General features: G+C 70.6%; 56 protein-coding genes (1 of these 56 running past the window's edge). 11 read left to right on the top strand and 45 right to left on the bottom strand.

What is annotated here, in order from left to right:
• The 14 genes in view from nuoN to IG05_RS0130165 are tightly spaced (at most 15 nt apart) and all read right to left on the bottom strand, a layout consistent with a single transcriptional unit that may run on beyond the window.
• A protein-coding gene (gene nuoN, locus IG05_RS0130230) for an NADH-quinone oxidoreductase subunit NuoN (RefSeq protein WP_030347211.1) crosses the window boundary here: on the bottom strand, positions 1-1,296 show its 5' portion. Its footprint begins 354 nt before the window's first position; only the first 1,296 of its 1,650 coding nucleotides appear in the window; the start codon lies at positions 1,294-1,296; its stop codon lies off the left edge, out of view.
• Complete coding sequence (locus IG05_RS0130225) at positions 1,293-2,864, bottom strand: NADH-quinone oxidoreductase subunit M (RefSeq protein ID WP_030347210.1); 1,572 nt, start codon at positions 2,862-2,864, stop codon at positions 1,293-1,295. The genes nuoN and IG05_RS0130225 overlap by 4 nt, the downstream gene beginning before the upstream one ends.
• Before the next feature lie 5 nt (positions 2,865-2,869).
• On the bottom strand, positions 2,870-4,816 hold the full coding sequence (nuoL, locus tag IG05_RS0130220; protein ID WP_030347209.1) for an NADH-quinone oxidoreductase subunit L: 1,947 nt from the start codon (positions 4,814-4,816) through the stop codon (positions 2,870-2,872).
• Positions 4,817-4,831: 15 nt separating this feature from the next.
• The gene (gene nuoK, locus IG05_RS0130215) at positions 4,832-5,131 is read right to left on the bottom strand and encodes an NADH-quinone oxidoreductase subunit NuoK (RefSeq protein WP_023547474.1); all 300 of its coding nucleotides are present in this window, start codon (positions 5,129-5,131) and stop codon (positions 4,832-4,834) included.
• Positions 5,128-5,973: an NADH-quinone oxidoreductase subunit J gene (locus IG05_RS0130210; RefSeq protein ID WP_030347208.1), complete on the bottom strand. Its 846-nt coding sequence runs from the start codon at positions 5,971-5,973 to the stop codon at positions 5,128-5,130. Before IG05_RS0130210 ends, nuoK begins: the two co-directional genes overlap by 4 nt.
• On the bottom strand, positions 5,973-6,620 hold the full coding sequence (gene nuoI / locus IG05_RS0130205; RefSeq protein WP_030347207.1) for an NADH-quinone oxidoreductase subunit NuoI: 648 nt from the start codon (positions 6,618-6,620) through the stop codon (positions 5,973-5,975). Before nuoI ends, IG05_RS0130210 begins: the two co-directional genes overlap by 1 nt.
• Positions 6,613-7,977, bottom strand: a complete 1,365-nt coding sequence (nuoH, locus tag IG05_RS0130200) for an NADH-quinone oxidoreductase subunit NuoH (protein WP_030347206.1) — start codon at positions 7,975-7,977, stop codon at positions 6,613-6,615. The genes nuoI and nuoH overlap by 8 nt, the downstream gene beginning before the upstream one ends.
• The gene (locus IG05_RS0130195; protein ID WP_030347205.1) at positions 7,974-10,478 is read right to left on the bottom strand and encodes an NADH-quinone oxidoreductase subunit G; all 2,505 of its coding nucleotides are present in this window, start codon (positions 10,476-10,478) and stop codon (positions 7,974-7,976) included. The genes nuoH and IG05_RS0130195 overlap by 4 nt, the downstream gene beginning before the upstream one ends.
• Complete coding sequence (nuoF, locus tag IG05_RS0130190) at positions 10,475-11,824, bottom strand: NADH-quinone oxidoreductase subunit NuoF (protein ID WP_199808406.1); 1,350 nt, start codon at positions 11,822-11,824, stop codon at positions 10,475-10,477. Before nuoF ends, IG05_RS0130195 begins: the two co-directional genes overlap by 4 nt.
• On the bottom strand, positions 11,821-12,687 hold the full coding sequence (gene nuoE / locus IG05_RS0130185) for an NADH-quinone oxidoreductase subunit NuoE (RefSeq protein ID WP_030347203.1): 867 nt from the start codon (positions 12,685-12,687) through the stop codon (positions 11,821-11,823). The genes nuoF and nuoE overlap by 4 nt, the downstream gene beginning before the upstream one ends.
• A complete protein-coding gene (locus IG05_RS0130180) occupies positions 12,684-14,024 on the bottom strand; it encodes an NADH-quinone oxidoreductase subunit D (RefSeq protein ID WP_030347202.1) in 1,341 nt (446 codons plus the stop codon). Before IG05_RS0130180 ends, nuoE begins: the two co-directional genes overlap by 4 nt.
• Positions 14,021-14,794, bottom strand: coding sequence for an NADH-quinone oxidoreductase subunit C (locus IG05_RS0130175; protein WP_030347201.1), 774 nt, complete (start codon positions 14,792-14,794; stop codon positions 14,021-14,023). The genes IG05_RS0130180 and IG05_RS0130175 overlap by 4 nt, the downstream gene beginning before the upstream one ends.
• A complete protein-coding gene (locus IG05_RS0130170) occupies positions 14,791-15,345 on the bottom strand; it encodes a NuoB/complex I 20 kDa subunit family protein (protein ID WP_007383964.1) in 555 nt (184 codons plus the stop codon). The genes IG05_RS0130175 and IG05_RS0130170 overlap by 4 nt, the downstream gene beginning before the upstream one ends.
• A gap of 15 nt (positions 15,346-15,360) precedes the next feature.
• Positions 15,361-15,720 (bottom strand): NADH-quinone oxidoreductase subunit A, encoded by a 360-nt coding sequence (locus IG05_RS0130165; RefSeq protein ID WP_003992243.1) that lies wholly within the window; start codon positions 15,718-15,720, stop codon positions 15,361-15,363.
• A 744-nt stretch (positions 15,721-16,464) separates the two neighbouring features.
• Here IG05_RS0130165 and IG05_RS0130160 point away from each other — a divergent pair.
• On the top strand, positions 16,465-17,301 hold the full coding sequence (locus tag IG05_RS0130160; RefSeq protein WP_030347200.1) for a C40 family peptidase: 837 nt from the start codon (positions 16,465-16,467) through the stop codon (positions 17,299-17,301).
• A gap of 128 nt (positions 17,302-17,429) precedes the next feature.
• Positions 17,430-18,053 (top strand): peptide deformylase, encoded by a 624-nt coding sequence (def, locus tag IG05_RS0130155; RefSeq protein ID WP_030347199.1) that lies wholly within the window; start codon positions 17,430-17,432, stop codon positions 18,051-18,053.
• Here the strand turns inward: def and IG05_RS0130150 are convergent, their stop codons facing one another.
• A complete protein-coding gene (locus IG05_RS0130150; protein ID WP_030347198.1) occupies positions 18,054-19,346 on the bottom strand; it encodes a geranylgeranyl reductase family protein in 1,293 nt (430 codons plus the stop codon).
• A gap of 97 nt (positions 19,347-19,443) precedes the next feature.
• Between IG05_RS0130150 and IG05_RS0130145 the strand changes: the two genes are divergently transcribed.
• Positions 19,444-19,968, top strand: coding sequence for a GNAT family N-acetyltransferase (locus IG05_RS0130145; protein WP_030347197.1), 525 nt, complete (start codon positions 19,444-19,446; stop codon positions 19,966-19,968).
• 109 nt (positions 19,969-20,077) lie between these two features.
• A complete protein-coding gene (locus tag IG05_RS0130140; protein ID WP_078894596.1) occupies positions 20,078-20,395 on the top strand; it encodes a PASTA domain-containing protein in 318 nt (105 codons plus the stop codon).
• Here the strand turns inward: IG05_RS0130140 and IG05_RS0130135 are convergent.
• On the bottom strand, positions 20,382-21,077 hold the full coding sequence (locus IG05_RS0130135) for a demethylmenaquinone methyltransferase (RefSeq protein ID WP_030347195.1): 696 nt from the start codon (positions 21,075-21,077) through the stop codon (positions 20,382-20,384). The two genes, IG05_RS0130140 and IG05_RS0130135, sit on opposite strands and share 14 nt — an antisense overlap.
• A 402-nt stretch (positions 21,078-21,479) precedes the next feature.
• Between IG05_RS0130135 and IG05_RS0130130 the strand changes: the two genes are divergently transcribed.
• Positions 21,480-22,475, top strand: coding sequence for a chitinase (locus IG05_RS0130130; RefSeq protein WP_030347194.1), 996 nt, complete (start codon positions 21,480-21,482; stop codon positions 22,473-22,475).
• A gap of 20 nt (positions 22,476-22,495) precedes the next feature.
• Here the strand turns inward: IG05_RS0130130 and IG05_RS0130125 are convergent, their stop codons facing one another.
• The 4 genes from IG05_RS0130125 to IG05_RS0130110 all read right to left on the bottom strand — a co-directional run bounded on the left by IG05_RS0130125 (position 22,496) and on the right by IG05_RS0130110 (position 26,095).
• Positions 22,496-23,101 carry an imidazolonepropionase-like domain-containing protein gene (locus IG05_RS0130125; protein ID WP_030347193.1) on the bottom strand — a complete coding sequence of 202 codons (606 nt, stop codon included), beginning with the start codon at positions 23,099-23,101 and terminating at the stop codon, positions 22,496-22,498.
• Between the two features lie 7 nt (positions 23,102-23,108).
• Positions 23,109-24,308, bottom strand: coding sequence for a cyclic dehypoxanthinyl futalosine synthase (mqnC, locus tag IG05_RS0130120; RefSeq protein WP_030347192.1), 1,200 nt, complete (start codon positions 24,306-24,308; stop codon positions 23,109-23,111).
• A 72-nt stretch (positions 24,309-24,380) separates the two neighbouring features.
• Entirely contained in the window at positions 24,381-25,196 is an 816-nt protein-coding gene (locus tag IG05_RS0130115) for a prepilin peptidase (protein WP_030347191.1), read from the bottom strand.
• A 50-nt stretch (positions 25,197-25,246) separates the two neighbouring features.
• Positions 25,247-26,095, bottom strand: a complete 849-nt coding sequence (locus IG05_RS0130110; RefSeq protein WP_030347190.1) for a menaquinone biosynthetic enzyme MqnA/MqnD family protein — start codon at positions 26,093-26,095, stop codon at positions 25,247-25,249.
• 286 nt (positions 26,096-26,381) lie between these two features.
• On the opposite strand from IG05_RS0130110, the gene IG05_RS0130105 reads away from it, so the two are divergent.
• Complete coding sequence (locus IG05_RS0130105) at positions 26,382-26,585, top strand: cold-shock protein (protein WP_004984723.1); 204 nt, start codon at positions 26,382-26,384, stop codon at positions 26,583-26,585.
• A gap of 168 nt (positions 26,586-26,753) precedes the next feature.
• Here the strand turns inward: IG05_RS0130105 and IG05_RS0130100 are convergent, their stop codons facing one another.
• Positions 26,754-28,427, bottom strand: coding sequence for a serine/threonine-protein kinase (locus tag IG05_RS0130100; RefSeq protein ID WP_078894594.1), 1,674 nt, complete (start codon positions 28,425-28,427; stop codon positions 26,754-26,756).
• A gap of 58 nt (positions 28,428-28,485) precedes the next feature.
• Between IG05_RS0130100 and IG05_RS0130095 the strand changes: the two genes are divergently transcribed.
• Complete coding sequence (locus IG05_RS0130095; RefSeq protein WP_030347188.1) at positions 28,486-29,118, top strand: class I SAM-dependent methyltransferase; 633 nt, start codon at positions 28,486-28,488, stop codon at positions 29,116-29,118.
• On the opposite strand, the gene IG05_RS0130090 is transcribed toward IG05_RS0130095, so the two are convergent.
• Both IG05_RS0130090 and IG05_RS0130085 read right to left on the bottom strand, forming a co-directional pair.
• The gene (locus tag IG05_RS0130090; protein WP_037814959.1) at positions 29,074-30,018 is read right to left on the bottom strand and encodes a LysR family transcriptional regulator; all 945 of its coding nucleotides are present in this window, start codon (positions 30,016-30,018) and stop codon (positions 29,074-29,076) included. The genes IG05_RS0130095 and IG05_RS0130090 overlap by 45 nt on opposite strands.
• Before the next feature lie 207 nt (positions 30,019-30,225).
• Positions 30,226-32,166 (bottom strand): AMP-dependent synthetase/ligase, encoded by a 1,941-nt coding sequence (locus IG05_RS0130085; RefSeq protein WP_030347186.1) that lies wholly within the window; start codon positions 32,164-32,166, stop codon positions 30,226-30,228.
• A gap of 263 nt (positions 32,167-32,429) precedes the next feature.
• Between IG05_RS0130085 and IG05_RS0130080 the strand changes: the two genes are divergently transcribed.
• Positions 32,430-33,275, top strand: coding sequence for a MaoC/PaaZ C-terminal domain-containing protein (locus IG05_RS0130080; protein WP_030347185.1), 846 nt, complete (start codon positions 32,430-32,432; stop codon positions 33,273-33,275).
• Between the two features lie 202 nt (positions 33,276-33,477).
• On the opposite strand, the gene IG05_RS0130075 is transcribed toward IG05_RS0130080, so the two are convergent.
• The 10 genes from IG05_RS0130075 to IG05_RS0130030 form a co-directional block, all read right to left on the bottom strand.
• The gene (locus IG05_RS0130075) at positions 33,478-34,128 is read right to left on the bottom strand and encodes a TetR/AcrR family transcriptional regulator (protein ID WP_030347184.1); all 651 of its coding nucleotides are present in this window, start codon (positions 34,126-34,128) and stop codon (positions 33,478-33,480) included.
• A 31-nt stretch (positions 34,129-34,159) separates the two neighbouring features.
• A complete protein-coding gene (locus IG05_RS0130070; protein ID WP_030347183.1) occupies positions 34,160-34,468 on the bottom strand; it encodes a DUF4229 domain-containing protein in 309 nt (102 codons plus the stop codon).
• Between the two features lie 80 nt (positions 34,469-34,548).
• Complete coding sequence (locus IG05_RS0130065; RefSeq protein WP_030347182.1) at positions 34,549-35,073, bottom strand: GNAT family N-acetyltransferase; 525 nt, start codon at positions 35,071-35,073, stop codon at positions 34,549-34,551.
• A 16-nt stretch (positions 35,074-35,089) separates the two neighbouring features.
• A complete protein-coding gene (locus tag IG05_RS0130060) occupies positions 35,090-35,749 on the bottom strand; it encodes a UdgX family uracil-DNA binding protein (protein ID WP_030347181.1) in 660 nt (219 codons plus the stop codon).
• Between the two features lie 96 nt (positions 35,750-35,845).
• Positions 35,846-37,009, bottom strand: coding sequence for an aminofutalosine synthase MqnE (gene mqnE, locus IG05_RS0130055; RefSeq protein ID WP_030347180.1), 1,164 nt, complete (start codon positions 37,007-37,009; stop codon positions 35,846-35,848).
• A 38-nt stretch (positions 37,010-37,047) separates the two neighbouring features.
• Positions 37,048-37,503 carry an Lrp/AsnC family transcriptional regulator gene (locus IG05_RS0130050; RefSeq protein WP_030347179.1) on the bottom strand — a complete coding sequence of 152 codons (456 nt, stop codon included), beginning with the start codon at positions 37,501-37,503 and terminating at the stop codon, positions 37,048-37,050.
• Between the two features lie 57 nt (positions 37,504-37,560).
• Positions 37,561-38,211 (bottom strand): UbiX family flavin prenyltransferase, encoded by a 651-nt coding sequence (locus IG05_RS0130045; protein WP_030347178.1) that lies wholly within the window; start codon positions 38,209-38,211, stop codon positions 37,561-37,563.
• Positions 38,212-38,266: 55 nt separating this feature from the next.
• Positions 38,267-38,407 (bottom strand): hypothetical protein, encoded by a 141-nt coding sequence (locus IG05_RS48015; RefSeq protein WP_158839044.1) that lies wholly within the window; start codon positions 38,405-38,407, stop codon positions 38,267-38,269.
• 45 nt (positions 38,408-38,452) lie between these two features.
• Positions 38,453-39,355 (bottom strand): menaquinone biosynthesis prenyltransferase MqnP, encoded by a 903-nt coding sequence (mqnP, locus tag IG05_RS0130035; protein WP_030347177.1) that lies wholly within the window; start codon positions 39,353-39,355, stop codon positions 38,453-38,455.
• The gene (locus IG05_RS0130030; protein WP_030347176.1) at positions 39,352-40,803 is read right to left on the bottom strand and encodes a menaquinone biosynthesis decarboxylase; all 1,452 of its coding nucleotides are present in this window, start codon (positions 40,801-40,803) and stop codon (positions 39,352-39,354) included. The genes mqnP and IG05_RS0130030 overlap by 4 nt, the downstream gene beginning before the upstream one ends.
• A 76-nt stretch (positions 40,804-40,879) precedes the next feature.
• On the opposite strand from IG05_RS0130030, the gene IG05_RS0130025 reads away from it, so the two are divergent.
• Complete coding sequence (locus IG05_RS0130025) at positions 40,880-41,104, top strand: hypothetical protein (RefSeq protein WP_051790397.1); 225 nt, start codon at positions 40,880-40,882, stop codon at positions 41,102-41,104.
• A gap of 234 nt (positions 41,105-41,338) precedes the next feature.
• A complete protein-coding gene (locus IG05_RS0130020; RefSeq protein ID WP_030347174.1) occupies positions 41,339-42,745 on the top strand; it encodes a condensation domain-containing protein in 1,407 nt (468 codons plus the stop codon).
• Here the strand turns inward: IG05_RS0130020 and IG05_RS0130015 are convergent.
• The 8 genes from IG05_RS0130015 to hemL all read right to left on the bottom strand — a co-directional run bounded on the left by IG05_RS0130015 (position 42,742) and on the right by hemL (position 50,928).
• A complete protein-coding gene (locus IG05_RS0130015) occupies positions 42,742-43,146 on the bottom strand; it encodes an SRPBCC domain-containing protein (RefSeq protein WP_030347173.1) in 405 nt (134 codons plus the stop codon). The genes IG05_RS0130020 and IG05_RS0130015 overlap by 4 nt on opposite strands.
• Before the next feature lie 42 nt (positions 43,147-43,188).
• On the bottom strand, positions 43,189-44,271 hold the full coding sequence (gene ccsB, locus IG05_RS0130010; protein ID WP_030347172.1) for a c-type cytochrome biogenesis protein CcsB: 1,083 nt from the start codon (positions 44,269-44,271) through the stop codon (positions 43,189-43,191).
• A complete protein-coding gene (resB, locus tag IG05_RS0130005) occupies positions 44,268-45,968 on the bottom strand; it encodes a cytochrome c biogenesis protein ResB (protein ID WP_030347171.1) in 1,701 nt (566 codons plus the stop codon). Before resB ends, ccsB begins: the two co-directional genes overlap by 4 nt.
• Positions 45,969-45,971: 3 nt before the next feature.
• Complete coding sequence (locus IG05_RS0130000) at positions 45,972-46,751, bottom strand: cytochrome c biogenesis CcdA family protein (protein ID WP_030347170.1); 780 nt, start codon at positions 46,749-46,751, stop codon at positions 45,972-45,974.
• Between the two features lies 1 nt (position 46,752).
• The gene (locus IG05_RS0129995) at positions 46,753-47,343 is read right to left on the bottom strand and encodes a TlpA family protein disulfide reductase (RefSeq protein WP_234336082.1); all 591 of its coding nucleotides are present in this window, start codon (positions 47,341-47,343) and stop codon (positions 46,753-46,755) included.
• Positions 47,344-47,452: 109 nt separating this feature from the next.
• Positions 47,453-48,751 carry a hypothetical protein gene (locus IG05_RS0129990; protein ID WP_030347168.1) on the bottom strand — a complete coding sequence of 433 codons (1,299 nt, stop codon included), beginning with the start codon at positions 48,749-48,751 and terminating at the stop codon, positions 47,453-47,455.
• 156 nt (positions 48,752-48,907) lie between these two features.
• Positions 48,908-49,612, bottom strand: a complete 705-nt coding sequence (locus IG05_RS0129980) for a histidine phosphatase family protein (protein WP_030347167.1) — start codon at positions 49,610-49,612, stop codon at positions 48,908-48,910.
• Positions 49,609-50,928: a glutamate-1-semialdehyde 2,1-aminomutase gene (gene hemL, locus IG05_RS0129975; protein WP_030347166.1), complete on the bottom strand. Its 1,320-nt coding sequence runs from the start codon at positions 50,926-50,928 to the stop codon at positions 49,609-49,611. The genes IG05_RS0129980 and hemL overlap by 4 nt, the downstream gene beginning before the upstream one ends.
• A 535-nt stretch (positions 50,929-51,463) precedes the next feature.
• Here hemL and IG05_RS0129965 point away from each other — a divergent pair.
• Entirely contained in the window at positions 51,464-51,901 is a 438-nt protein-coding gene (locus IG05_RS0129965; RefSeq protein WP_003974483.1) for a hypothetical protein, read from the top strand.
• 120 nt (positions 51,902-52,021) lie between these two features.
• Here the strand turns inward: IG05_RS0129965 and IG05_RS0129960 are convergent, their stop codons facing one another.
• The 4 genes from IG05_RS0129960 to IG05_RS0129945 all read right to left on the bottom strand — a co-directional run bounded on the left by IG05_RS0129960 (position 52,022) and on the right by IG05_RS0129945 (position 56,795).
• Positions 52,022-53,827, bottom strand: a complete 1,806-nt coding sequence (locus tag IG05_RS0129960) for a hypothetical protein (protein ID WP_037814969.1) — start codon at positions 53,825-53,827, stop codon at positions 52,022-52,024.
• Between the two features lie 176 nt (positions 53,828-54,003).
• The gene (locus IG05_RS0129955; protein ID WP_030347163.1) at positions 54,004-55,167 is read right to left on the bottom strand and encodes a 5'-methylthioadenosine/S-adenosylhomocysteine nucleosidase; all 1,164 of its coding nucleotides are present in this window, start codon (positions 55,165-55,167) and stop codon (positions 54,004-54,006) included.
• The gene (locus IG05_RS0129950) at positions 55,168-55,911 is read right to left on the bottom strand and encodes an NUDIX hydrolase (RefSeq protein WP_030347162.1); all 744 of its coding nucleotides are present in this window, start codon (positions 55,909-55,911) and stop codon (positions 55,168-55,170) included.
• A 344-nt stretch (positions 55,912-56,255) separates the two neighbouring features.
• A complete protein-coding gene (locus IG05_RS0129945) occupies positions 56,256-56,795 on the bottom strand; it encodes a flavoprotein (protein ID WP_030347161.1) in 540 nt (179 codons plus the stop codon).
• Between the last annotated feature and the right edge of the window lie 11 nt (positions 56,796-56,806).

The following is a 56,806-nucleotide window of genomic DNA, read 5'->3' as shown; positions in this document are numbered from 1 at the left end:
CCGGCCCAGGCCCGCCCACTTGGACAGGTGGGTGGCCTCGCCGCCCGCGTCGCGGACCAGCGTGACCACGGCGAAGGCGCCGATCGTGACGAAGGAGTAGCCCGCCAGATAGAAGAGAACGGACGACACGCCGTCCTTCGACGTGGCGATGACACCCGCGAGGATGAAGCCGGCGTGCGCGATGGACGAGTACGCCAGCAGCCGCTTGATGTCGGTCTGGGTGATGGCGACGATCGCACCGCCCAGCATGGTGATGATGGCCACGGCCCACATGACCGGCCGCCAGTCCCAGCGCAGGCCGGGCAGGACGACGTAGAGCAGGCGCAGCAGCGCGCCGAACGCGGCCACCTTGGTCGCCGCCGCCATGAAGCCGGTCACCGGGGTGGGCGCACCCTGGTAGACGTCGGGCGTCCACATGTGGAAGGGCACCGCGCCGACCTTGAACAGCAGGCCCATCACGACCATGGCGCCGCCGATCAGCAGCAGCGCGTCGTTGCCCATGGTGTTGGCGAGCGCCGGGTCGACGTCGGTGGCCGTGCCGTCGACGACCTGGGCGATGCGGGCGTACGACACCGAGCCCGCGTAGCCGTACAGCAGCGCGATGCCGAACAGGGTGAACGCGGAGGCGAACGCTCCGAGCAGGAAGTACTTGACCGCGGCCTCCTGCGACATCAGGCGCTTGCGGCGGGCCACCGCGCACAGCAGGTACAGCGGGAGGGAGAAGACCTCCAGGGCGACGAACAGGGTCAGCAGGTCGTTCGCCGCGGGGAAGACCAGCATGCCGCCGATGGCGAAGAGGAGCAGCGGGAAGACCTCGGTGGTGGTGAAGCCGGCCTTCACGGCCGCCTTCTCGCTGTCGCTGCCGGGGACGGAGGCGGCCTGCGCGGCGAAGGAGTCGACCCGGTTGCCGTGCGCCGCCGGGTCCAGGCGCCGCTCGGCGAAGGTGAACAGGCCCACTAGGCCGGCCAGCACGATGGTGCCCTGCAGGAAGAGGGCCGGCCCGTCGACCGCTAGCGCGCCCATGGCCGCGATGTGCGCCTTGGTGGTGCCGTACCCGTCGGACGCCAGCGCGACGACCGCGGCGAACGCGGCGCACAGGGCCACGACGGACACGAAGACCTGAGCGTAGTAGCGGGACCTGCGCGGCACGAATGCCTCGATGAGCACTCCGACCAGTGCCGCGCCGATGACGATCAGGGTGGGCGACAATTGTGCGTATTCGATCTTCGGCGCGTCGATCTTGGAGATCGGGTCGGCCGCGGTTGTCCACAGGCTGTGGACGGCTGGTGCGCTCACTTGGCCGCCTCCACTGCGGGCTTGGGGTCCTTCTTGTGTACGTCGGACATGGTCTGCTTGACCGCCGGGTTGACGATATCCGTGACGGGCTTCGGGTAGACGCCCAGGAAGATCAGCAGCACGATCAGCGGCGCGACGACGACCAGCTCGCGCGCGCGCAGGTCGGGCATCGCCGAGACTGCCGGTTTCACCGGGCCCGTCATCGTCCGCTGGTACAGCACGAGGGTGTACAGCGCGGCGAGGACGATGCCGAAGGTGGCGATGATGCCGATGACCGGATAGCGCGTGAACGTGCCGACCAGGACCAGGAACTCGCTGACGAACGGCGCCAGTCCGGGAAGCGACAGGGTGGCCAGGCCGCCGATCAGGAAGGTGCCGGCGAGCACCGGGGCGACCTTCTGCACGCCCCCGTAGTCGGCGATGAGCCGGGAGCCGCGCCGGGAGATGAGGAAGCCGGCGACCAGCATCAGCGCGGCGGTGGAGATGCCGTGGTTGACCATGTAGAGCGTGGCGCCGGACTGTCCCTGGCTGGTCATCGCGAAGACGCCCATGACGATGAAGCCGAAGTGGGAGATCGACGCGTACGCCACCAGGCGCTTGATGTCCCGCTGGCCGACGGCGAGCAGGGCTCCGTAGACGATGCTGATGAGCGCCAGGACGAGGATCACGGGCGTCGCCCACTTGCTGGCCTCCGGGAACAGCTGGAGGCAGAAGCGGAGCATCGCGAAGGTGCCCACCTTGTCGACGACCGCGGTGATGAGCACCGCGACCGGGGCGGTGGCCTCCTGCATGGCGTTGGGCAGCCAGGTGTGCAGCGGCCACAGCGGCGCCTTCACCGCGAAGGCGAAGAAGAAGCCGAGGAACAGCCAGCGTTCGGTGCTGGTCGCCATGTGCAGCGAGCCGGCGGCGCGGGCCTCGGCGATCTCGGTGAGCGAGAAGTTCCCGGCGACCACGTAGAGGCCGATCACCGCGGCCAGCATGATGAGGCCGCCGACCAGGTTGTAGAGCAGGAACTTCACCGCGGCGTACGACCGCTGGGTGGCGGCCGTCTCCTCGCCGTGCTCGTGCGCGTGGTCCCCGAAGCCGCCGATGAGGAAGTACATCGGGATGAGCATGGCTTCGAAGAAGATGTAGAAGACGAAGACGTCGGTGGCCTCGAACGAGATGACCACCATCGCCTCGACCGCCAGGATCAGCGCGAAGAAGCCCTGGGTGGGCCGCCAGCGGCGGCTGCCGGTCTCCAGCGGGTCGGCGTCGTGCCAGCCCGCGAGGATGATGAACGGGATCAGTACGGCGGTCAGCGCGATCAGTGCGACCGCGATGCCGTCGACGCCCAGCTCGTACCTGACGCCGAAGTCCTTGATCCAGGCGTGGGACTCGGTGAGCTGGTAGCGGGCGCCGCCCGGGTCGAAGCGGACCAGGACGGTGACGGCCAGGGCGAGCGTGGCGAGCGAGACGACCAGCGCCAGCCATTTCGCGGCGGTGCGCCGGGCGGCCGGTACGGCGGCCGTGGCGACGGCCCCGAGGGCCGGGAGCGCCGCCGTCGCTGTCAGCAGAGGAAAGGACATCGGTATCAGACCGCCCTCATCAGCAGGGTCGCGGCGACCAGGAGTGCCGCACCGCCGAACATCGAGACCGCGTAGGAGCGGGCGAAGCCGTTCTGGAGCCGGCGCAGCCGTCCGGACAGGCCGCCGAAGCCGGCCGCCGTGCCGTTGACGACACCGTCGACCAGGGTGTGGTCGACGTACACCAGGGAGCGCGTCAGGTGCTCGCCGCCGCGCACCAGGACCACGTGGTTGAAGTCGTCCTGGAGCAGGTCGCGGCGGGCCGCGCGGGTGAGCAGCGAGCCGCGCGGGGCGACCGCCGGGACGGGCTTGCGGCCGTACTGGGCCCAGGCGATGGCGACGCCGACGACCAGGCACACCATGGTGGCGCCGGTGACGGTGGCCGCGCTGAGCGGCGAGTCGCCCTCGCTGTGGCCCGTGACGGGCTCCAGCCAGTGCAGGAAGCGGTCACCGATGCTGAAGAAGGCACCGCCGAAGGCCGAGCCGACGGCCAGCACGATCATCGGGATCGTCATGACCTTCGGGGACTCGTGCGGGTGCGGCTCGGCGTGCTCGCCGCGGGTGTCGGCGGCGGGCTCCACGCTGGGTTCGGCCGGGGACGGGGTGGGGGCGTTGCGCCACCGTTCCTCCCCGAAGAACGTCATCAGCATCACGCGCGTCATGTAGAAGGCGGTGATGGCCGCGCCGAGCAGGGCCGCGCCGCCGAGGATCCAGCCCTCGGTGCCGCCCTTGGCGAAGGCCGCCTCGATGATCTTGTCCTTGGAGAAGAAGCCGGACAGGCCCGGGAAGCCGATGATGGCGAGGTAGCCGAGGCCGAAGGTGATGAAGGTGACAGGCATGTACTTGCGCAGGCCGCCGTAGCGGCGCATGTCGACCTCGTCGTTCATGCCGTGCATCACGGAGCCGGCACCGAGGAACAGGCCGGCCTTGAAGAAGCCGTGCGTCACCAGGTGCATGATCGCGAAGACGTAGCCGATGGGGCCGAGGCCGGCGGCGAGGACCATGTAGCCGATCTGCGACATGGTGGAGCCGGCCAGCGCCTTCTTGATGTCGTCCTTGGCGCAACCGACGATCGCACCGAACAGGAGGGTGACCGCGCCGACCACGGTGACGGCCAGCTGGGCGTCGGGGGCGGCGTTGAAGATGGCGCCGGAGCGGACGATCAGGTAGACACCCGCGGTCACCATCGTCGCCGCGTGGATGAGGGCGGAGACCGGGGTCGGGCCCTCCATGGCGTCCCCGAGCCAGGACTGCAGCGGCACCTGGGCGGACTTGCCGCAGGCGGCCAGCAGCAGCATCAGGCCGATCGCGGTGAGCCTGCCCTCGGAGGTGTCACCGGTGTGACCGAGGACCGGGCCGAAGGCGAAGCTGCCGAAGGTGGTGAACATCAGCATGATCGCGATGGACAGGCCCATGTCGCCGACCCGGTTGACCAGGAAGGCCTTCTTCGCGGCCGTGGCGGCGCTGGGCTTGTGCTGCCAGAAGCCGATCAGCAGGTACGAGGCGAGGCCGACGCCCTCCCAGCCGACGTACAGCAGCAGGTAGTTGTCGGCGAGGACGAGCAGCAGCATCGCCGCGAGGAACAGGTTCAGGTAGCCGAAGAAGCGGCGGCGCCGCTCGTCGTGCTCCATGTACCCGACCGAGTACAGGTGGATCAGCGAGCCGACGCCCGTGATGAGCAGGACGAACGTCATGGACAGCTGGTCGAGGCGGAAGGTGACGTCCGCCTGGAAGCCGGCCACCGGGACCCAGCTGTACAGGTGCTGCGTCAGGGTGCGGTGCTCCGCGCCCTTGCCGAGGAGGTCGGCGAAGAGGATGAGGCCGAACACGAAGGAGGCGGCCGACAGGAGCGTGCCGATCCAGTGGCCGACGCGGTCCAGGCGCCGGCCGCCGGTGAGCAGGACGGCCGCTCCGAGCAGGGGCGCCGCGATGAGCAGCGCGATCAGGTTCTCCACGATTCTTCCGACCCCTTACAGCTTCATCAGGCTGGCGTCGTCGACCGAGGCCGAGTGGCGGGTACGGAACAGCGACACGATGATCGCGAGGCCCACCACGACCTCCGCGGCGGCGACGACCATCGTGAAGAACGCGATGATCTGGCCGTCGAGGTTGCCGTGCATCCGGGAGAAGGTGACGAACGCGAGGTTGCAGGCGTTCAGCATCAGCTCGATGCACATGAAGACCACGATGGCGTTGCGCCGGATCAGTACGCCGGTCGCACCGATCGTGAACAACAGGGCGGCGAGGTAGAGGTAGTTGACCGGGTTCACTTCGACGCCTCCTCGGGCCGCTTGAACGTCTCCGGCTCGATCGCCCTGCGCTCCAGGCGCTCCTGCGCGCGCTGCTCCAGCGCTCGCAGGTCGTTGAGCGCCTCCGCGGACACGTCACGGATCTGGCCGCGTTCGCGCAGCGTCTTGCTGACGGTCAGCTCGGACGGGGTGCCGTCGGGCAGCAGGCCCGCGATGTCCACGGCGTTGTGCCGGGCGTAGACACCGGGGGCGGGCAGCGGCGGGATGTGCGCGCCCTCGCGGATGCGTTGTTCGGACAGCTCGCGCTGGGTTTTGACCCGCTCGGTGCGCTCCCGGTGGGTGAGCACCATGGCGCCGACGGCGGCCGTGATGAGCAGCGCGCCGGTGATTTCGAAGGCGAAGACGTACTTGGTGAAGATGAGGGTGGCGAGGCCCTCCACGTTGCCGTTCGCGTTCGCCTGGCCGGTGCCGTCGAACTGCTTCAGGGAGGCGTTGCCGATGCCGGCGAACAGCAGGACACCGAAGCCGACGCCGCACAGGAGGGCCAGCCAGCGCTGGCCCTTGATGGTCTCCTTCAGGGAGTCCGCGGCGGTGACGCCGACGAGCATCACCACGAACAGGAACAGCATCATGATCGCGCCGGTGTAGACGACGATCTGCACGATCCCGAGGAAGTAGGCGCCGTTGGCGAGGTAGAACACCGCCAGGACGATCATGGTGCCGGCGAGGCAGAGCGCGCTGTGCACGGTCTTCTTCATGAAGACGGTGCACAGGGCACCGAGCACCGCGATCGTGCCGAGGGCCCAGAACTGGAAGGCCTCACCGGTGGAGGTGGTGTAGGCGGCGAGGTGCTGCGCGCTCATCAGCCGATCACCTTCCCGGAGGCCGGCTCGTCCTCGCCGAACGTGGACGCGGCCTCCTGCGGGACCTCTCCCTTGGAGACGGCGGTCTGGCGGACGGTGCCGGGCGCGGCCTGCGTGACCAGGCCGCGGTAGTAGTCCTGCTCGTCCGTCCCCGGGAAGATCGCGTGCGGTGTGTCGACCATGCCCTCTTCGAGACCGGCGAGCAGCTGCTCCTTGGTGTAGATGAGGTTGGCGCGGCTAGAGTCGGCCAGCTCGAACTCGTTGGTCATCGTCAACGCGCGTGTGGGGCACGCTTCGATGCACAGGCCGCACAGGATGCAGCGGGCGTAGTTGATCTGGTAGACGCGGCCGTACCGCTCGCCCGGCGAGTAGCGTTCCTCGTCGGTGTTGTCGGCGCCCTCCACGTAGATGGCGTCGGCGGGGCAGGCCCAGGCGCACAGCTCGCAGCCGACGCACTTCTCCAGGCCGTCCGGATGGCGGTTGAGCTGGTGCCGTCCGTGGAACCGCGGAGCCGTGGTCTTCTTCTGCTCCGGGTACTGCTCGGTCAGCCGCTTCTTGAACATGGCCTTGAAGGTCACGCCGAAGCCGGCCACGGGGTTCTGGAAGCCGGGCTTGGGCTGCCCGGTCTCCTGAGGCTCCTCAGCCATCGGACGCCTCCTTTCCATCCGAAGATCCGTCACTGACAGTGTCCGGCCCACCACTGACAATCAGCTCCCGCTCCCGGCTGGAGCGGCGCCTGGGCACCGGCGGCAGCTGCTGTCCGGGCAGCGGTGGTACGGGGAACCCGCCCGCCATCGGGTCGAAGGCCGGCTCCGGGCCGGCGGGCTGCTCGGCGGTCCTCCCCTTGTCGCGGAACATGTCGGCGACGAAGGAGATCAGCAGCAGGGCGAGGACACCGCCGCCGACGTAGAGCGCGATGTCGGCGAAGTCGTAGTTCTCGTTGCGCAGCGCGCGGACGGTCGCGACCAGCATCAGCCAGGTCACCGAGACCGGGATGAGGACCTTCCAGCCGAGCTTCATCAGCTGGTCGTAGCGGACCCGCGGGAGCGTGCCGCGCAGCCAGATGAAGAAGAACAGCAGCAGCTGCACCTTGATGACGAACCAGAGCAGCGGCCACCAGCCGTGGTTCGCGCCCTCCCAGAAGCTGCTGACCGGCCAGGGCGCGCGCCAGCCGCCGAGGAACAGGGTGGTGGAGACGGCCGAGACGGTCACCATGTTCACGTACTCGGCGAGCATGAACATCGCGAACTTGATCGAGGAGTACTCGGTGTTGAAGCCGCCGACCAGGTCGCCCTCGGACTCCGGCATGTCGAAGGGGGCGCGGTTTGTCTCGCCGACCATCGTGACGATGTACAGGATGAAGGAGACCGGCAGCAGCAGGATGTACCAGCGGTCGTGCTGCTGCTCGACGATCGTGGACGTCGACATCGACCCCGAGTAGAGGAACACGGAGGCGAACGCGGCGCCCATGGCGATCTCGTACGAGATCATCTGCGCGCAGGAGCGCAGGCCGCCGAGGAGCGGATAGGTGGATCCGGAGCTCCAGCCGGCGAGGACGATGCCGTAGATGCCGACCGAGGCGACCGCGAGGATGTAGAGCATCGCGATCGGCAGGTCGGTGAGCTGCATCGCGGTGCGGTGACCGAAGATCGAGATCTCGTTGCCGGCCGGCCCGAAGGGGATCACCGCGATCGCCATGAAGGCCGGGATGGCCGCGACGATCGGCGCGAGGACGTAGACCACCTTGTCCGCGCGTTTGACGATGAGGTCTTCCTTGAGCATCAGTTTCACGCCGTCGGCGAGGGACTGGAGCATGCCCCAGGGGCCGTGCCGGTTGGGGCCGATGCGCAGCTGCATCCAGGCGACGACCTTGCGCTCCCAGACGATGGAGAACAGCACGGTCACCATCAGGAAGGCGAAGCAGAACACCGCCTTGACGACGACCAGCCACCAGGGGTCGCGGCCGAACATCGAGAGGTCTTCAGCGGCGAGGTACGGGCTCATGCCTCCACCTCCTTGGGGGCCTCTCCGGCGGCAGCCGCCGGGCCGATACGGACGAGGGAACCGGGCCGCGCCCCGGTGTCGGAGGCGACGCCGGAACCGGTGGAGTTCAACGGGAGCCAGACCACCCGGTCGGGCATGTCGGTGATCTGGATGGGCAGTTCGACCGTGCCGGCGGGGCCGGTGACGGCCAGGGGTGCGCCGTCCGCGACGCCCGCCTCGGCGGCGGTCGCGGCGGACACGCGCGCGCGTGCGGCGTGCCGGGTGCCGGCGAGCGCCTCGTCGCCCTCCTGGAGGACGCCCTGGTCGAGCAGCAGCCGGTGTCCGGCGAGTACGGCCTCGCCGACGGCCGGACGGGGCAGCACGCCCGCGGACTCCATGGGGCCGCCGGCGCGGGGGCCGTCCCAGGGGCCGAGCCGGTCGATCTCCGCGCGCGTGGTGCGCAGATCCGGCAGGCCCAGGTGGACGTCCATGGCGTCGGCGAGCATCTGCAGCACGCGCGTGTCGGTCGGCGCGAGCCGGCGGGTCATCTGGTCGGGCTTGAGCGCGGTCTCGAAGAAGCGCACGCGGCCTTCCCAGTTGAGGAAGGTGCCCGCCTTCTCGACCACCGCGGCGACCGGCAGGACGACATCGGCGTGCTCGGTGACCTCGCTGGGCCGCAGCTCCAGCGAGACCAGGAAGCCGACGCCGTGCAGCGCCTCACGCGCGTGTGCCGGGTCGGGCAGGTCGGCGACCTCCACCCCGGCGACCACCAGCGCGGACAGTTCGCCGTTGGCGGCGGCGTCGATGATCTGGTGGGTGTCCCGGCCGTAGCGCGGCGGGAGTTCGGCGAGCCCCCAGACGGCGGCGACCTCCTCCCGCGCGCGCGGGTCGGTCGCCGGGCGGCCGCCCGGCAGCAGCGAGGGCAGCGCGCCCGCCTCGACGGCACCGCGCTCACCGGCCCGGCGCGGGATCCACACCAGTTCGGCGCCGGTCGCGGTGGCGGCGCGCAGGGCGGCGGTGAGACCGCCCGCGACCCCGGCGAGCCGCTCCCCTACGACGATGACGGCGCCCTCGGTGCGCAGGGCCTCGGCGGCACGCGTGCCGGGCTCCTCCAGACCGACGCCGGCGGCGAGGGCGTCCAGCCACTCCGTCTCGGTGCCCGGTGCGGCCGGCAGCAGCGTGCCGCCGGCCTTCTCCAGACCCCGGGTGGCGTGTGTGGCCAGCGCGAACACCTGCTGCTTGTGCTTGCGCCAGGCCTTGCGCAGCCGCAGGAAGACGCCGGGTGCCTCCTCCTCCGACTCGAAGCCGGCCAGCAGTACGGCGGGTGCCTTCTCCAGGGACGTGTACGTGACGCCCGTACCGTCGAGGTCACGGCCGCGGCCGGCGACCTGCGCGGCCAGGAAGTCGGCCTCCTCACCGCTGTGCAGGCGCGCGCGGAAGTCGATGTCGTTGGTGTCGAGTGCCACGCGCGCGAACTTGCTGTACGCGTAGGCGTCCTCCACGGTCAGCCGGCCCCCGATGAGGACGCCGGCCCGGGAACGGGCGGCGGTCAGGCCGCGCGCCGCCGCCTCCAGTGCCTCGGGCCAGGAGGCGGGTTCCAGCACGCCGTCGGCGCTGCGCACCAGCGGGGTGTCGAGGCGGTCCCTCTGCTGCGCGTACCGGAACGCGAAGCGTCCCTTGTCGCAGATCCACTCCTCGTTGACCTCGGGGTCGTTGGCGGCGAGGCGCCGCATGACCTTGCCGCGCCGGTGGTCGGTGCGGGTGGCGCAGCCGCCGGCGCAGTGCTCGCAGACCGACGGCGAGGAGACGAGGTCGAAGGGGCGGGAGCGGAACCGGTAGGCGGCGGAGGTGAGCGCGCCGACCGGGCAGATCTGGATGGTGTTGCCGGAGAAGTAGGACTCGAACGGGTCGCCCTCGCCGGTGCCGACCTGCTGGAGCGCGCCCCGCTCGACCAGTTCGATCATCGGGTCGCCCGCGATCTGGTTGGAGAAGCGGGTGCAGCGGGCGCACAGCACGCACCGCTCGCGGTCGAGCAGCACCTGGGTGGAGATCGGTACGGGCTTCTCGTAGGTCCGCTTCTTGCCGTCGAAGCGGGACTCGGCGTTGCCGTGCGACATCGCCTGGTTCTGCAGCGGGCACTCGCCGCCCTTGTCGCAGACCGGGCAGTCCAGCGGGTGGTTGATGAGCAGCAGCTCCATCACGCCGTGCTGGGCCTTCTCGGCGACCGGTGAGGTCAGGTGGGTCTTCACCACCATCCCGTCGGTGCAGGTGATCGTGCAGGACGCCATCGGCTTGCGCTGGCCCTCGACCTCGACGATGCACTGGCGGCAGGCGCCGGCCGGGTCCAGGAGGGGGTGGTCGCAGAACCGGGGGATCTCGATGCCGAGCTGCTCGGCGGCCCGGATGACCAGGGTGCCCTTGGGCACGCTGATCTCGATGCCGTCGATCGTCAGCGTGACGAGGTCCTCCGGCGGGACCGCCGCCTCTCCGCCACCCGCGGGAGCGTTGGTGGTCACGGTCATGCGTTCACCTCCGGGCGGTCCGCCCAGGCCGTCGACTTGGCCGGGTCGAAGGGGCAGCCCCGGCCGGTGATGTGCTGCTCGTACTCCTCACGGAAGTACTTCAGCGAGGAGAAGATCGGTGATGCTGCACCGTCACCGAGGGCGCAGAAGGACTTGCCGTTGATGTTGTCGGCGATGTCGGCGAGCTTGTCGAGGTCGGACATGACGCCCTTGCCGGCCTCGATGTCCCGCAGCAGCTGCACCAGCCAGTACGTTCCTTCGCGGCAGGGCGTGCACTTGCCGCAGGACTCGTGGGCGTAGAACTCGGTCCAGCGGGTCACGGCCCGCACCACGCAGGTCGTCTCGTCGAAGCACTGCAGCGCCTTGGTGCCGAGCATGGAGCCGGCGGCGCCGACGCCCTCGTAGTCCAGGGGGACGTCGAGGTGCTCGTCGGTGAACATCGGCGTCGAGGAGCCGCCCGGTGTCCAGAACTTCAGGCGGTGGCCCGGCCGCATGCCGCCGCTCATGTCGAGGAGCTGGCGCAGGGTGATGCCGAGCGGGGCCTCGTACTGGCCGGGGCTCGCGACGTGGCCGCTGAGCGAGTAGAGCGTGAAGCCCGGGGACTTCTCGCTGCCCATCGACCTGAACCATTCTTTCCCGTTTTTCAGGATGGCGGGAACTGACGCGATCGACTCGACGTTATTCACCACAGTCGGACAGGCGTAGAGGCCTTCCACCGCAGGGAAGGGGGGACGGAGCCGCGGTTGACCACGGCGGCCTTCGAGCGAGTCGAGCAGTGCGGTCTCCTCACCGCAGATGTACGCGCCCGCACCCGCGTGCACGGTGAGCTGGAGGTCGAGTCCGCTGCCCAGGATGTTCTCGCCGAGGTAGCCCGCCGCGTAGGCCTCGCGCACGGCCTCGTGCAGCCGCCGCAGCACAGGGACGACTTCACCACGCAGATAGATGAAGGCATGCGACGACCTGATGGCATAGCACGCGATCACAATGCCCTCGATGAGGCTGTGCGGGTTCGCGAAGAGGAGCGGGATGTCCTTGCAGGTGCCCGGCTCCGACTCGTCGGCGTTGACAACTAGATAGTGCGGTTTCCCATCACCCTGAGGAATGAACTGCCACTTCATTCCGGTCGGGAATCCCGCGCCGCCGCGGCCTCGCAGCCCGGACTCCTTGACGTACGCGATCAGGTCGTCCGGCGACATGGCGAGGGCCTTGCGGAGCCCCTCGTATCCCTCGTGCCTCCGGTAGACGTCCAGCGACCAGGACCGGTCCTCGTCCCAGAAGGCCGACAGCACGGGTGCGAGCAGCTTCTCGGGGCTCATGTCCTTCAGCTCGGATGCCACGGTCATCACTCCCCCTCCTCGGCGGTAGGCCCTGCCGGGTGGGCCGGGTCGGAGGCCGATGTCTCCTGCGGCGCGTCATGGGAACTGAGGTGCTCGGCCGGCGACGGCTCGTGCACCCTGTCCTGCGGTTCCCCCTGCGGACCTCCGCGCGGATGGACCACGCGTGCGGATGCGGCCTCTCCCCTTGCCAGGCGAAGGCCCACCAGCGACGCGGGTCCCGCACTGCCGCCCTCCTCGACGGCCCCGGGCCGCTCGTCGGGGAAGCCGGCCAGGATCCGCGCGGTCTCCTTGAAGGTGCACAGCCGCGCCCCTCGCGTGGGCTGTGCGGGGCGCCCCGCGCGCAGTTCGTCGACCAGGCGCTTGGCGCTCGCCGGGGTCTGGTTGTCGAAGAACTCCCAGTTGACCATGACCACCGGCGCGAAGTCGCAGGCCGCGTTGCACTCGATGTGCTCCAGGGTGACCTTGCCGTCGTCGGTGGTCTCGCCGTTGCCGAGGCCCAGGTGTTCCTGGAGGGCCTCGAAGATCGCGTCGCCGCCCATCACCGCGCACAGCGTGTTGGTGCACACGCCGACCTGGTAGTCGCCGGAGGGCCGGCGCCGGTACATCGTGTAGAAGGTGGCGACGGCGGTGACCTCGGCTGTGGTCAGGCCCAGCATGTCCGCGCAGAACTGCATGCCGGTGCGCGTGACGTGGCCCTCCTCCGACTGCACGAGGTGGAGGAGCGGCAGCAGGGCGGACCGCGAGTCGGGGTAGCGCGCGATGATCTCGCGCGCGTCCGTCTCCAGGCGGGCCCTGACGTCGTCCGGGTAGGCGGGCGCGGGCAGTTCGGGCATGCCCAGGCTGACGCCCCGCTCCGAAGAAGAGGTGGTCACCGGTCGACGCCTCCCATCACGGGGTCGATGGACGCGACGGCGACGATGACGTCGGCGACCTGGCCGCCCTCGCACATCGCCGCCATGGCCTGCAGGTTGGTGAAGGACGGGTCGCGGAAGTGGACCCGGTAGGGGCGGGTGCCGCCGTCGGAGACGGCATGCACCCCGAGTTCGCCCTTGGGTGACTCGACGGCCGTGTACGCCTGTCCCGGCGGGACGCGGAAGCCCTCGGTGACCAGCTTGAAGTGGTGGATCAGGGCCTCCATGGAGGTGCCCATGATCTTCTTGATGTGGTCGAGGGAGTTGCCGAGCCCGTCCGGTCCCAGGGCGAGCTGGGCGGGCCAGGCGATCTTCTTGTCGGCGACCATGACCGGGCCGGGCTGGAGCCGGTCCAGGCACTGCTCGACGATCCTGAGGGACTGGCGCATCTCCTCCAGGCGGATGAGGAAGCGGCCGTAGGCGTCGCAGGAGTCGGCGGTCGGGACGTCGAAGTCGTACGTCTCGTAGTCGCAGTACGGCTGCGTCTTGCGCAGGTCGTGCGGGAGGCCGGTGGCGCGCAGGATCGGGCCGGTCGCACCGAGGGCCATGCAGCCGGCCAGGTCGAGGTAGCCGACGTCCTGCATGCGGGCCTTGAAGATGGGGTTCCCGGTGGCGAGCTTGTCGTACTCCGGGAGGTTCTTCTGCATCTTCTTCACGAACTCGCGGATCTGGTCCACCGCGCCGGGCGGCAGGTCCTGGGCGAGTCCGCCGGGCCGGATGTACGCGTGGTTCATGCGCAGGCCCGTGATGAGCTCGTAGATGTCGAGAATCATTTCACGATCACGGAATCCGTAGATCATGATCGTGGTGGCGCCCAGTTCCATGCCGCCGGTGGCGATGCACACCAGGTGCGAGGAGAGCCGGTTCAGCTCCATCAGGAGCACCCGGATGATCTTGGCGCGCTCGGTGATCTGGTCCTCGATGCCGAGGAGCTTCTCGACGGCGAGGCAGTAGGCGGTCTCGTTGAAGAAGGACGTCAGGTAGTCCATGCGCGTGACGAAGGTGGTGCCCTGCGTCCACGTGCGGTACTCGAGGTTCTTCTCGATGCCGGTGTGGAGGTAGCCGATGCCGCAGCGGGCCTCGGTGACCGTCTCGCCCTCGATCTCCAGGATCAGGCGGAGCACCCCGTGGGTGGACGGGTGCTGCGGACCCATGTTGACGACGATGCGTTCGTCGTCGGCGCGGGCCGCGGACTGGACGACCTCGTCCCAGTCGCCACCGGTGACCGTATATACCGTGCCCTCGGTGGTCTCGCGTGCGGACGCGGCCGACGCGGCGGATGCTGACTGCGTGCTCACGAGTACGACCTCCGCTGGTCCGGAGCCGGGATCTGGGCGCCCTTGTACTCGACGGGGATGCCGCCGAGGGGGTAGTCCTTGCGCTGCGGGTGGCCCTGCCAGTCGTCGGGCATCATGATCCGGGTCAGGGCCGGGTGACCGTCGAAGACGATCCCGAAGAAGTCGTAGGTCTCGCGCTCGTGCCAGTCGTTGGTCGGGTAGACGGAGACCAGCGACGGGATGCGCGGGTCGCTGTCGGGGGCGCTGACCTCAAGGCGGATCAGCCGGTTGTGGGTGATCGAGCGCAGGTGGTAGACGGCGTGCAGCTCGCGGCCCTTGTCGTTCGGGTAGTGGACGCCGCTGACGCCCGTGCACAGCTCGAAGCGCAGGGCCGGGTCGTCGCGCAGGGTGCGGGCGACGCGGGGCAGGTGCTCGCGTTCGATGTGGAAGGTCAGCTCGCCGCGGTCGACGACCGTCTTCTCGATGGCGTTTCCGGGCAGGAGGCCCTGCTCCTCCAGGGCGCCTTCCAGTTCGTCGGCGACCTCGTCGAACCAGCCGCCGTAGGGCCGGGCCGCCGGCCCCGGGAGCCGGACCGAGCGGACCAGGCCGCCGTAGCCGGAGGTGTCGCCGCCGTTGTCGGCGCCGAACATGCCGCGCTGGACGCGGATCTCCTCGCCGCCCCGGCCGCGGTGGCCGGGGAGGTTGGAGGCGGAGAGGTCCTTCTCGGGGTTCACCCCGTTCGCGGAGCCGTTCACCCCGTCGCCTCCGTGGGTGCCGTTGGCGTCGCTCACCGCAGCAGCCCCTTCATCTCGATCGTGGGCAGGGCCTTGAGCGCCGCCTCCTCCGCCTCGCGGGCCGCTTCCTCGGCGTTCACGCCGAGCTTGGAGGACTGGATCTTCTGGTGGAGCTTGAGGATCGCGTCCATCAGCATCTCGGGGCGGGGCGGGCAGCCGGGCAGGTAGATGTCGACCGGCACGATGTGGTCGACGCCCTGGACGATCGCGTAGTTGTTGAACATGCCGCCGGAGGAGGCGCACACCCCCATGGAGATCACCCACTTGGGGTTGGGCATCTGGTCGTAGACCTGCCTCAGGACGGGCGCCATCTTCTGGCTGACCCGGCCGGCGACGATCATCAGGTCGGCCTGGCGCGGCGAGCCGCGGAAGACCTCCATGCCGAAGCGGGCGAGGTCGTAGCGGCCGGCGCCGGTGGTCATCATCTCGATGGCACAGCAGGCCAGGCCGAAGGTGGCCGGGAAGACGGACGCCTTGCGCACCCAGCCCGCGGCCTGCTCGACGGTGGTCAGCAGGAAGCCGCTCGGCAGCTTTTCTTCGAGTCCCATGTCGTTAAAGGCCCCTCAGTCCCATTCCAGACCGCCGCGCCGCCATACGTACGCGTAGGCGACGAAGACGGTGAGCACGAAGAGCAGCATCTCCACGAGCCCGAAGATCCCCAGGGCGTCGAAGGTGACGGCCCAGGGGTAGAGGAAGACGATCTCGATGTCGAAGACGATGAAGAGCATCGCCGTCAGGTAGTACTTGATGGGGAAGCGCCCGCCGCCGGCCGGCGTGGGGGTCGGCTCGATGCCGCACTCGTAGGCTTCGAGCTTGGCGCGGTTGTACCGCTTCGGACCGATCAGCGTGGCCATGACCACGGAGAAGATCGCAAAGCCTGCCCCGAGGGCTCCCAGTACGAGGATGGGCGCATACGCGTTCACCGCTCCTCGCTCCTCTCAGTCGGCGCTGACTGCTGGCGGTTGCACTGGGCTCACGTCCGCCTCACCGGTCCCACGAACCCCGCGCGTCCCGGGCGAAGATCGAGAACATGTGAAGCAGGTCACAAGCCCAACTGCCTCGCATCTTATGCCTGCCGCTCTGTGATCTGCGACACGGGGTATTGCACAAGCTTTGTGATCTCCACCACCTGACGAAGGATCATGAAGTCGGATGATGAGTGATCTTCATACGCGAAGCGTTCAGTTGATCACCAGAAGTGACAATCCTGCCTGTCATCGCAGGCCGGAGGGGGCGTCTCCATATCAAGAGAGTTCCGCTGCATGCAAATTGGTGCTGGACGCGGGGGGCTGCTAATGGGCCGCGTTCACACATCAGAGGGAGGCGGCGGCCAGGTGTGGACGCGGGTCGGGGTGCGTGCACGCGTTCACGAGCGCGGTGCGCGCGGGACGCCCTGGTTCCGGTGACCGTTGCGTGACCTCTGCCACATTCATGAGAGGCCCCTGAGAACCGGGCTTGGCCAACGACCTCAACCGATGGTAAGCGGGGGGCAATTCGGACGTAATGATCAAAGACCGTGATCAAGGGCTTGATCACGGGCGTCCACAATGTCCGTTACGGCGTCAATAAAGAGCGACACGCCCGGGACTTGAGGGCTCGATTGAGTAACTGTGGCGCAGCACACGTTTCTTGAAGATATGAAGGAGCCCCTGGTACCGGTTGTTCCCATGTCCCACACCGCTCACATACGCAGCCACCGGAAGCCCCGCCGCAGCGCGTCGACCCTCGCGATGCGGGCCGGAGTTGCCGGTGGCGTTCTCGGCACCCTGGCAGTCGCCGGGGCGTCCGGCTCGGCGAACGCGGCCGAGCCGGTGACGCAGACCCTTGAACTGCCCACCCTGACGGCCGACCTGGCCGCCCAGGCGGCCCAGTCCGCGGACGCCACCGAACAGGCCGCCGCGAACTACCAGCTGCAGGCCGAGCGTGACGCGGCTGCCGCCAAGGCCGCCAAGGAGGCCCGGGCGGACCTCGCCGAGGCCAAGCAGAAGGCGGCCGAGGCCAAGAAGAAGGCCCAGGAGGAGGCCCGCAAGCAGGCCGCCGCCCGCGCCTCGCGCACCGCGGACCGGACCACGCTGTCCACCACGGCGGGTTCCGACTCCACCTCCACCTCCACCTCGACTTCGACCTCCACCAGCACCTCCACGGCCACCGGTTCCGCCGCGGCCGTCATCAGCTTCGTCAAGGCCCAGGTCGGCAAGGCGTACGTCTCCGGTGCCACCGGCCCGTCCGCCTACGACTGCTCCGGTCTGGTGCAGACGGCCTTCAAGCAGGTCGGCATCAGCCTGCCGCGCGTCTCCCAGGACCAGTCGACCGCCGGCACCCAGGTCTCGCTCAGCAACCTGCAGCCGGGCGACATCCTGTACTGGGGCAGCGCGGGCAGCGCGTACCACGTCGCGGTGTACGTCGGCGACGGGATGTTCGTGGGCGCCCAGAACCCCTCCACCGGCGTCGTGGAGCGCCCGCTGTCGTACGACCCGCCCACCGGCGCCGTGCGGGTGCTCTGACCGCACTCCGCACCTCTCACGCACGCAGGGCCGCAGCCGCTCGGGGGCAGCGGCCCTCGCGGCGTTCCTGGCATGCTCGGCCCGGGCCGCCGTCCGGCGGTCCGACGCCGAGTGGAGGAGTCCACGCGATGCCACGCGTGTTCGTTCAGGGAGTTCCCGCCGACCACTACCCGCGCCACGCCCCCGAGGCCGGGCGGGGTGCGGTGCGCCGTATCACCGAGGTCGGCGAGCAGGTGCTGCACAAGCCGTGCCGGGACGTCACGGAGTTCGGACCCGACCTCGCCGCACTAGTCGACGACATGTTCCGCACCATGTACGTGGCCGAAGGAGCGGGACTGGCCGCGAATCAGGTGGGTGTGGATCTACGCGTCTTCGTGTACGACTGCCCCGACGACGACGGAGTCCGGCATGTCGGACACATTGTCAATCCCGTGCTGGACACGCCCACGAGCGGGCGACGGCTGCTGGACGAGGGCGAGGGCTGCCTGTCGGTGCCCGGCGCCGTGATGGCCGTACCGCGGCCGGACCGGGCCGTCGTGCGCGGGCGGGACAGGGACGGCCGTCCGGTCGTCGTGGAGGGCACGGGGTACTTCGCGCGGTGCCTGATCCACGAGACCGACCACACCAACGGGTACGTCTATCTGGACCGGCTCTCGAAACGGGACAAGAAGGACGCGCTGCGGCAGATGGCGGACCGGCGGGACGAGGTGTACGCCCGCCGGGCCGCCAACGCCGCGGCTCTCAGCGCCTAGTCACGCCTTCGGGGCCACCTTGCTCAGTCCGTTGATGATGCGGTCCATCGCGTCGCCGCCCGTGGGGTCGGTGAGGTTCGCGAGGAGCTTGAGGGTGAACTTCATCAGCACCGGGTGGGTCAGGCCGCGCTGGGCGGCGATCTGCATGACCTTCGGGTTGCCGATGAGCTTCACGAAGGCCCGGCCGAGCGTGTAGTAGCCGCCGTAGGTGTCCTTCAGGACGCGCGGGTAGCGCTGGAGGGCGATCTCCCGCTGGGCGGGCGTCGCACGCGCGTGGGCCTGCACGATGACGTCGGCGGCGATCTGGCCGGACTCCATGGCGTAGGCGATGCCTTCGCCGTTGAAGGGGTTCACCAGGCCGCCGGCGTCACCGACGAGCAGCAGCCCGCGCGTGTAGTGCGGCTGGCGGTTGAAGGCCATGGGGAGGGCGGCGCCGCGGATGGGGCCGGTCATGTTCTCGGGGGTGTAGCCCCAGTCCTCCGGCATGGAGGCGCACCACGCCTTGAGGATCTCGCGCCAGTCCAGCTCCTTGAAGGAGGCGGAGGTGTTGAGCACGCCGAGGCCCACGTTCGAGGTGCCGTCGCCCATGCCGAAGATCCAGCCGTAGCCGGGCAGCAGCCGGTCCTGGGGGCCGCGCCGGTCCCACAGCTCCAGCCAGGACTCCAGGTAGTCGTCGTCGTGGCGGGGGCTCTCGAAGTACGTCCGGACCGCGACGCCCATCGGGCGGTCCTCTCGGCGGTGCAGGCCCATGGCGAGGGACAGCCGGGTGGAGTTGCCGTCGGCGGCCACCACCAGGGGCGCGTGGAAGGTCACCTCGCGCTTCTCCTCGCCGAGCTTGGCGGTGACGCCGGTGATGCGGCCGGTGCGGTCGTCGATCACCGGGCCGCTCACGTTGCAGCGCTCGTACAGCCGCGCGCCCGCCTTCTGGGCGTTGCGGGCGAGCTGCTCGTCGAAGTCGTCGCGCTTGCGGACGAGTCCGTAGTTCGGGTAGGCGGCGAGATCCGGCCAGTCCAGCTGGAGGCGGGAGCCGCCGCCGATGATGCGCAGGCCCTTGTTGCGCAGCCAGCCGGCCTCCTCGGAGATGTCGATCCCCATGGCGACGAGCTGCTTCACCGCGCGCGGGGTGAGGCCGTCGCCGCAGACCTTCTCGCGCGGGAACTCGGTCTTCTCCAGGAGCAGCACGTCGAGACCGGCCTTGGCGAGGTGGTACGCGGTCGTGGAGCCGGCCGGCCCCGCTCCCACGACGATCACATCGGCGGTGCTCTCGGAGAGGGGCTCGGTCACGACGGTCACGGCGGGATCTCCCCAAGTCAGAAATCAGTGTGCCGACCGGCACTGGACATGGGCAGTCTATTCAGCACAATTGATCACCCGGCTGAAGGGCTGCCCTGTGAACCGACCTCTCCCCGCGGTACGGCTGCGCGTCCCCACCCACGAGGACGCGGTCGCCTGGCACCGGGTCTTCGCCGACCCGGAGGTCATGGAGTTCCACGGCGGCAGGCCGGCGGAGCTGTCGGCGTACGAGGAGCTGACCGCGCGCCAGCGGCGGCACGACGCGGAGCACGGCTTCTGCCTGTGGACCCTGCTGGACGAGTCCGGGGAGGTCATCGGCTTCACCGGCGCGCAGCCGTGGCCGAGGGACTGGGGCCCGGTCGGCGAGACCGAGATCGGCTGGCGGCTGGGGCGGGCGCACTGGGGCAAGGGGTACGCCACCGCGGCGGCGCGGGAGACGCTCAGGCGGGTGCGGGCGGCCGGGGTGCCCGGTGTGGTGGCGATGGTCCGGCCGGGCAACGAGCGGTCCCTGGCGGTGGTCCGGCGGCTCGGCATGCAGCAGGCGGAGACCTACCCGCACCCCACGCCGGCCGAGCCGGCACTCTGCTTCCGGCTGGACCTCACCGACAACTACGCACAGTAGTCGCCTGTCACGGAAAGACACCGACGCCTTCCGGGCGGCGCGGGCGGGAGTTACCCTGCCAGTACCGCTGGGGGTGACATCTGTGCGTATAACACCCAAAACACCCGAAGTGCGCGTTCCGCGTCTGGTCGGTCTGATGGCCGTGGACGCGCGCGAAACGGCCCGGGCGCGGGGGCTGTCCCTCAACGCGCCGGACCGCCCGGACTTCCACCGCACGGTCGTCGACTACGTCGTACGCCAGTATCCGCAGCCCGGCGCCGAGGTGCCGGCGGACTCGATGGTGTACGTGTGGTTCGACTTCGGTGAGGGCGGGGGCGGCGGAGGCGTGCGTGAGCCGCGCGTCCCGCGGCCCCCGGCGGGCGGACTGCAACGGGAACTGGACCAGCCCGGCGCCCCCTGCGGGGTGGCCGGACTCAGCTCTCCTTGAAACCCCGGTGCAGCGCGACCACACCGCCGGTGAGGTTGCGCCACGCCACCTTCGACCAGCCCGCCTTGCGCAGCCGTTCGCCGAGGCCGGGCTGGTCGGGCCAGGCCCGGATGGACTCGGCGAGGTAGACGTACGCGTCCGGGTTCGAGGACACCGCGCGCGCGAGCGGCGGCAGCGCCCGCATCAGGTACTCGGTGTAGACGGTCCGGAAGGGCGCCCAGGTCGGGTGGGAGAACTCGCAGATCACCACGCGTCCGCCGGGCCGGGTGACCCGGTACATCTCGCGCAGGGCCGCGTCCGTGTCCTGCACGTTGCGCAGCCCGAAGGAGATCGTCACCGCATCGAAGGTGTCGTCCCTGAAGGGCAGCTTCGTCGCGTCGCCCGCGGTGAACGGCAGCCAGGTGTGCTTGCTCTTGCCGACCTGCAGCATCCCGAGGGAGAAGTCGCAGGGAACGACGTACGCGCCCGTCCGCGCGAAGGGCAGCGAGGAGGTGGCCGTGCCGGCGGCCAGGTCCAGGACCTTCTGCGCCGGGCGCGCGTCGACCGCCTTCGCCACCTCCTTGCGCCAGCGCCGGTCCTGGCCGAGCGACAGCACGGCGTTCGTCAGGTCGTACCGTTCCGCCACGTCGTCGAACATCGAGGCGACTTCGTGCGGCTGCTTGTTCAGGGAGGCGCGGGTCACCCGCCCATTCTTGCAGCCCGCCCTCCCGGCAGGAGCGTCGGCTTCCCGCGTGCCGCCACGTCCTCCGCCAGCCGCACAGCAGCACGAAGCGGGCGACCTGAATCCGGCCGGCGCCGGCCGGCCGGATGGCCTGCCGCCGCGGTGGGCGAAGCCGGGGATCCGGGTGCCATGTCTCCGGCGGCGGCCGCGCCGGGCGGCACGACTTTCGACGGCGGCTTCGGATTGCGTTCCCCGGATATCAGGGAGCCTTTGCGCGTGGCGCTTCGCCGGGAATTCGTGTGAGTCACCGGAGATTCTCGTCCGACCGCCCGCGAAAGGGCCTGCCACCTGTCGGCCGGCCGAGAGAACCGGCGGAACTCACGGTGCGGTGTGAGAACGGTGCGGTGTGAGAGATTCCCCTTCATGAGGAGACCACCGAGGCCGGCCGCCGCGTTCGCCTGTGCCGTCGCACTCGCGGCGACCGGCTGCTCCGGAGGGAGCGGGAGCACGGCGGCCGTGAGCACGCCCCGTTCCACCGCATCCTCCCCCGGTTACGCGCCCTACGTCAGCGCCACCGAGGCCGCCGGCACGGACTCCGCGGGTTCCCCCGGCACCTACAACCTGGCCTTCGTCCTGTCCGGCGACAGCGGCTGCACCCCGAAGTGGGACGGCACCGAGGCCGTCAGCGACTCCGCCGTGACGTCCCGGATATCGGCACTGAAGAAGAACGGCGGCACCATCCGCGTCTCCTTCGGCGGGTCCTCCGGAAAGGAGTTGGCCGCCACCTGTGACAACGCCGCGGAACTCGCCACCGCTTACGCCGAGGCGCTGGACGCGGCCGGTTCCACCGCTGCCGATTTCGACATCGAGGGTGACGAACTGACCGACTCCGCGTCCGTCGGCCTGCGTTCGCGTGCGATTGCCCGGCTGCAGGAGGAACGGCCCGACCTGGACGTCTCCTTCACCCTTCCGGTGATGCCGTCGGGGCTCGACGCCGATGGCCTGGCACTGCTGGAGTCGGCCAACACCCATGACGTCCAGGTGTCCACGGTCAATCTCATGACCATGAATTACGGCGAGTCGTACGACGGGGACATGGGCGACTACGCCGTGACGTCCGCGAAGGCCGCGCACGCGCAGTTGAGGAAGGTGTTCGGACTGTCGGACGCCGGGGCGTGGCGGGGGATGGCGCTCACGTCGATGATCGGGGTCAACGACGTGGCCGGTGAGACGTTCACGCTCGCCGACGCCGGCCGGGTGCGGGCGTTCGCGGAGCGGAAGGGCATCGCGTGGGTGTCCATGTGGTCCGCGGTCCGGGACCGGCCGTGCGGGGGCGCGTCCGCCGCGGCGGACGCGTCGACCGTGTGCAGCGGGGTGAAGCAGGAGAAGGGGGCGTTCGCAAGAGCGTTCACGGGGTGACGTACGGGGGAGGACGCTTCTCAGCGCCGCCGGAACACCAGCCGGCCCGCCACCACCGTGGCCACGCACGTCCCCGCACCCCGCTCGGTCAGCTCCGCCTCGTCGCGGACGTCGAAGACGGCGAAGCGGGCCGGGGAGCCCGGGGCCAGGGCGGGCGGGGTCGCGGGCGGGAGGGCGGAGGCGAGCGGGTCCAGGGCGGGGACGCCGCTGGAGTCCGGGCGGCGGGGCAGGAGTTCGAGGCCGGTGCGGTGCACGGCGTCCCGTACCGCGCGGTTGCGCAGCGGTGCGCAGGCCGCCGCGACCGTGCCGTGGGCGAACATGCGCTGCACCCCGCGCCGGGCGCTCGCACCCCAGCGGGCGTCGTCGGGGGCGAGGGCCGTCAGCGCGTCCCCGGTCAGCGGCTCGGTGCCGAGGGTGTCCGCCTCCCGCGGGTCGGGGTGGTACGTCTCCTCCAGCAGTTCGGTGCCGTGGAGGTTGACGAATCCGGGCGTGAGGATGCCGGGCCAGCTGCGCACGCGCGCGTGCGGGTGCGCGGCGGCCAGCTCCTCCAGGGGCCCGACGGCCTCGATCCACTCGCCCTTGACGAGGACGGCGTGGCCCCGGGAGTCCGCGTGGATCGTCAGCACGGGGCGCCTAGTTGGACGCGAGGAGCTTCAGCTCGGGGTGGGCGGTGCCGCCCTCGATGGCCGTGGAGGAGATGTGCGAGACCACGCGGTCGTCGACGGGGTCGTTCGCCGGGTCGTCGTGCACGACCAGGTGCTCGTACGTCGTGGACCGCTGGGCCGGGACCCGGCCGGCCTTGCGGATCAGGTCGATGATCTCCAGGCGGTTGGAGCGGTGCCTGGCGCCGGCCGAGGAGACCACGTTCTCCTCCAGCATGATCGAGCCGAGGTCGTCGGCGCCGTAGTGCAGGGACAGCTGGCCGACCTCCTTGCCGGTGGTGAGCCAGGAGCCCTGGATGTGCCGGACGTTGTCCAGGAAGAGGCGGGCGATCGCGATCATCCGCAGGTACTCGAAGAGGGTCGCCTGGGTGCGGCCCTTCAGGTGGTTGTTCTCGGGCTGGTAGGTGTACGGGATGAAGGCGCGGAAGCCGCCCGTACGGTCCTGTACGTCCCGGATCATCCGCAGGTGCTCGATCCGTTCGGCGTTGGTCTCGCCGGTGCCCATCAGCATGGTGGAGGTGGACTCGACGCCCAGCCGGTGCGCGGTCTCCATGATCTCCAGCCAGCGCTCGCCGCTCTCCTTGAGGGGCGCGATGGCCTTGCGGGGGCGCTCGGGGAGCAGTTCCGCGCCGGCGCCGGCGAAGGAGTCCAGGCCGGCCTCGTGGATGCGGGTGACGGCCTCCTCGACCGACACCCCGCTGATCCGGGCCATGTGCTCGACCTCGGACGCGCCCAGGGAGTGGATGACCAGCTGCGGGAAGGCTTCCTTGATGGCGCGGAAGTGCTTCTCGTAGTACTCGACGCCGTAGTCCGGGTGGTGGCCGCCCTGGAACATGATCTGGGTGCCGCCCAGCTCGACGGTCTCCGCGCAGCGGCGCAGGATGTCGTCGAGGTCGCGGGTCCAGCCCTTCTCCGTGTCCTTGGGGGCCGCGTAGAAGGCACAGAACTTGCACGCCGTGACGCACACGTTCGTGTAGTTGATGTTCCGCTCGATGATGTACGTGGCGATGTGCTCGGTGCCCGCGTACATGCGGCGGCGGACGGCGTCGGCGGCGGCGCCCAGGGCGTGCAGCGGGGCGTCGCGGTAGAGGACGAGGGCCTCTTCCGGAGTGATCCGCCCACCGGCGGCGGCACGGTCGAGGACAGACGTGAGGTCGGCCTTCTCGGTCACCAGGGCGTCCCTTTCGTCAAGGGTTGTGGACGGACGGAGTCAGCCTACGCCAGCCCTTCCGGCCGCCCGCGCTCAGGCCGTGTACGCGCCGATCAGCAGCCCGGTGAGGGCGCCGGCCAGGAGGAACGGGCCGAACGGCACGGCCGTCTTGCGGCCCGCGCGCCGGGCCAGGACGAGCACACCGCCGTAGAGCGCGCCGAACAGGAACCCGGCGAAGGTGCCGAGCAGCACGGTGGGCCAGCCGTACCAGCCGAGTACGGCACCTGTCCCCACGGCCAGTTTCACGTCGCCGAAGCCCATGCCGCCGGGATTGAGGCGGTACAGCACGTAGTAGCCGGCGGCGAGCGCGAGGGCGCCGTAGAGGGCGGTGCGCCAGTGGCCGGCGTGTTCGGGGAGCAGGGCGGCGAGGCCGAGCAGGGCGAGGGCGGCGGCGGCGAGCGGGAGGGTGAGCGGGTCGGGCAGCCGCTGCACCCGGAAGTCGACGGCGGCGAGCAGCACGCCGACGGGCGCGAGCAGCAGCCAGACCGCCAGCTCGGGCCGGGTGCCGGTGGCGGCGGCGAGGGCGGCGCAGACGAGGGCGCCGACGGTGGCGAAGAGGAACGCGGAGGGGGCGTACGGCTGGTACGGCAGGACGCCCGCGCGCTCCTGAGCGCCTGCGCGTTCGCCGGGGCGCCCGCTCCCTTCGGCCGCCGCGCGTCCGTCATCGCGGGCGCACTCCCCGCACCGGGCCCCGCCCAGCCAGCCGCGGACCGGGTGCCGGCCGTCCGGGCAGCGGTCGTGCCAGGGCTCGCCGGACGGGACGGCGAAGCGGTAGGCGGCGCGGGGCAGCAGCGTGCCCGTCAGCGCGCCCCACACCGCGGCGACGAGCACCAGCATCCCCGTGGTCACCCCGCCCACTCCCCTCCCCCTCGGCCGGCCGTGCCGGGTTCCTACCCCGTTCAGGGCCGGAGCAGCTCCACCTTCACGTCGGCCGGGAAGCCGGTGGTCGGCCCGACCCGGCGGGCGAACTCGGCGACGGCCTCCAGCTGCGGGGTGCCGAAGCTGAAGTCGAGGGTGGTGAAGTACTGCTCCAGGGTGGCCTCGTCGAATTCCTCCCAGCGGGCGGCCTGTTCGGCGACCTTGTGGACCTCTTCCAGGGAGAGGTTGCGGGACTCCAGGAAGGCCTCGTGCACCTTGCGGGTGATGAAGGGCTCGCGTTCGGCGTAGTCGCGCCGGGCCGCCCACACCGCGAAGACGAACGGCAGGCCGGTCCACTCCTTCCACAGCGCACCGAGGTCGTGCACCTGGAGGCCGTAGCGGGGGCCTTCGAGCAGGTTGGCGCGCAGGGCCGCGTCGCCGATGAGGACGGCGGCCTCCGCCTCCTGCAGCATCACGCTGAGGTCGGGCGGGCAGGTGTAGTAGTCGGGCTGGACGCCGTAGCGGTCGGCGAGCAGGAGCTGGGCGAGCCGGACCGAGGTGCGCGAGGTGGAGCCGAGGGCGACCCGGGAGCCGTCCAGCCGGTCCAGCGGGACCTGGGAGACGATCACGCAGGACATCACCGGGCCGTCGCAGCCGACGGCGATGTCGGGGAAGGCGACGAGGTCGTCCGCGTTGCGCAGGAACTCGACCAGAGTGACGGGGCCGATGTCGAGGTCCCCGCGCACGAGCTGCTCGCTGAGCTTCTCCGGGGTGTCCTTGGTCAGCTCGAAGTCGAGGAGCGTGCCGGTTCTCGCGAGCCCCCAGTAGAGGGGCAGGCAGTTCAGGAACTGGATGTGGCCGACGCGCGGCCGGGTGCGAGAATTGTCCACATCGCGAGACTAGACCTCGTGCGCTACGGTGCCGGGACCGGCCCCACCCCCGAACGGGCTAGCGGGTGTTCAAACCTCCGGGTGAAGTGATCTTGACCTCTATTGCTTTCGGCTGCCCGGATGCTAGGCTTGCCGCAAGTTGCAGTTTGGTTTCCCTTGCAGTACAGAGCCTGCGGAGCATGTAACCGCAGGCTCTCGTCGTTTTCAGACGAATGCAGTCGTGCAGCACCGTTTCGCACTTGCAGGTTCTGGAGCAGGGCAACCCTTTTGAGCCCAAGGAGGGCTTATGGCTACCGGAACCGTTAAGTGGTTCAACGCCGAAAAGGGCTTTGGCTTCATCGCCCAGGAGGGCGGCGGCCCCGACGTCTTCGTTCACTACTCCGCGATCAACGCCACCGGCTTCCGCTCCCTGGAGGAGAACCAGCAGGTGAGCTTCGACGTGACGCAGGGCCCGAAGGGTCCGCAGGCGGAGAACGTCACTCCCGTCTGATCACTGCCTGATCGCAGAACCTGAGTGCAGTACCCAAGGAGCCCCACGCCTTCCGGCGACGGGGCTCCTGCCTTTTCCCGTTCATTCCGTGTTCACGAACACTCACGCCTGCCGCATACGCGTGAGACGCGTCTCCCCCAACGCGCCCACCGAGTCCGGCGGCCTCGGTCAGGCGGCTTTCCGCCAGACGGTCAGGTCGGCGGTCAGGAAGGCGATGTCCGGCATCGCGGTGGACTTCGTCTGGATCACGTACAGGCCGATGTTCCCCTCGGTGTCCTTCATGCAGAACTCGGTGCCGGCCGCCGCCCCGGCCAGCGTCCAGCTGTGCCGGTGGGCGCTCCTCAGCATGAGACGGCACTCGTCGAGGGTGGTGCCGTGGGCGCCGAACATCTGCATGAAGACCACGCTGTCGCTCTTCAGTTCGCAGCCGGTCGCCCGGCAGTCGAAGCGGATGTCCCCCGTACGGTCCTTCCGCCCGGGATTCTTGTCCTTGAGGCTGAGCGAGGTCTTCGCGTCCAGCCACACCTGCGGGAACCCCTCCGGCCGCGGGTCCCGGGGCGAGGCCGGGACCGAGGGCGTGCCGCCGCCGGTCCCCGGGTCCTGCTTCCGGGCGGAGCCCGACGGGGAGTCCGCACCGGAGCCCGCCGAGGACGCCGACGCCCGCGCGGACGCCACCCCGTCGACCGGCGTGGAGGCGGTCGCCACGGACCGCCCGCTCTGCCGGTCCCGCGTGTCCATCACCGTCCACGCCAGCAGCCCCGCCAGCAGCGCACCGCCGAGCACGCCGGCCACGGAGATCAGCGCGGCGCGCCGCCGCCGGGCCGCGGGCTCCCGCGGAGGCAGCCGGGGCCACCCCGTCAGCGGCTGCGGGTAGGTGGTGAGCTGCTGCGGGATGGCCCGGGTGGGCTCGGCCACCGGCGCCGGGACCGCGACCTCCGGGCCCGTGATCTCCCGCCACACGGCCGGTCCCCCGCCCGCGTCGGCCTCCGCGCCCAGCCGTTGCCGGCACCACTGCACGATCTCCGCCGGCGTGGCCCGCTCCGCCGGGTCGGCGGCCAGACACCGGGCGAGCAGTGGCCGCAGCGGCTCGGGCAGCAGGTCCAGGTCGGGAGCGGAGTGCACGATCCGGTACAGCACGTTCAGGGCCGGACCGTCGCCGTACAGCGGCCTGCCCAGCGCGGCGAACGCGGCCGTCTGCCCGAGCGCGAAGACGTCCGTCGCCGCCGTCACCTCGTTCCCGGCCGCCTGCTCGGGCGCCATGAACGACGGCGTGCCGATCGTGCCCCCGGTGGCCGTGTACGAAGTCCCGTCGGCGGCCAGCGCGATACCGAAGTCGATCACCCGGGGCCCGTCGGCGGCCAGCAGCACGTTCGACGGCTTCAGATCCCGGTGCACGATCCCCTCGGCGTGGATCGCCTGCAGCGCCTCGGCCACCCCCGCCATCAGCCACAGCACCGCCGGCACCGGCAGCGGACCGCGCCGGGCCACCGCCTCCGTCAGCGACGGCCCCGGCACGTAGAGCGTGGCCAGCCAGGGGGGCACGCCGTCCGCGTCCGCGTCGATCAGCTCGGCGGTGTACGCCCCGCGGACCCGCCGGGCCGCGGTGATCTCCCGCCGGAACCGCCGCCGGAAGTCCGGGTCGTCCGCCAGCTCCGGCCGTACGACCTTGAGCGCCACGGGCCGGCCGCCCTGCGTGTGCGACAGGTAGACCCGGCCCATTCCGCCCGCGCCGAGCCGGGCGGCGAGCCGGTAACCGGCCACCGCCGGCGGATCGTCCGCCTGCAGCGGCTGGAAGATGTCCGTCGCGTGGTTCACGGCCTCGTACCCCCCGGTGTGATGCATTGGCCAAGGGCAGCAGCCTACGGGGGCATGTCCATGCCGTCCGCTACGGTCCCTGCCCATGAGCGACACGCGCACCTTCTACGACGCCATCGCCGAGGACTACGCCGGCCACTTCCGCGACCCCCTCGCCGAACGGCCCCTGGAACGGGCGCTGCTCGCCGCGTACGCCGAGCAGGTCGGCCCGGGCGGCCGGGTCGCCGACCTCGGCTGCGGGCCGGGCGCGGTCACCGCGTACCTGGCCGGCCTGGGGCTGTCCGTCCTCGGCCTGGACCTGTCCGGGTCCATGATCGCCGTCGCCCGTCGCGACTTCCCCGGGCTGCGGTTCGCGCAGGGCTCCATCCGGCAGCTGCCCCTGGCCGCCGGTTCGCTGGCCGGGGTGGTCTCCTGGTACTCCAGCATCCACACGCCTGCGGACGAACTCCCCCGGCTGTTCGCCGAGTTCCACCGGGTGCTGGCCCCCGGCGGCCGGCTCCTGCTCGCCTTCCAGGTGGGTGACGTACCACTCCGCCTCGAACGGCCCTTCGGCCACGACGTGTCCCTGGACTACCACCGGCGCCGCCCCGGGCACATGGCCGGGCTGCTCTCCGGCGCCGGATTCACCCTCCACTCCAGCACCGTGCGCGAGCCCGAGGTGACGCGCGGCGAGTCACCCGTCCCGCAGGCGTTCCTCCTCGCCCGGAAGGGAGGCTGACCGGGCGGGCGCCTGCGCTCGGCGCAACGCGGCGACCGTGTCCGCGAAGGCCCGGGCCGGCGGGCTGAGGGCGTCCCAGCGGCGCACGGCCCAGCCGACGGGGAGGGGACGCAGGCCGGGCAGCGGGACCAGGCGCAGCGGGCCGTCACCGGGGACCGGCAGACCCGGTACGGCCGGTACGACCGCCCGTCCGATCCCCAGCTCGGCGAGCAGCAGGGCCGTGTCCCAGTCGGCCACGCTCGGCTCGTAGGCGAACCGCACGCCCCGCTCGGCGCACGCCGCCTCCAGGTGGGCGGCGGACGTGGAGTTCGGCGGGAGCCGGATGACCCGGGCGCCGGACAGCTCCGCCGGGTCCAGGTGCGGGCGGCCGGCCAGCGGGTCGTCCGCCGGGACCGCGAGGAGCCACGGCAGCTCCACGACCGTCCGCTGCTCGATGCCCCGGACCGGCGGGCCGATGGTGATCCAGGCGAGGTCCAGCGTGCCGTCGGCCAGGGCGTCGAAGCTGCCCCGGCCCGAACTGACCGTGCGGAACTCCAGGTTGACCTTGGGGTGCCGGCGGCGGAACGCGACGACCGCCTCGGACATGAAGTGCCGGACGGTCGTCGCGCCGGTGGCCACGCGGACGTATCCGCTGTGGCCCTCGACCAGGTCGCGGAGCTGTCGTACGGCGACGTCCAGGGCGTTGATGCCCTCGCCCGCGGCGGCCTCCAGTATCCGGCCCGCCTGGGTGGGCACGACCCCGCGCGGCCGGCGTTCCAGCAGGGCCGTGCCGGTCTCCCGCTCCAGCCGCTTGACGTGCTGGCTGACGGCGGACTGGGTGCGGCCGAGGTCACGGGCGACCGAGCTGAGGCTGCCCGCACGGCACACGGCGATGAACACACGGAGGTCTTCCAGGGTCACAAACCCCAAGCTAACACTGGGGGTTGGCGAGGAAACCCAAGGATTGACCGGGCTCGGCGCCTCGCGCGAGGATCATTCCCGGGCCGCGACCGACCCAGGCGGCAACCCGCTCCCCGCCCCACCGAGTCCGGACGAGGTGGGATGAGCGAGGAGCGGGTGCCGACCTCCACCGCACCGCCGGGTGCCCGTGGGGCCGCTCCCTTGCCCTCAGCGCTCGTACAGCCCCTCCACCTCCGCGGCGAAGTCGCGCAGGATCCGGTCCCGGCGCAGCTTCATGGAGGGGGTCAGGTGGCCCGCCGCCTCCGTGAAGTCCACGGGGAGGACGGTGAAGCGGCGGATGGACTCGGGGCGGGAGACCATGCGGTTGGCCTCGTCGACCGCTCGCTGGAGAACGGCCGTCAGTTCCTCGTCGCCGACGAGGAGTTCCGGCGGGACCGGGTGTTTGCCGATCATCTGGCGCCAGTGCGTGATGCCGTCCGGGTCGAGGGTGACGAGGGCGGCCACGAACGGGCGGGCGTCGCCGACCAGCATCACCTGGGAGATCAGCGGGTGCTGGCGCAGCCAGTTCTCCAGCGGGGCCGGGGCCACCGACTTGCCGCCTGCCGTGATCAGCAGTTCCTTCTTGCGGCCGGTGATGGTGAGGTAGCCCTCGTCGTCCAGTTCGCCGAGGTCGCCGGTGGGCAGCCAGCCGTCCCGGGTCGCCGGGACCACCCCGCCCGCCCCCGGGTCCCAGTAGCCCCGCAGCACGTGGTCGCCGGCGAGCAGGATCTCGCCGTCCGCCGCGATCCGCACCCGGGTGCCCGGCAGCGGCCAGCCGACCGTGCCGAGGCGGGGCTTGAGGGGCGGGGTGACCGTCGAGGCGCCGGTGGTCTCGGTCAGGCCGTAGCCCTCGAAGATCTGGATGCCGGCACCGGCGTAGAACGCGGCGAGGCGCCGCCCGAGCGGTGAGCCGCCGCAGATGGCGTACCGGACGCGGCCGCCCATGGCGGTGCGCAGGCGGCGGTAGACGAGGGGGTCGTAGAAGGTGCGCTGCGTCTTCAGGGCGCGTCCCGGACCGCTGCCGGTGCCGGTCTGGTGGGCCTCCAGCGCCTCGCCGTAGCGCTGGGCCACGGCCGCCGCGCGGTCGAAGACGGCCGCCCGGCCGCCGGCCTCCGCCTTGGCGCGCGCGGAGTTGTAGATCTTCTCCAGCATGTAGGGGATGGTCAGCAGGCAGGTCGGCCGGAAGGCGGCCAGGTCGGGGAGGAGGTCGTCGGCGACCAGGCTCGGCGCGTGGCCGAGCCGGACCCGGGCGCGGACGCAGGCGATGGCCACCATCCGGCCGAAGACGTGGGACATGGGCAGGAAGAGCAGGACGGACGGGTCTTCGTCCTTCGCCTTGAAGACGGGGTGGAGGAGCTCGATCGCGTTGTCCACCTCGGCGAAGAAGTTGCCGTGCGAGAGGGCACAGCCCTTGGGGCGGCCGGTGGTGCCCGAGGTGTAGATCAGCGTGGCGAGCGTGTCGGGGCCGAGCATGCCCCGGCGGACGCCGACCTCCCCCTCCGGTACCGGCGCGCCGGTCTCGGCGAGCCGGGTGACGTGGTCCTTCTCCATCACCCACACGTGGCGCAGGTCGGGCAGGTGCGCCAACTCCGGGCCGATGGCGGCGGCCTGGGCGGCGGTCTCGGTGACCAGGGCGACCGCGCCGCAGTCGTGCAGGATCCAGCGGGTCTGGAAGACCGAGGAGGTCGGGTAGACGGGGACCGTGACCAGGCCGGCGGCCCAGGCCGCGAAGTCGAGCAGGGACCATTCGTAGGTCGTACGGGCCATGACGGCGATCCGGTCGCCGGGCATCAGGCCCTCGGCGATCAGGCCCATGGCCACCGCCTGCACCTCGGCGGCGAACCGGGCCGCCGTCACGTCCGTCCAGCCGCCGTCGGACCGCTTGCGGCTGAGGACGACCTGGCCGGGTGCGGCCTCCGCGTTCTCGTACGGCAGGTCGGCGAGGGAGCCGTGGGTGACCGGGGGCGCGAACGGCGGGACCACCGCCTCCCGTACCGCGCCGTCCAGCCGGCGTACCTCGGGTTCCACCAGGACCGGGCGGCCGTCGTAGTCGGTGGCGGAGACGTGGGAGCCGGAGGAGGCGGGCGGGGTGGGGTACGGCGTGGACACGGGCGGCTCCTCTGGCGTGCGTGCACCTGCGGCCGGCCCCGGTGCGGACAGGGGTTACCGCCGGTCAGGCAGGTGATCGTACGACTCCACTGTGAGGGGATTGTGCGGGTTCGGGAATGGTCCGGGGCCGGGGATGTGCAGCCTCGCGGGTTATGTGACGGGGGTTCAGCTTTGCCTGGGGGCCGCGTCCGTTCCGTGGCCCCCGTCGGCTTACCTCCGGTAACCTTACTCTCCAGTAAGCTAGAGATCCCGCTGGAGGCGTGATGACCGCCGTCACCCTGACCGCGCCCCCCGCGCTGGCCCCGCTGCTGGCGCGGGGCGCCCTGCGCTCGCCCTTCAAGCGCCCGGCACCCGACGCGGCCTTCCCGCGCACCCGGCTCGTCCTGCCCGGTGTGCGCGTGGACCTGGTGAAGCTGGCCGCCTACGAGCGGGTCTGCGGCTTCCCGACCGGCGAGCCCGACCTGCCGGTCACCTACCCGCACGTCCTCGGTTTCCCGCTGGCCATGCGGCTGATGAGCGGCCGGGACTTCCCGCTGCCGCTGCTCGGCCTGGTCCACACGTCCATCGAGATCGTGCGCGGCACGGCACTGGCGGCCGACGGGGAGTACGAACTGTCCGTCCGGGTGGACGGGCTGGCCCCGCACCGGCGCGGGACACAGGCCGCGGTGGTGACGGAGCTGCGCTCGGGCGGGACGGCGGTGTGGGAGTCCCGCAGCACCTACCTGGCCCGGCACCGCACCGGCCCGGGCGCGTCGCCCGAACCGCGCCGGGAGGCCGGCGCGCGACTGCCCGTCGTCGCGGAGTGGAGCCTCGCCGGGGACGTGGGCCGGCGGTACGGGACCGCGTCCGGCGACCGCAACCCGATCCACCTGTACCCGCTCACCGCCCGCCTCTTCGGCTTCCCGCGGGCCGTCGCGCACGGCATGTGGACCGTCGCCCGCTGCCTGGCCGCGCACCGCATACCGGACGCGACCGGGGTGCGGGCACGGTTCCGGTCCCCGGTGCTGCTGCCGGGGACGGTGGCGTACGGGGCGGACGGCAGCGGGCGGTTCGAGCTGCGCGGCGGGGGCGGGCGGGTGTGCGTGGAGGGGGAGGTGTGGGCGAAGTGAGCGCCGTCGCCGGGTGCGGGCGAGGGGATGCTCCACCGGGTGGGTGAGGGGGTGCTCCGCCGGGTGCGTGTGAGGGGGGTGTGGGGGTGTTTCGCCGGGTGCGGGCGAGGGAGTGCTCCGCCGGGTGCGCGTGAAGGGGGTGCTCGCGCGGTCCCGCGCGCTCCCGGGCCGGTGAGGGGCGCTCGCGGAGTGCCGCGTGCTCCTAGGCCGGCTCGGGTGACGGTGTCCAGACCTGGCCCCGCATCAGGTTGCCCAGGCCCGCCCACGCGAAGTTCATCAGGGTGGCCGCGGCCTGCCGGGCCGTGACCCCGGGCGTGGCGTTGGCCCACGCGGCGAGGGACTCGGCGGCGCCCACCAGCGCCTCGGCCAGCCCGGCGACCTCGTGTTCCGGCAGGTCGGGGTCCCGGTGCGCCTCACGGGCCGCCACCGCGACCAGCCGGGTCACGAACGCGACGATCTCCGTGCGCATCGCGGCGGCCTCGGCCGCGAAGGGCTCCCCGTGCGTGCGGGCCTGGAGATGCAGCACCGACCAGCCGTCGGGGTGTTCGCCGGTGTGCGCGAAGAACGCCTGCACGCCGTCCCAGAGCTGCCGGTCGGCGGGCAGTCCCGGCCGGACCCCGGCGCGGACGGCCTCCGTGAGCGCGGCGGCCTCGCGGCGGATGCAGGCGGTGAAGAGGTCTTCCTTGGAGTTCAGGTACAGGTAGACCAACGGCTTGGACACGCCCGCGAGTTCGGCGATCTCGTCCATCGAGGCGGCCATGTACCCGCGTTGTCCGAAGATCCGTACGGCGGCGTCGAGCATCTGCTGCTCGCGCACCGCCCTCGGCATCCGTTTGGTCTTGACGGCACCCATGGGGGCAAGACTAGTTGGGCCGGGGCCCGCACTAGTGGGGCGCGGCGGCACCGCCCTGCGCCCGCGAGGCGTCGACGGCCTCGTCCTCCTGGCTGCGGTTGGCGTCCAGGTTGGCCTTCATCCGGTCGACCTTGCCCACGATCTGCACGGACGCCCGGTCCCGCTCCTTGCGCAGCGCCACCCAGCTGATCGGCGCCGACAGGACCAGGGCGAGCAGCAGTACCCACAGCCCGTTGGAGTCGCCGAAGCCGCGCGGGAAGAGGCCCGAGTAGACGGCACCCCAGACGACCACGAGGCAGCCCGCGAAGATACCGAGGCGCATCAGCGTGTAGCGGAGCATCTCAATCCACCCGTCCGATTCCAAAAGGGGTCATCGTCCAGTGAAGCACGGACCAAGGGTGATCTTGCAGGGGGGTCGGTTCAGCCGAGCGGCAGCAGCATGAACACTTCGTCGCGGTCGTCGCCGGGCGCGGCCCGGATGGCGTCCGGAACGCGGCCGACCTCCTTGTAGCCGCAGGAGGCGTAGAACCGCTCCAGCCCGTGCCCGCCCCGGCAGGTCAGCCGGACGGCCTGGACGCCGTCGATCCCGCGGGCCGCGTCCGCGGCGGCGGCCAGCAGGTCACGGCCGTAGCCCCGGCCCTGGTGGCGGGGGTGGACCATCACCGTGTACAGCCACACCCAGTGCGTCATCAGCCGGTGCGTGTTGTGGGTGAGGAAGGCGGTGGCCGCGACCTCGCCGGCCTCGTCGTGACCGACCAGCAGCCGGGTGCGCCCCTCGGCCATCTGCACGAAGTGGCGCACCAGCTCCGGCCGTATCTCCTCCCGGGTCACCGGCGGGACGAAGCCGACGGCGCCGCCCGCGTTGGAGACGTCCGCCCACAGGCCGAGGATGCCGTCGCGGAGGGCGGGGGTGATGGCGGGGTCCAGGGTGAAGGTAAGAGCCACGATGGGAGTTTACTTATTACCCGACCTGTTGCCCAAGGGCTCGTGCGGCCACCTTCAGGTCGGCGACCAGCCCCTGGTACGCCTGCTCGCGGTCGTCCGCGCGCAGCACCGCCGACGGATGCACGGTCGGCACCAGCCGCTCCGGCCGGCCGTGGATCTCCTCCTCCAGCACGGTCCCGCGCACCTGGCTCACCCGGAACGACGACCCCAGCAGCGCCTTCCCGGCCGTCGCGCCCAGGACCACGATCAGCTCCGGCTCCACCAGCGCGAGCTCCGCCGCCAGCCAGGGACCGCAGGCCGTCATCTCGCGCAGGCTCGGCGCCTTGTGGATACGGCGCTTGCCGGGCTCCGCCCGGGTGAACTTGAAGTGCTTGACCGCGTTGGTGACGTAGGCCTCGGAAGGGTCGATGCCGGCCTCCGCCAGGGCCCGGTCGAGCAGCTTGCCGGCGGGGCCGACGAAGGGCTTCCCCTGCCGGTCCTCCTGATCGCCGGGCTGCTCCCCCACGAGCATCACGCGGGCCCCGGTGCTCCCGGTGCCGAAGACGGTCCGGGTGGCGGCGCGGTGCAGGGGGCAGCCGTGGCACTCCGCGGCGGCCTGGCGGAGAAGGTCCAGGCCGGCTCCCTCGGGAACGAAGGGAGCCGCGTCGTACCGGTCTTCGGGGGCCTTCGTGGGCATGCGCCCCGAGTACCCGCCCGGGGGCGCGGGGAACTGCGCGGCCGGCCCCCGCGCTCCCGCACCGGCACCCGCTCCCGCACGACTGCCTGCCGTGCCTCAGACCCGCATCGGCTGGGGGGACTCCCGGCGCTCCGGGTCCGGACCGTCGTACTCGCGGATGATCTCGTAGCGGGTGTTCCGCTCCACCGGGCGGAAGCCCGCGTCGCGGATCAGTTCCAGGAGATCCTCGCGGGTCAGCTTGTTCGGCGTGCCGAAGTTGTCCGCGTCGTGCGTGATCTTGTACTCGACGACCGAGCCGTCCATGTCGTCGGCACCGTGCTGGAGGGCGAGCTGGGCGGTCTGGACGCCGTGCATGACCCAGAAGACCTTGACGTGCGGGACGTTGTCGAAGAGCAGCCGGGAGACGGCGAAGGTCTTCAGGGCCTCGGCGCCGGTGGCCATCTGCGTCCGCGCCTGGAGGCGGTTGCGGACCTTGCCGTCCTTCATGTCCACGAAGTCGTGCTGGTAGCGCAGCGGGATGAAGACCTGGAAGCCGCCGGTCTCGTCCTGGAGTTCACGCAGCCGCAGGACGTGGTCGACGCGGTGGCGGGGCTCCTCGATGTGGCCGTACAGCATGGTGCACGGGGTCTTCAGACCCTTCTCGTGCGCCAGGCGGTGGATGCGGGACCAGTCCTCCCAGTGGGTCCTGTGGTCCACGATGTGCTGCCGGACCTCCCAGTCGAAGATCTCCGCGCCACCGCCGGTGAGGGACTCCAGGCCCGCGTCGATCAGCTCGTCCAGGATCTCCGAGGCCGACAGACCGGAGATCGTCTCGAAGTGGTGGATCTCCGTCGCGGTGAAGGCCTTCAGCGAGACGTTCGGCAGGGCGGCCTTCAGCTCGCGCAGGGACCGGGGGTAGTACCGCCACGGCAGGTTCGGATGCAGGCCGTTGACGATGTGCAACTCGGTGAGGTTGTCCGACTCCATCGCCTTGGCGAGCTTGACGGCCTCCTCGATGCGCATCGTGTACGCGTCCTTCTCGCCCGGCTTGCGCTGGAACGAGCAGTAGGCGCAGGAGGCCGTGCACACGTTGGTCATGTTGAGGTGCCGGTTGACGTTGAAGTGGACGACGTCACCGTTCTTGCGGGTCCGCACCTCGTGGGCGAGCCCGCCGAGCCAGGCCAGGTCGTCCGACTCGTACAGCGCGATGCCGTCCTCACGGGTCAGCCGCTCACCGGAGCGGACCTTCTCCTCCAGCTCGCGCTTGAGTCCGACGTCCATGCCCACACCTTTCTACGACAGCAGCGCCAACGGTATCCCTAGACCTCTTCGGGCAGCTCGCCGACCCGGTTCTCCCACTTCGTGGACAGCACGATGGTGGTCCGGGTGCGGGAGACGCCCTTGGTTCCGCTGAGCCGGCGGATGATCTTCTCCAGGCCGTCCACGTCCGTCGCCCGCACCTTGAGCATGAAGGAGTCGTCGCCGGCGATGAACCAGCAGTCCTCGATCTCCGGCAGGTCCCGCAGCCGCTGGGCGACGTCCTCGTGGTCGGCGGCGTCGGAGAGCGAGATGCCGATCAGCGCGGTGACGCCGAGGCCGAGGGAGGCCGAGTCCACCGTCGCGCGGTAACCGGTGATGACACCGGCCGCCTCCAGCCGGTTGATGCGGTCGGTGACGCTGGGGCCCGACAGGCCGACGAGGCGCCCCAGCTCCGCGTAGGAGGCCCGGCCGTTCTCCCTCAGTGCCTGGATGAGCTGCCTGTCCACCGCGTCCATGCGATCGAAGCCTTCCGGTGAAAGTTCCTGAAGTGATGAGAGGTACTGCTGCTTGCCTTACTCGCCCGCCGTGCCGCCGCCGAGTTCGCCCTTCCACCGCCGGTACAGGCCGTGTCCGACGCCGGCCGCGTCCAGCACCCGCCCGGCGACGAAGTCCACCAGGTCCTGGATGTGGGTGGCGCCCGCGTAGAAGGCCGGCGAGGCCGGGACGACCGTGGCGCCGGCGTCGTCCAGGGCGACGAGGTGGCGCAGCGTCTGCCCGTTCAAGGGGGTCTCCCGTACGGCCACGACCAGCGTCCGGCGCTCCTTCAGTGTGACGCTCGCCGCACGCTGGAGCAGATCCTTGGACAGGCCGAGCGCCACGCCGGCCACGCACGCGGTGGAGGCGGGCACGATGAGCATGCCCTTCACCGGGTACGACCCCGAGGACGGGCCGGCGGCGAGGTCGCCCGCGCTCCAGTACCGCACCCCGCTGACGTCCGCCTCGAAGGTGCCCGGCTTGCCGTCGGCACCCCGGGCCAGCCATTCCCGCAGGTCGTCCTGCCAGTGGGCGTCCCGGAAGGAGATCCCCGTCTCGTCCAGCAGCGTCAGCCGCGAGGCCCGGCTGACCACCAGGTCCACCGCTTCCCCCGCCGCCAGCAGCGCCCGCAGCACCGCAGCGGCGTACGGCGTTCCGGAGGCTCCGGACACCCCCACGATCCAAGGCACGCGCTGCGTTTCTCCTGCGTTCACATATTGAGCGTACCGGTGGGCCGGGCAGGGCTCAGGCCGGGTGGGGCGCCTCGGGGCCGACGGGGAGGGAGGCGGTGGGGACGGCCGGCTTGCCGAGGGGGGAGCCGGCGGTCGGCTCGTGACCGGTCACCACGAGCTGCGCGTGCGGCCGGTCCCTGCCCGGGACGGTCACGCCGGCCTCCCTGGGGTCCCGCACCCGGTGGCAGGCCGACCGTGCTCAGACGGTCAGACCGCGCACGAGGAGATCGAGGAGCGCGCACACGAACAGGGCAATGCCGATGAAGCCGTTGACCGAGAAGAAGGCCCTGTTCAGGCGGGAGAGGTCGTGCGGCCGGACGATCGAGTGCTCGTAGAGGAACGCGCCGGCGACGACCAGCAGGCCGAGCCAGAAGAACGCGCCGGCGTGGGTGGCCAGGCCGTACCAGACGAACAGGGCGGTCGTGAGGGTGTGGCAGGCCCGCGCGCCCCGGATGGCGGCCGGGATGCCGAAGCGGGCCGGGACCGACATGACGCCGATCTCCCGGTCGGTCTCGACGTCCTGGCAGGCGTAGATCAGGTCGAAGCCGCCGATCCAGATGCCGACGGCCAGGCCCAGGATCACCGCCGTCCAGGACCACTCGCCGCTGATCGCCAGCCAGCCGCCGACCGGGCCCATGGCCTGGGCGAGGCCGAGGATGGCCTGCGGGAAGTTGGTGAACCGTTTCCCGTAGGGGTAGACCACCATCGGGACCACCGCGACCGGGGCCAGGGCCAGGCAGAGCGGGTTGAGCAGGGCCGCCGCGCCCAGGAAGACCACCAGGGCGACCAGGGCGCCCGTCCAGGCGTGCCGGACCGACATCGCGCCGGTCACCAGCTCGCGGTGGGCCGTGCGCGGGTTCCGGGCGTCGATCTCGCGGTCGATGATCCGGTTGACCGCCATGGCGAAGGTGCGCAGGCCGACCATGCAGACGGTGACCAGCAGCAGGCGGCCCCAGTGGATGTTCCGGTCCCACTCGTACATCGCCGTCAGGGAGGCGATGTAGGCGAAGGGCAGCGCGAAGACCGAGTGCTCGATCATCACCAGGCGCAGGAAGGCCTTGGTGCGTCCCGGCCCGGGGATGGCGGCGGATGCCGACGTCACAGTCCGTACTCCTTCCAGCGGCGGTCCACCAGGGCCGCCGTATCCGGGTGCGGCAGGACCATGTCCGGCCAGCCCCCGTCCCGGGTGTAGCCCTCCTCCGGCCACTTCTTCGTCGCGTCGATGCCGGCCTTGCCGCCCCAGAACTGCTGGTAGGAGGCGTGGTCCAGGTGGTCGACGGGGCCTTCGACGACCGTGAGGTCGCGGGCGTAGTCGGTGTTGCCGAGGGCCCGCCAGGCGACCTCGTGCAGGTCGTGGACGTCGCAGTCGGCGTCCACGACGACGATCAGCTTGGTGAGGGACATCATGTGCGCCCCCCAGATCGCGTGCATCACCTTCTGCGCGTGCTTCGGGTACTTCTTGTCGATCGAGACGATCGCGCAGTTGTGGAAGCCGCCGGCCTCGGGCAGGTGGTAGTCCACGATGTCCGGGACGATGATCTTGAGCAGGGGGAGGAAGAAGCGTTCCGTGGCGCGGCCGAGGGGGCCGTCCTCCGTGGGCGGCCTGCCCACGACGATCGACTGGAGCAGGGGCCGCCTGCGCATCGTCACGCAGTCGATCGTCAGCGCCGGGAAGGGCTCCTGCGGGGTGTAGAAGCCGGTGTGGTCGCCGAAGGGGCCCTCGGGCAGCATCTCGCCCGGCTCCAGCCAGCCCTCCAGGACCACCTCGGCGTTGGCCGGCACCTGGAGCGGGACCGTCTTGCAGTCGACCATCTCGATGCGCTTGCCGGCGAGGAACCCGGCGAAGAGGTACTCGTCGATGTCGCCGGGGAGCGGGGCGGTGGAGGCGTACGTCACGGCGGGCGGGCACCCGAAGGCGATCGCGACCGGCAGGCGTTCGCCCCGGCGGGCGGCCACCTGGTAGTGGTTCCGGCTGTCCTTGTGGATCTGCCAGTGCATGCCGATCGTGCGCTTGTCGTGGCGCTGCAGCCGGTACAGGCCCAGGTTCCGCACGCCGGTCTCGGGGTCCTTGGTGTGGGTAAGGCCCAGGTTGAAGAAGGAGCCGCCGTCCTTCGGCCAGGTGAACAGCGCCGGGAGCCGGTCCAGGTCGACGTCGTCGCCGTGCAGGACGACCTCCTGCACCGGCGCCTCCTTGACCTTCCGCGGCGGGACGTGGGTCATCGAGCCCAGCTTGCCGAAGGCCTCGCGCACGCCGACGAAGCCGTGCGGCAGCTCGGGCCGCAGCAGGCCGCCGATCTTCTCGGAGATCTCGCCGTACGACTTCAGGCCGAGCGCCTTCAGCAGGCGGCGGTCGGTGCCGTACACGTTCATGGCGAGGGGCATGTCCGAGCCGCGCACGTTCTCGAAGAGCAGCGCCGGGCCGCCGGACTTCTGCACCCGGTCGACGATCTCCCCGACTTCCAGGTACGGGTCCACCTCGGCCTTGATGCGCTTGAGGTCTCCCTCGCGCTCCAGCGCCCGCAGCAGGGAGCGAAGATCGTCGTAAGCCATGTGTCCCAGTATCTGCCACCCGCTACCCTGGCCCGGTCACCAGGGTCGGATCACAGAGTGGGGGGTACGCGCGGCCATGCTCAGGTATCTGCCGTTCCTGCTGGTCATGGCGCTGCTGGTCTACTCCTCGGCCTGGCTGTTCACCGGCCGGACCCGGCGCGGCCCGGCGAGCGGCTCCACCCCGGCCGAGTGGCACCGCGATGCCGCGGCGGACTGGGTGGCCCCGGACGACAACCCGGAGTTCCTGAAGTCCCTCGACGAGCGCGCCCGGGGCGGGGACGACGACCCCCGGCAGGACTAGCGGCCGGCCGTCCACCGACACGCCCGCGCCACCGCCGGCACCGGGCCCGGCCCGATCACCGTCGGGCGGCCCCGTCCCGGTCCTGCCCCCACCGGTCACCGAGGGTTAATCACTTCCGCGTTCGGCCTGCCATCCGTTCCGTTGAAATGGCCCGGGCGGGCATGTCCCGGCCGCGTCTGACGGCATTGCCTTGCAGGGGGCCCGAGCACCGGGCCCTTCGGCGATGGGAGACGCGTGCGAATCACTGACATCCAGCGCTGCGAGGTCCGGCCGGGACGGCTCGTCGAGTGGACGCTGAGCCCGGCGACCGTCGCGGCGGCGACGGCGCTCCCGGAGGACTCCCGGCCGCCCGCCTACATCCAGGAGTCGCACATCAGGACGGCCCGGAGCGTCCGCGAGTCCGGGCTGTTCGTGCCGACCTGGCTCGGCACCGCCTTCGACCTGCCCGGCCCGCTCGACCTGGACGTGCTGGAACGGGCCCTGCACACCTGGACCCTGCGGCACGAGACGCTGCGCAGCGGCTTCCGCTGGGCCGGTGACGAGCTGCGCCGGTTCACGCTCGACCCGGCCGAGGTGTCCCTGCACCGCGAGGACGCGGGCGACTTCCCCGATGCGGACGGCCTGGTCCGGCACCTCCAGCACCGCTTCGACACGGTCGCGGACGCGCTGCGCTGGCCCAACCTCATCTACACGGCGGTGGTGCGCGACGACGGCGCGAGCGTGTACATGGCCTTCGACCACAGCAACGTCGACGCCTACTCGGTGCAGCGGATCGCCGCCGAGATCCACGAGCTGTACGCGGCGGGGCTGGCCGGCACCGAACCGGAGGACCGCGGGCCGGTGGCCAGTTACGTCGACTTCTGCGGGATCGAGCGGGCCGGCGCGGACGGTCTCGACGGCCGGCACGCGATCGTGGAGCGCTGGCGGGAGTTCATCCACCGCTGCGACGGCACCCTGCCGGCCTTCCCGGTCGACCTGGGTCTGGCACCGGGCGGTCCGCTGCCCCGGCAGCAGATGCTGTGCGAGCCGCTGGCGGACGCGGACGCGGCGGCGGCGTTCGAGGCGTACTGCCGGCCGTACGGCGGCAGCCTGGTCGGACTGCTGGCCGCGACCGGACTCGTCGTGCACGAACTCGGCGGGCAGCCGGTGTACCGGACGGTGGTGCCGTTCCACACCCGGGTGAAGTCCCGGTGGAGCGACTCGGTGGGCTGGTACGTGGGCGGCGCCCCGATCGAGGTCCCGGTGGGCCGTACCCGCGGCTTCCCGGAGGCCCTGCGGGCGGTGCGCGCCGAGCTGCAGGCGAACCGGTCGCTGGCCCGGATGCCGCTGGCCCGGGTGCTGCGCCTGCTCGGCTCCGACTTCCGGCCGACCTCCCCGGACCTGCACTCGATCGTGTCGTACGTCGACGCCCGCGGCATCCCGGGCGCCGAGCGGTGGCCCGAGCTGAAGGCGTACGGGCTGATGCGGGTGTCGTACGGCGACCAGGTGTGCGTGTGGGTGAACCGGCTGCCCGAGGGGCTGTGGCTGGCGAGCCGGTACCCGGACACGGACGTGGCGGTGAAGACCATGCGGCTGTACGTGGAGCGGCTGCGGGACCGGATCGCCTCGGTGGCCGACGGCAGCCTCTCCGCGGTCTCCTAGGCGTTCGGGCCGAGTGTCCCGATCAGGCGTTCGAGCCGGTCGCGCCAGCGCTGCTCGGACTCCTCCTCGCCCTGGAACTCGTGCGTGAAGCGGAGCACGCTGGCGTCCTCCCCTTCGCGCTCCAGGTGGAACCGGAGCCGGCCGGCGCTCTCCAGGGTGTACTCCGCGACCCGGTCCACGTCCCAGGCGGTCACCTGCCCGCTGCCCAGGTCGCGCAGCGTGACCGCGCCGCCGAGGCGGTGTTCGAGCACCTCGGCGGCGGTGAACCAGGACGCCAGCCCCTCGGCCGTGGCCACCGCGGCCCAGACGTCCTCCATCGGCCGCGGGAGCTGCACCACGAAGTGCAGGATGTGCATGTTCCCGTGCGTCTGGCTGGTGCCCTGTGCGATGGAACCGCTCATGACACCAGCCTGCTCCCGTCCCGGGGCACCCGCACGCGGCGGTTACACGCCCGCGTAGGAGTGCTTGCCGCTCACGAAGATGTTCACGCCGTAGTAGTTGAAGAGCCAGCAGCCGAAGGCGATCATCGCCAGGTAGGCGGCCTTGCGGCCCTTCCAGCCGGCGGTGGCGCGGGCGTGCAGGTAGCAGGCGTAGGCGATCCAGGTGATGAAGGACCAGGTCTCCTTCGGGTCCCAGTTCCAGTACCGGCCCCAGGCGTCGCCCGCCCAGATCGCGCCCGCGATGATCGTGAACGTCCACAGCGGAAAGACGGCCGCGTTGACGCGGTAGGCGAACTTGTCCAGGGAGGCGGAGGCGGGCAGCCGCTCCAGCACGGAGGACGCGAACCTGCCGGGCGTGCCCCCGGCCTCCAGCTTGGTCTCGTACGAGTCCTTGAACAGGTACAGGATCGTGGCGACCGCGCCGACGTAGAACACCGCGCCGCAGAAGATCGCGGTGGAGACGTGGATGTACAGCCAGTACGAGTGCAGGGCCGGCACCAGCTGGTCGCTGGCCGTGTACAGGACGGTGACCGCCAGGCCCAGGTCCAGCAGGACGGTCGTGACGAGGAACAGGCCGAGCCAGCGCACGTTCTTCTTCAGGGCCAGCAGCCCGAGGTACACACCGACGGCGACCGTGGAGAAGGTGATGTTGAACTCGTACATGTTGCCCCACGGCGCCCGCTCCACGGAGGCCGCGCGGGTCACGACACCGCCCAGCTCCACGAGGAACGCGAGCACGGTGAGGGAGATGGCGATCCGGCCGTACAGGTCGCCCTGCTCGTCGCCGCCGTGCGCGCCGGGCCCGTCGGGCACGTCCCGGGCGCCGGACGCCGAGCGGACGACGACCTTGGGCCGCTCCAGCACGGCGGTGCCGCCGGCCTGCCGCACGGCGACGGCGGGGGCGCCCGCCGTGCGCTCGCGGCCGGCGGTGAGCGCGGCGGCCGTACGGGCCACCTTGCTGCGGCTGCCGAACAGCCACTCGGCGATGTAGGCGAAGAAGGCCAGGGTGTAGACGGCCATCGACGAGTAGATCAGCGTGTTGCTGATGCTCGCGAGGTGTTCGTTTGTTGCGGCGGCGAGAGTCACTTCTCAGCCCCTTCGGCAGGTACGACTGGGGATTCGGAGGCGTCGTCGTCGGGGTCGGGGGCCCCCGGCGCCTGGTCGTAGAGGATTCCGGCGAGGTCGCCCAGTTCCTCGGGCACCTTGGCGGACTCGCTGCGGCCGAGCCCGGCCATCTCGACCACCGTGACGCCGTCGGCACCGCGCACCGCCCGCACCCACACGCGGCGGCGCTGGATGAACAGGGACGCGGCCAGGCCGAAGATCGCGGCGAGGGCACCGCCGAGCGCCCATCCGCTGCCCGGCTCCTGGACGATCTCGAAGCCGGCCCACTCCTTGATGTCCTTCTCGAAGGTGAGGGACCCGGCGCCGTTCGGCAGCGTGAGCGTGTCGCCCGGCTTCAGCAGCTTCTTCAGCAGCTGGCCCTTGCCGTCCTTGAACGCCTTCATGTGCTTCTTGTCGAGCTGGTACACGCTCTGCGGGATGCCCGAGTTCACCCCGAGGTCGCCGTGGTAGGCGTTCACCGCGAGCAGCGGGTTCAGCAGCGCCGGGAACTGCGAGAGCATCGTGCCGCTGCGGGCGTCGAACGTCGGCACGAAGAACGCCTGGAAGCCGAGCTGCTCCTTGTTGCCCTTCGGGTCGCGGTAGCCGTCCATCACCTTCACCACGCCGTTGGAGCTGACGTTGCCGTCGAGCGGCAGCAGCGGTACGGCGTCCTGGTAGACGATCTTCCCGGTGCCGTCGCGGACGGTGACGACGGGCGCGTAGCCGTGGCTGACCAGGTAGACCTTGGCGTCGTCGATCTTCAGCGGCTCGTTGACCTTGACGGTGGTCGTCCGGTCCTTGCCGTACGCGCCCTCGCTGTAGCGGATCCGTGCCTCGAAGGTGCGCGGGGTGCCCTTGTTGGGGCCCGTGAGTTCGTAGGTGCCCTTGAAGTCCTTCAGGTCGAAGCTGAAGGGGACCAGGTCGTCGCTCTGGAACAGGCTGCCGGACTTGATGTCGTCGTACATCGGCAGCGCGTTCGAGAAGCCGTCGCCCTCCACCATCAGCTTGGTGCCGTCGGCCTTGTACAGCTGGCCCGAGGCGAAGGCGACGAGCAGCACGATCAGGGCGATGTGGAAGACCAGGTTGCCCAGCTCGCGCAGGTAGCCCTTCTCGGCGGCCACGGCGTCGCCGACGACGTGCGCGCGGAAGCGGCGCTTCTTCAGCAGGGCGAGCGCGGCCTCGCGGATCTGCTCCGGGTCGGCCTGTGTCCGCCACGTCGTGTACGCGGGCAGCCGGGTCAGCCGCTTGGGCGCGCCCGGCGGACGGCCGCGCAGCTGGCCGGTGAACTGCCAGGTACGCGGGACGATGCAGCCGATCAGGGAGACGAACAGCAGGATGTAGATCGCGGAGAACCACACCGAGCTGTAGACGTGGAACAGGCCGAGCTTGTCGTAGACCGGCGCCAGCGTCCGGTGCGCGGCGCGGAAGTCCTCGACCTTGCTCGCGTCCGCGCCGGTCTGCGGGATCAGCGAGCCGGGGATGGCGGCCAGCGAGAGCAGCAGGAGCAGCAGCAGCGCGACCCGCATGGAGGTCAGCTGCCGCCAGAACCAGCGCACCCAGCCGATGACGCCCAGGGACGGCGGAGTGGAGATCTCCTCCTGCGGGGCCGTGGACAGCTGGGAGCCGGCGGCCCCGAGGTCCTCCTGGTCCCGGCCGAGGCCGGTGTCGGTCTTGCTCATCGATCAGATCCCCACAGTGAAGCCGTCGGACCAGGTTTGCATCTGCTGGATCAGACCGTTCCAGGCGCCCGTCATCAGCAGCACACCGGTCAAGATCATCATCGAGCCGCCGATGCGCATCACCCACACATAGTGGCGCTTGACCCAGGCGAAGGCGCCGAGCGCCTTGCGGAAGGCGATCGCGGTGATGACGAAGGGAAGGCCGAGACCGAGGCAGTACACGACCATCAGCAGCGAACCACGCGCGGCGCTCGACTCCTGGAAGGAGAGGAAGTTCACCGAGGAGAGTGTCGGGCCCATGCAGGGCGTCCAGCCGACCCCGAAGAGGGCGCCGAGGACGGGCGCCCCCAGCAGGCCGCCCGTCGGCCGCTTGTGGAAGCGGAACTCGCGCATGGTGAACCAGGGCAGCAGCCCCATGAAGAAGACGCCCATGACGATCATGAGCAGGCCGAGCACCCTGGACAGGGTCTCCTGGTACTCCAGCAGGTTCGAGCCGAAGTAGCCGAAGAGCGCGCCGGTGGAGACGAACACGGTGCTGAAGCCGAGTACGAACAGGGAGGCACCGGTGATCATCCGCCCCCGTCTGGCCTCGGCGAGGTCGGTGCCGGCGACGCCCGTCACATAGGAGAGGTAGCCGGGGACAAGCGGCAGCACGCAGGGCGAGAAGAACGAGACGAGCCCGGCGAGCAGCGCGATCGGCAAGGAGACCAGCAGGGCACCGTGCAGCACGGTCTGGTTGCGCCCCGGCCCCGTCTCCGCGGCCAGCGTCAGCAGTGCGCTCACGTCACTTCTCCGCGAGCACCGGCTTGATCATCTTCAGCAGGGTGGTGTCGTCGAGCGCCTCCAGGGCGCGTGCGGCGACCTTCCCGTGCCGGTCGATGACGAGCGTGGAGGGGATGAGCTGGGGGTTGAGGGTGCCCTTCTTGAAGCGGAGCATCAGCTTGCCGGTGGGGTCGTACAGGCTCGGGTACTCGACCCCGTGCTCCTTCTCGAAGTTCACGGCCGGGGTGGTGCTGGTGTCGCGGGTGTTGATGCCCACGAACTGCACACCCTTGCCCTGGTACTCCTTGGAGACCTTGGCGAAGTACCCGGCCTCCTCGCGGCACGGTCCGCACCACGAACCCCAGACGTTGAGGACGACGACCTTGCCCTTGTAGTCGGCGACGTCGAGGGCCTTGCCGCCGATCGTCTTGCCGGACAGGTCCGGGACCGTGGCGCGCTTGCCCGCGGACACGGTGTCGATGCCGTTCTTGCCGGTGACGAAGTTGGTGTCGCCACCGCCTCCGGAGATGCCGCCCTTCCCGCACGCGGACAGGGTCAGGGCCGCGACGGCGGCCACAGCGGTGAGCAGGACGGCGCGGCTGCGGATACTCATGTGAAAAGTTTCGCATGCCTGTTCCGGGGATTTCGCGCGCCCCCCTGCCGGGCGGAAAACCGCATTTCAGGGCGTATTTACACGGGACATTCCGGGCGCCCGGCCGGGATCACGCGGCATTGGAGGAGGCGGACCCGGTGCCCCGCAGGAACTCCTTCCAGCCGCCCGCCGGCCGCTGCCCGACGCCCAGCGTGCGCAGCTTGGCGAGCACCTCGGGCTTCTGCACGTCCATCCAGTCCACGAACTGCCGGAAGGAGACCAGCCGCACGTCGGCACCCTTCTCCTTCTCGCGCGCGATGTGCTTGAAGGCCTCCTCGACGGAGTCCATGTAGATGCCGCCGTTCCACTGCTCGAAGTGGTTGCCGACGAAGAACGGCGCCCGGTTCGTCTCGTACGCCCGCTGGAAGCCCTGGATGTACGCCTGCGCGGACTGCTTGCGCCAGCCCGGGTAGTTGTAGGCGGGCGCCTTGGTGGAGTTCACGGACTGGTTGGCGAGCATGTTGTAGTCCATGGACAGGACCTCGAAGGAACGTCCGGGGAAAGGTATCTGCTGCAGCGGCAGGTCCCAGATCCCCTGCTTCTTCTCCGGCCACGTCTGACGGCCGCCCGGCGAGGAGGCGTCGTAGCGCCAGCCCAGCTCGCGCGCGGTGGGCAGCAGGTTGTTCTGGCCCAGCAGGCAGGGCGTACGGCCGCCGACCAGCTCCTTGTCGTAGTCGAACGGCAGGGAGGGCAGGTCCGTCCAGCCGGTGTTGGTGCGCCACTCCTTCACGAACGCCTTGGCCTGCCGGATCTCGCTCGCCCACTGCTGCGGGGTCCAGTTGCCGACCGTGCCGGTGCCGGCGCAGAAGTGCCCGTTGAAGTGGGTGCCGATCTCGTGGCCCTCCAGCCAGGCCCGGCGCACGTTCGTCAGGGTGGCCTTGATGTGATCGTCGGCGAGGTAGCCGATGTCGGAGGCGCCGCGCGGGTTGTTCGGGGGCTCGTACAGCCGCTTCTTCGACTCGGGCAGCAGGTACAGCCCCGAGAGGAAGAAGGTCATGGACGCGCCGTGCTCCTTGGCCAGGTCCAGGAAGCGCGGGAAGAGGCCGTTGCCGACCTCGCCGGCGCCGTCCCAGGAGAAGATCACGAACTGCGGCGGGGTCTGCCCCGGCTCCAGCGGCTCGGGCTTGCCCGGCTGGTGCGGCTGCTTGCCGGTGAAGGAGGTCGAGCCGTCACCGAGGGGCCGGGCCGGGCGCGCACCGTTCCCCTTCCCGTCCCCGTGTCCCGGCCGGCCCTGGCCGGAACCGTTCGGGTGCCCGCCGCCGTCCGAGGACGTGAGGCTTCCGCAGCCGGCGAGCGAGGCGGCGGCAGCCGCGCCCGCGCCGAGGCCGAGTGCTCCCCGCCGGGAGAGGGTCCGGGAGAAGGTGCGCATGGAAAACCCCGATTCGTCGCGCCTGCTGGTGTTCACCCAGACAGAGGACGCGACGATCGGGGAGGTTCCGATCATTCTTATGTTTTTCGCAACGCTTCCGGCAAAAACACCCTAAGTCACGTCAAACGGACTGTCAGTGCACCGGAGCCGGGCCGGTCAGGCGCCGAAGGCCTTCCCCTGCGCGGCCCCCTTGCCCTTCTGCGGCCGGGCGCCGGCCCGCAGGTGGACCGGGACCAGATCGATGGCGGGCTCGCTGTAGCCCACGGACACGATCTTGTCACCCTGGTAGGTGAAAGTCGTCAGGGAGGCGAGGGTGCACTGCCGCCTGCGCGGGTCGTGCCACAGCCGCCGCCGCTCGATGTACGACCGCACGATCCAGATCGGCAGCTGATGGCTGACCAGCACCGCCTCGTGCCCGCGCGCGTGGTCCCTGGCCGCGTTCAGCGCGCCCATCATCCGCACCACCTGGTCGACGTACGGCTCGCCCCAGGACGGCCGGAACGGGTTGACGAGGTGCTTCCAGTTGTCCGGCTTGCGCAGCGCGCCGTCGCCGACGCCGAACGTCTTGCCCTGGAACACGTTCTCGGCCTCGATCAGCCGCTCGTCGGTGTCCAGGTCCAGCCCGTGGGCCTTGGCGATCGGGGTGGCCGTCTCCTGCGCCCGCTCCAGCGGGGAGGAGCAGACGTAGGTGACGTCCCGCGGGGCCAGGTGCTCGGCGACCCGCTCGGCCATCTTCCGGCCCAGCTCGGACAGGTGGTAGCCGGGCAGCCGGCCGTACAGGACGCCGTCCGGGTTCTCGACCTCGCCGTGCCGCATGAGGTGGACGACGGTGATGTCCTTGTTCTCGGGGGAGGTGCTCATTCCGCCGTGGCCTCCGCAGCCGCCCGGGCCGCCGCCGGAAGGGCGTCGGCGATCTTCTGCACGGCCCGCTCGTCATGGGCCGTGGACACGAACCAGGACTCGAAGGACGACGGCGGCAGGTACACGCCGTTCGCCAGCAGCGAGTGGAAGAACGCGGTGAAGCGGTACGACTCCTGCCGCTTGGCGTCCTCGTAGGTGCGCACCTGCCGGTCCGTGAAGAACACGGAGAACATGTTGGACGCGGTCTGCACCCGGTGCGCGACACCCTCCTTCGACAGCGCCTCGCCGACGAGGGTGCGGATCTGCTCGGAGACGGCGTCGACCGTGTCGTAGGCCGCGTCGTCCAGCAGCCGCAGCTGGGCCAGACCGGCGGCGGTGGCGACCGGGTTGCCGGAGAGGGTGCCGGCCTGGTAGACGGGCCCGGCGGGCGCGAGGTGCGCCATGACGTCGGCACGGCCGCCGAAGGCCGCGGCCGGGAACCCGCCGCCCATGACCTTGCCGAAGGTCATGAGGTCCGGCTTCACGCCCTCCACGCCGTACCACCCGGCGCGGCTGGTGCGGAACCCGGTCATCACCTCGTCGGAGATGAACAGGGCGCCGTTCTTCCGGCAGGCGTCCTTCAGCCCCTGGTTGAACCCGGGGTCCGGCGGTACGACGCCCATGTTCCCCGGCGACGCCTCGGTGATCACACAGGCGATCTCGCCGGGGTGCCGGTGGAAGGCCTCCTGCACGGCCTCCAGGTCGTTGTACGGCAGCACGATCGTGTCGCTGGCCTGGGCGCCGGTGACACCGGGGGTGTCCGGCAGCGCGAAGGTGGCGACACCGCTGCCGGCCGCGGCGAGCAGCGAGTCCACGTGCCCGTGGTAGCAGCCGGCGAACTTGATCACCTTGGAACGCCGGGTGAACCCGCGGGCGAGGCGGATCGCGGACATGGTGGCCTCGGTGCCGCTGCTGACGAGCCGCACCTGCTCCACCGGCTCGACCCGGGCGACGATCTCCTCGGCGAGCGCGACCTCGCCCTCGCCGGGCGTGCCGAAGGACGTACCGCGGGCGACGGCCTCCTGGACGGCGGCGATGACCTCGGGGTGCGCGTGCCCGAGGATCATGGGACCCCAGGAACAGACCAGGTCGACGTACTCGCGGCCGTCGGCGTCGGTGAGGTAGGCCCCCTTGCCCGACACCATGAACCGGGGGGTGCCGCCGACGGCGCGGAAGGCGCGCACCGGGGAGTTCACTCCGCCCGGGGTGACGACGGAGGCGCGGTCGAAGAGCGCCTGTGAGACGGGCGCGTCGTAGGGATAGGGCGTTTCGCTCATGGCACTCATGACGTGCGGCTTCTCCGGCTTCTCGGACTCCGGTTGCGGGGTGACCTCCTCAGGGTAGGCCGCGGGACGGGCCGACCGCGGTCGGCCTCGGGATCGGAGCGGCGCCATCCCTCATCTGCGAGACTGAGACCTGATACACACAGCTCATACGCACGTAATGATCAGAGGCCGGGAATTTCCCGCGCGGCCTGTTGTTCCACCGTACGTTTCGGCGGGCGGCCGTGGGGGAGGTCACTGACACGATGATCGGGTTGCGCGGCGGGGGCCACGCGTCCTAGAAAAGCAGTCGGGTGGAGATATGCATCGCGGTGGCGGACTGGGCGAGGGGACTGATGACCTGGGTCCTCGACGTGCCCGGCGGGGAAGGCACCGGCGCGACGCGGAGGAAACGACCGAGACACGTCAGACCGACGCACGTCAGACACAGGGTGTACCGAGTGAGCCCGAGCGGTACGACCGGCAGATCGACGGCCGGCTCGACCACCGGGCCGACCGCCTCCGGGCGGGGAGCAGGAATGGTGGTCGAGTGGGGGTGACGTACAAATACTTCGGCGCGCCGGACGGTGCGACCGCGGCCCGCGTTCCCATCTCGATGCGCCCCGAGGAACTCGGCGGCGACGAACTGGGCATGAACGGCATGTTCACCAAGATCAAGCCGGAGACGATGGCCGCGATGGTCCTCACGGGCATCGAAGGTGTCCCCCTGCACAAGGTCCCGCCCCTGGAGCTCGTCGTCCTGCACCCCGACTACGCCGTCGTCAAGCTGCCCATGACGGTCGTCGACCCCCTCCGCGGCATCGGCGAGGAAGCGGTCGGCGCGGCGGCCTTCATCTGGTCGACGGTCCCGGACCGGGGCGGCCCGCGGGACGCGTTCAACGTGTACCAGCTGCTCCACGAATGGCAGGACTTCAGCCATCGGCTGCACGAGGCGGGGCATCAGCCTTATTGCCTCGTGTGGCCATGAGATCGGGGTCGGGCGAGGCCTTGGGCCTCCGCCCTCGCCAGTGTCCGAGAAGTTCCGCTGGGCGGCCGGGATGTGCTTCCGGCCGCCTGCGGTGAGGACGCGCTTCGGTCGTCGGCCCGCTCAGCCGGCAGCGCGGAAGGACGGCTGGTTGCCGGGGCTGTTCCGTTCGATCCAGCCCTTTCCGTCCGCCGCGATGCCTTCCAGCAGGCGGAAGGTGTGGATGAAGCCGGCCGCACTGAGGTTGATCTCGGCGATTTCCTGGGCGTTCTCGTCCGGCGCGAGGTGGTGGGTGTCGGCGTCCGCAACACGGATGTTCCTGGCCGGCCCGTTGGTGAGGACGAGCTCAAGGTCGTAGCCGGCCGTGCTGCGTTCCGTGACCTGCACCGAGGACAACGCGTCGAACCGGTAGTTGCTCCGCTGCTCGCTCCCGCGTCGTGCGTCGGCGAAATCGAACTCCGAGCTTACTTCGCGAACGCCACCCTGTGTGACCAGGAAGAGGCGGAAGCTGTAGCGCGAGTAGCGCCAAGGACCGCCCTTAACACGGCCTCGTTTGTAGGGGCGTGCGGATGTCACCAGGATGGTGTGGGTGATCAGGTCGCGCCAGGAGAGCTGGTAGTGGCGCAATGCCTCGTCGACGAACAGCGTCTTGTCGCAGGTGAGCCAGGTCTCCATCTCCTGCTCACTGGGGCGCGTGGCGTCGAGGAACGCCTTCCAGTTCTCGTAGGCGGCTCGCCGCGTGGCCAGCCGCTCCTGGTACTCCTTGGTTTCCTCGGCCAGTCGGCGTTCCTCGCCCCGGGCCTCCAGCCACGAGGACGCGGCCGCGCGTCCGGACCAGACCACGCCGGCTACGGCCAGGACGGCCAGCACCACGTGCGACGCACCGGCACCCGAGGCCACCGTGCCGAGCAGGGCCAGAGTGGTGCAGCCGAGAACGACGAGGGCGACCACACACAGTGCCTTCGCCGACGCCGGGGTCTGGTCCGTGTGGCGGTGATCGAAAAGAGTGCCTCTGCTGTACCGGTCCCGGGCATCCTCAGCGAGATGGCGGATCAGCCAGTCGACCCGGTCCACGCCGATCCGGCTCTCACGGTAGAGAACCGAGATCTCGGCGACGAGGCTGTGGCGGATGTGCTCGGTATGGCCGAGCCACTCGTGCGGGGTCATTCCGAGAGGCACACGAACACTGAAGTAGTGGTCGAACGAATGGCGGACACGGTTGGTGAACCCGTCCCCGGAAGAGGCGGGATCGCGTGCGTGCGGTACCTGCAACATCCGGTTTCTGGTTTTCAGCTGATGTTCCTGGTACCACCATCGGCTGCCGAAGCGAGTCGCGGCCACGCCCGCACCGAGCGCCACCAGCAACTCGACGGCTGCCTCGGCCGGATCCGCGACCAGGGACAAGACGCAGAGGAACGCGGCGGCGACGACGAACAGGCCCATTCGGACCGGGAGGGCCGCCTGGGCGGCAGCGGCAGTGCTCGGACGGGGCGGCAGGGTCCGCGGCCCGATGGGGTCGGGTTCGAAATAGGCCCAGACCCGCTGGACCCGGTCGTTGCCGAAGCGAGCCGCCTCGGCCCGCTCTCGGTTCTCGGTCCACAGGCTGTCTTTCAGCCCCCCGGTGAGCACCAGGTCGAAGTGGTGGAGGATCTCGTCACGCCGGCGAGGTGACAGAGAGCGCAACCGCTCCAATACGCGTTCCGTGGCGCCGTCCGCGGTGCTGAGCATCGCCAGCAGTTCGAAGGCGACGCGCAGAGCGTCCTTCCATTCCCCCTCGGCGTACGTCCGTACGAGCCCGGAGGCGTGGTGCAGCTGCTGGAGTTCCTCGGCGCTGAGGTCGTGGTAGGCACGGGCACTGAGCATGGCGAGCACCCAGTGGAACCGGACCTCCGCGTTGTCGTGTCCGTGGGCGATGGCGTCACTGATCATGTCGCGCGCACGACTGGGGATGCCGTCCTCCAGGAACCGCACACCGACCTTGTACTTCTCCTGCGGCGACGCATCGGGGTGGACGAAGTAGACGTTGGAGTTGTGGACGGTCCCGGCCTGGATTCCGACGGTGGAGTCGTACGCGGCCGCGTTGTGCGTGACGCTGCTGCCGTCGATCACGACAGATCACCCGCCGCAGCAACAAGCGGGGCCAGCCTGCCCACCAGTTCGGGAGACTCCGCGATCAGACCGCGTAACCTCTTGAGTGCCATGACCGCCTTCTTGGACGGCTCGGAGGTGTTCTCCACCACCGCCCGGCGCGCAAGGACCAGCTCGGCCAGTGCCTCCCGGTGGGTGTCGTCGTCGAGGGCGCCCTCGGCGTGCTGACGCTTCAGGTGCGCACGGAAACCGTCCAGTTCCGCGACCAGGTCGACCGGACCGGACGCCTTCGCGTCCCCGTTCAGGTGGACGCTGCTGCCCTGGACGGAGCCGGCCATGATGCCGACCGTGCTGTTGTGCGCGCTGTTGCTTACGTTGCCTTTGAGTCTGTCGGCCGCACGGGCCCTGTCCGCCTCGGACATTGCGATCTGCTCCTGTTCCCGAACCAGTTCCACGGCCAGCCGTACGGCGAAGGCCGCCGCGTTCGCCGCGGCCCGTGGCTGCCGGTCGCGGTCCTTCGCGCTGTTCTTCGTACCGTCCGCCCGGTCGCTGATTCCCCGGATGATGGCCACCGGAGCGCCGTTGAGATGACCGGCCTGGGCGACACCGGCCGCCTCCATCTCGATCGCGAGCGCGTCGTTGTAGTGCTGCCGGATCCACCGCGCCTCGGCCGAAATCCTTGAGTTCTGAACAATCTCGCCGGCGGCGATCGCGCCGAAGCGCACCTGCGGCGAGTGCCCGTGGCCGGCCGTGTCATCGACCCAGTCGTTCACGCGAGCCAGATGTGAGCCGAGCTGGCTGATGCCGTGCGCCGTCTCCCAGACCCGGGGGCGGGACTTGAGTCCGTCGTCCTCGCTGGTCCCGCCGTGGTAGGCGTACACGTGTGTCGCCATCACCACGTCGCCCAGCCTGGCGGTGTCCCACAGCGCACCCGCGACGCCGACGAACAACACGGCCACCGGGGAGAACTCCTGGATCGCACGCTCGGCGATCACCGCGGCGGAATGGTTCCCCTTGTTCGTCAGGCCGAGCGCGACACGACACGAAGTGCCCGGCACGGTTCCCAACTCGAACAGTGTTCCCCGCTCGTGACGATGCACCTGTACACCGGTCAGTTTCCGACGCACTGCTTGGAATTCGAGATTGAGGGCGGTGAGAATCACCACCAGGTCTTTCGACATCTATTCCCCTTCCTCTCCCGCTCCCTCTTCCTTTGCGGAGGGCACAGGCCGGATCAGTGGCGGGATCAACACCGTCGTCGGCCCGGCCCGGTACAGCCGCGCAGGCCGTCCTCCGGTGCTCCTGCGTCCGGAGCCGGCAGGGGTGATGAATCCCTCCACGGCCTGGACCTTCCGGTAGAAATTTCGGGTGTCGAGTTCGGTGCCCCATACCGCCTCGTACACCTGTTGCAACTCAGCTATGGTGAATACTTCTCCGCAGAATGCCGTGGCCAGCGCCGAGGATTCGAGCTTGGTACGGGCGCGTTCGATTCCGTCCGTCACGATTCGGCGGTGATCGAAGGCCAGTTCCACCTCGCCGGACAGGACGGCCTCCGCAGGAACCCACGCAGCGTCCATGGCATCCGTTCCTGCGACCGGTTCGGGAAGTCCCGGCGCGATCGCCAAGTGGGCCACGGACACGACTCGTCCCCGTGGATCACGGCCTGCCTCCCCGTAGGTGGCCAGCTGTTCGAGGTGCACCCACCCGGCAGTCAGAGCGGTTTCCTCACTCAACTCACGGTGGGCCGCGTCGAGGATCTCCTCACCGGCGTGATTGAGGAATCCGCCGGGCAGAGCCGGCATGCCTCGGAAAGGATCTTCGCCCCGCTCCACGAGCAGCACACACAGTCGCCCCTCCCTCAGCGTCAGGATCACGAGATCGACCGTCAACAGCACAGGCGGGGGTGACCACGCGTCATGTTGCATGCCGCCTAAGCTACTTCGATTCCTGTCACTTTGACAAGAACGGCGCCATGGAGGCCGGCGGTGCGGTATGGAGACGTGTCGGGTTCCAGGAACGCGTGGAGGACTGTCCGAGCCACCGGCCGGGCGGACGGGGGTGGCTCGCCTACCGCGATGCCCAGTTCGCCCTACGACCCGCACCTGCGGCGGCGGGAGCATCTGTTCGGCGGCCTGTACTCGGCCTTCCCCGGGGTGAAGTCTGTCCCGGTGAGCAACGGGCGGGCGGGTACCGCCCGGTTCCGGGAACCGAGCCCGCACCCGGCCGGTCCTCCTCCCTCACCGGCTGGGACGGTCCGGCGCGAAGGGCGTCACCGCGCCATGCCGACGAGGGGCTCCAGCAGTTCCAGGGCCTCCTCCCAGCGGAAGCGGTCCGTGTCGCCGTCCGCGCCGGAGCCGATCAGGACGCCCATGTCCCGCAGCCGGGCCAGGCTCTGCCGGTAGGCCGGGTGGGCGGCCTGGGCGGTGTTCAGGCAGGGCAGCGCCACGGTCGGGACGCCCGTGCCGTACGCCTCGCACAGGATGCCCAGGGCGAGGGTGTCGGAGATCCCTGCGGCCCACTTGTTGAGGGTGTTGAAGGTGGCCGGCGCGACCGCGATGGCGTCCGGGGGCGGCAGCGGGCGCGGGTCCCCCGGCCTGCGCCAGGCGGAGCGGATCGGGTAGCCGGTCTGCGCCTCGACCGCCCGGGCGTCGATGAAGCCGAGGCCCTGCGGGGTGGCGACGACTCCGACGTCCCAGTCCGCCTTCCGGGCCGCGGTGATCAGCTCGCCGACGCCGGGGGCGATGCCGCTCGCACAGACGACGACGTACAGGAAGGGCTTCTTGTCCGGGGGGATCGTCGGCTCGGTCACGCGGGCACTCC

It is taken from the genome of Streptomyces sp. NRRL S-1022 (assembly GCF_000720135.1).
Lineage (GTDB): Bacteria > Actinomycetota > Actinomycetes > Streptomycetales > Streptomycetaceae > Streptomyces.
Note: the sequence above shows the minus strand (reverse complement) of the source record. Positions and strands in the feature narration are given on the sequence as shown.

Coding starts and splice junctions, on each gene's coding strand:
- IG05_RS0130030 (WP_030347176.1), bottom strand. CDS start 40,803: ATGGCTTACGACGATCTTCGCTCCCTGCTGCGGGCGCTGGAGCGCGAG.
- nuoI (WP_030347207.1), bottom strand. CDS start 6,620: ATGGCTGAGGAGCCTCAGGAGACCGGGCAGCCCAAGCCCGGCTTCCAG.
- IG05_RS0129950 (WP_030347162.1), bottom strand. CDS start 55,911: ATGCAACATGACGCGTGGTCACCCCCGCCTGTGCTGTTGACGGTCGAT.
- hemL (WP_030347166.1), bottom strand. CDS start 50,928: ATGAGCGAAACGCCCTATCCCTACGACGCGCCCGTCTCACAGGCGCTC.
- IG05_RS0130160 (WP_030347200.1), top strand. CDS start 16,465: ATGTCCCACACCGCTCACATACGCAGCCACCGGAAGCCCCGCCGCAGC.
- IG05_RS0130025 (WP_051790397.1), top strand. CDS start 40,880: ATGCTCAGGTATCTGCCGTTCCTGCTGGTCATGGCGCTGCTGGTCTAC.
- IG05_RS0129990 (WP_030347168.1), bottom strand. CDS start 48,751: ATGCGCACCTTCTCCCGGACCCTCTCCCGGCGGGGAGCACTCGGCCTC.
- IG05_RS0130095 (WP_030347188.1), top strand. CDS start 28,486: ATGAGCGACACGCGCACCTTCTACGACGCCATCGCCGAGGACTACGCC.
- resB (WP_030347171.1), bottom strand. CDS start 45,968: ATGAGCAAGACCGACACCGGCCTCGGCCGGGACCAGGAGGACCTCGGG.
- IG05_RS0130195 (WP_030347205.1), bottom strand. CDS start 10,478: ATGACCGTGACCACCAACGCTCCCGCGGGTGGCGGAGAGGCGGCGGTC.
- IG05_RS0130130 (WP_030347194.1), top strand. CDS start 21,480: ATGAGGAGACCACCGAGGCCGGCCGCCGCGTTCGCCTGTGCCGTCGCA.
- IG05_RS0130080 (WP_030347185.1), top strand. CDS start 32,430: ATGACCGCCGTCACCCTGACCGCGCCCCCCGCGCTGGCCCCGCTGCTG.
- IG05_RS0130075 (WP_030347184.1), bottom strand. CDS start 34,128: ATGGGTGCCGTCAAGACCAAACGGATGCCGAGGGCGGTGCGCGAGCAG.
- IG05_RS0130210 (WP_030347208.1), bottom strand. CDS start 5,973: ATGAGCGCGCAGCACCTCGCCGCCTACACCACCTCCACCGGTGAGGCC.
- IG05_RS0130070 (WP_030347183.1), bottom strand. CDS start 34,468: ATGCTCCGCTACACGCTGATGCGCCTCGGTATCTTCGCGGGCTGCCTC.
- IG05_RS0129960 (WP_037814969.1), bottom strand. CDS start 53,827: ATGATCAGTGACGCCATCGCCCACGGACACGACAACGCGGAGGTCCGG.
- nuoH (WP_030347206.1), bottom strand. CDS start 7,977: ATGAGCCCGTACCTCGCCGCTGAAGACCTCTCGATGTTCGGCCGCGAC.
- IG05_RS0130100 (WP_078894594.1), bottom strand. CDS start 28,427: ATGCATCACACCGGGGGGTACGAGGCCGTGAACCACGCGACGGACATC.
- IG05_RS0129995 (WP_234336082.1), bottom strand. CDS start 47,343: ATGAGTATCCGCAGCCGCGCCGTCCTGCTCACCGCTGTGGCCGCCGTC.
- IG05_RS0130170 (WP_007383964.1), bottom strand. CDS start 15,345: ATGGGACTCGAAGAAAAGCTGCCGAGCGGCTTCCTGCTGACCACCGTC.
- IG05_RS0130050 (WP_030347179.1), bottom strand. CDS start 37,503: ATGGACGCGGTGGACAGGCAGCTCATCCAGGCACTGAGGGAGAACGGC.
- mqnE (WP_030347180.1), bottom strand. CDS start 37,009: ATGGACGTCGGACTCAAGCGCGAGCTGGAGGAGAAGGTCCGCTCCGGT.
- IG05_RS0130225 (WP_030347210.1), bottom strand. CDS start 2,864: ATGTCCTTTCCTCTGCTGACAGCGACGGCGGCGCTCCCGGCCCTCGGG.
- IG05_RS0130060 (WP_030347181.1), bottom strand. CDS start 35,749: ATGCCCACGAAGGCCCCCGAAGACCGGTACGACGCGGCTCCCTTCGTT.
- IG05_RS0130015 (WP_030347173.1), bottom strand. CDS start 43,146: ATGAGCGGTTCCATCGCACAGGGCACCAGCCAGACGCACGGGAACATG.
- IG05_RS0129955 (WP_030347163.1), bottom strand. CDS start 55,167: ATGTCGAAAGACCTGGTGGTGATTCTCACCGCCCTCAATCTCGAATTC.
- def (WP_030347199.1), top strand. CDS start 17,430: ATGCCACGCGTGTTCGTTCAGGGAGTTCCCGCCGACCACTACCCGCGC.
- IG05_RS0129980 (WP_030347167.1), bottom strand. CDS start 49,612: ATGAGCACCTCCCCCGAGAACAAGGACATCACCGTCGTCCACCTCATG.
- IG05_RS0130105 (WP_004984723.1), top strand. CDS start 26,382: ATGGCTACCGGAACCGTTAAGTGGTTCAACGCCGAAAAGGGCTTTGGC.